Source organism: Paenibacillus daejeonensis DSM 15491 (assembly GCF_000378385.1).
Taxonomy (GTDB): Bacteria; Bacillota; Bacilli; order Paenibacillales; family Paenibacillaceae; genus Paenibacillus_D; species Paenibacillus_D daejeonensis.
Genome location: NZ_KB899665.1, coordinates 1 through 57,671 on the forward strand (window position 1 = coordinate 1; position 57,671 = coordinate 57,671).

The following is a 57,671-nucleotide window of genomic DNA, read 5'->3' on the forward strand; positions in this document are numbered from 1 at the left end:
GATCGATCCATAATGCCCAGCACTTGACTCAACACGTTTCGCTTCGTTATGCTAACCATAGAGGTTCCTTTCCGTCTTGTCTTCCTAACATTACGGTAAAGGAACCTCTCTCTTTTGTAAAATTTCCCTTCGGGCTAACATGTGAACTTCTTTGCAAGATTACTGCATAGATCCGCCACCCGCCCGCTGTAACACACCTTTCTTCCTCTATTTGCCGATAGATCCACCACCCGTGCGCTGTAACACACCTTTCTTCCTTTATTTACTCGTAGATCCGCCATCCGAGCGATGTAGCGCACCTTTCTTCCTCTATTCGCTCGTAGATCCGCCATCCGCCCGCTGTAAGACACCTTTCTTCCTCTATTTGCCGATAGATCCGCCACCCGCCCGCTGTAACACACCTTTCTTCCTCTATTTGCCGATAGATCCATCACCCGTGCGCTGTAACACACTTTTCTTCCTCTATTTGCTCATAGATCCGCCACCCGTCGGCTGTAACACAGCTGTCCCGCCACCCCCGCCATCCGCCAATCGTTTTTGTTGGTTAGGTGGGGGCAGGGCCCCCACGCGGACACGCGGTAGACCTTCCGGTCACTGGAAGTTGGCTGCTGTCATGCGGCCTGCGCGTGGACGAAGCGGAGGCCGTCTGATAGAATGAGGGCAGGTAAGAAGGAATACTTGATGGAGGTAATCGCACACTATGCCGATCATACAAGCGCTCGACCGGGCGCTGAGGATTCTGGATCTGTTCGACGAGCAGACCCGGGAGCTGAAGATAACAGAAATCAGCAGTCGGATGCAGCTGCACAAGAGTACCGTCCATTCCTTGCTGCGGACGCTGCAGATGCACGGCTATATTGCTCAGGATGAGCAGAGCGGCAAGTACCGGCTCGGAATGGCGCTGGTGGAGAAGGGGCAGCAGCTGCTGCGCGGGATGGATCTGCGAGAAGTCGCACGTCCGCATCTGGAAGCGCTGGCGGAGGCTAAGGGTCAGACGACCCATCTTGTCATTCTGGACGGTGCTGAAGGCGTATACATCGATAAGGTAGAAGGAACGCGGGCAGCAATCCGCTACTCGCGAATTGGTCGCCGCGTCCCTCTGCACAGCAGCGCAGTAGGCAAGGTGCTAGCCGCCTATCTGGGGACACCGCAGCTGCAGCAGTTGCTGGAGGGTTACAACTATGCGGTCCGCACCACACATACGATCGATTCAGAGGCAGCTTTTCTGCGTGAGCTGGAGCAGGTGCGGGCTGATGGCGTCGGCTATGACCGGGAAGAGAATGAGCCTGGCGTACGTTGTGCGGCGGCCCCCATCTTCAACCATAATGGAAGAGTCGCTGCGGCGATGAGCATCTCGACGATGGTTGCACATGTGGGCGACGAGGAGTTGACTGAGCTGGTGCAGCTGCTGAAACAGGAGACCGCTGCCATTTCACGCAAGCTGGGGCACCGGGAGGAGTTTCTCTAGACTCATTAATTTTGTATGCAACCTTGCCTTATCTATCTCGTCCAATTCAATGAATGGGAGGAGATGGAAAGGATGGGGGAGGCAAAAAGATATCGCTGGTGGTTGGTCGCGAGTGCGGTATGGCTGATGTTCTCGTGGCAACCATTCAAAGCGGAGGCGTTAAGCTGTGCGCATGCTTATGAGATAGAGGAAGCCTATACCATGTACGATGCGGTCATTATGGCCAAGGTGGATAAGGTGAGACGCGCTTCGCTGGTTTCCTCCGATAACGAAGTTCGGCTTACGGTAGAGCGCAGCTTCAAAGGCATAGAGGAACCAGAGCTAAAGGTACGCGAGGATATGAATTGGGGCGCGACGGACGGGCCAAGCGAAGAAGGAAAGCGCTATCTATTCTTCTTGAATCGGACCGATCAGGGATGGCAAAACCCGCTCTGCGCGCCTTCGGTGGAACTCGAGGGGGCAGACGACATGCTGGCTTACCTGGCTGCTTATGAAATACCGGTGAAGGAGCAGGAAGCAACGGGCAGACCAGGCTGGTGGCTCTACGGCGGACTGGTTATGCTAGTCATGCTCATGCTGGGCGCGGCGCTGGTGATTAAACGGCGGCAGCGATAGCATGAGATACCCTGGAGAGGAGCGAGAAGCATTGATGCCTAAAGGAATCTGTCGGTGGTGGATCCTCGGTATGACGGTCATGCTTGTCTTTGTTTGGCGACCTGGGGGCGCTTCTGCGCTGGATTGTGCAGTAAATAACGATATTGCTGCGGCTTACGAGGATTATGACGGCATCGTCCTGGCAAAGGTCGAGGGGAAGAAATTCTCGTTTATGCCCACCACCGACACAAAAGTGCAATTGACCGTGGAGCGCAGCTTCAAAGGGATCCAGCAGGAGAAGTTGGACATGTGGGAGGATGGAACCTGGGGATATATAGGGATTCCTGAGACAGAAGGAAAACGTTATTTGATCTTCCTGAACAAGACGGCAGGGGGATGGGAGCACCCGCTCTGTTCTCCGACGAGAGAGGCGAGTCATGCAGATGAGATGCTGGCCTATCTCGCGGACTATGAACTGCCCATTACGGAGAAGGGGACTGGCGGCCAGCTCAATTGGCTGTTGTATATTGGGGGCGCCCTCCTCCTCGTGCTTGTGGCAGGTGTGATCATCCGGTTAAGACGTAGGCGTCGTTAAAGACGGACCATAACATAGCGATGGAGGCTGATTAGAGATGAGTGAACAAGCACAGGGAGCAACTGCGGCATATGGAACGATTACGGGGCGCATGACAGCGGCAGTGATGACCAAGCCGGGCGAGATTATTCTGGAAGAGCAGGACATCCCGCAGCCGGCTGCGGATGAAGTGCTGGTCAAAATCATGGCCGTCGGCGTGTGCGGCTCCGACGTTCATTACTACGAGCATGGCCGTATCGGACCTTACGTGGTGGAGAAACCGCTTATTCTCGGTCATGAATGTGCTGGTGTCGTCGTTGCCTGTGGTCCGGAAGCCCGGCGTTTCCAGCCTGGTGATCGGGTTGCCATCGAACCGGGTGTCACTTGTGGCCTCTGCAGCTACTGTAAGAGTGGCCGCTACAATCTTTGTCCGGATGTTCAATTCCTTGCGACCCCTCCGGTGGATGGCGCGTTTGTCCAATATATTACGCATCGGGAAGATTTTCTCTTCGCTATCCCAGATCGTGTCACCTATGAGGAGGCGTCGATGGTAGAGCCGCTCTCTGTTGGCATCCATGCGCTGAACCGCGCGAATTTTCAACCTGGGGGCAGCGTAGCGATCATCGGAGCGGGTCCAGTTGGCTTGTTGGCCGTATCGGCGGCCAAGGCGTACGGCGCTTCACGAATTATTGTCAGTGACTTGGAGGAAAAGCGCCTGCAAGCAGCATTGGCCCTGGGCGCTACTGATGTGGTACCCGGACGTGCTGGCGACCCGGCTGGAGCCATACTGGCGTTGACCGGGGATCTTGGTGTGGATCTGGCCATCGAGACCGCAGGGCACCCGGTAGCGCTCAAGACGGCGCTTGCTGTGGTGCGCAGAGGCGGCAAGCTGTCCATTGTTGGTCTGCCGCCAGTCGATGAGGTAGGCTTGCCGATTGCTGAAATCTGTGACAAAGAGATCGATATATTCGGTATTTTCAGATATACCAACACCTATGAGCAGGCAATTCGGTTCCTCTCTGCCGGTGCGATCGACATGATGCCAATGGTAACAGACCATTATCCGCTGGAGCAGGCACAAGATGCACTGGAGCGCGCCCTGACCAACAAGCAAGGCAGTCTCAAGGTAATGGTATATCCCAACGGTCTGCCGGAGTAGCACAAAGCCCTGCACATCCGAGCCGGAAATCGAGAAGATCGAAATTTAGGACTCCCAATTGGTTAGTGTATATGCTACAATGTGGAATATACGAACAATTGTTCTTATCTGGTTGGGAGAGGTGCCGTCATGGATACCGGAAAATACGTAGAAATCGATGCTGCGATAGCCTATATTCACCAGCATCTGTATGAGCCGATTGAGCTGTCGGCGCTTGCAGACCATGTTTCCTACAGCAAGTACCATTTCGCAAGGATTTTCAAGGAACGTACTGGTCTGTCGCCACTTTATTATATCTCCGCGCTCCGGCTGCAGCGGGCCAAGGACTTGTTATTGAAGACCAATCTGACGATTAGGGATATTGGACTGGAGATCGGTCAGCAGAGTGTCGGCACCTTCTCGACACGGTTCATTGAGCGGGTGGGCATGTCACCGGCCCGGTTCCGGCAGTCGCGCGAGGGGGCCGGCACGGCGTTGCGGTCGCTGGAGAATCTGCAGAATTGGCAAGAGCGACTGCTCTCATTTGATGCAAGCAGCAGGCTTGAAGGGACGATTCGCACCGAGACGCCTTTTACCGGTGTGATTCTGATTGGTCTGTTCCCGCGGCCAATTCCCGAGGGTCTCCCGCTGTACGGTACGTTGGTGAATACTAGAAGCTTCCTCTTCACTGGTGTGAGGCCCGGCACCTACTACCTGATGGCGACCTCCATCTCCTGGGGAACGGGCACCTTGGACATGCTGCTGCCCCAGGCGACGCTGCGGACCCGCTCCCGGACGCCAATTGTCATGCAACATGGGGTGACACAGCACCCGCTGGAAGTCACGTTGTACCCGCCCCGCCTGGACGACCCGCCGATTCTAATCTCGCTTCCGCTCCTGATGGAACGGTTCATGCAGCGGATGAGTGGCACGCTTCGCTCGGATCAGCGCCCCTAACGCCAGCAGCTCTATACGTCCGGTGCCTTGTTTTTAATTTTAGAATGGAACTTTCCACTTTTGGGTAATAAACGGTAACCTTTTCCCGCTGAACCGCGTCTGAGGGTTGAGGAAGTTGCTACACACTACAGACAAGGAGCTGAGGATGAATGAAGAAATGGATGTCCGCCTGTATGGCGGTCGCGTTTGTATTCACGTTGCTGTTGATGCCCCAGCAAGCGGATGCCTGCTCGTGTATGCCACCTTCGGGACCCGCAGAGGAGATGGAAAAGAAGGAATTTGTATTCTCCGGTACAGTGACCGAGATCGTGGAGCCTGCTGAGATACAGTCCTCCGGCGACCCGGTGGCGGTTCATTTTGACGTCGATACGGTATGGAAGGGTGAAATCGGTGCCCAGACTGAGGTATCGACGCCTTTCAGCAGCGCGACGTGCGGCTTTTACTTCGAAGTTGGCCAAGCCTATATCGTCTATGGTTCGGTAACGGAGGAAGGCACCCAGCAAGTGGTACTCTGTTCTCGGACTGCTCCACTGGAGCAAGCAACTGAAGACCTGAGCGTGTTGGGTGAAGGCGTGAAGCCAGGTGAGGAGCCACCCGTGGAAGAACCGCCAGTCACTGAGCCTCCTGTTGTTCAGCCCCCTGTAGCGCAGCCTACCGCTGTAGCGAATGGTGGCATAAGTATTCACATCAACGGCCAGCCCCTGGCGCTCGATGTTGCACCTATGATCAGCAATGGTGTGACCTATGTGCCGGTTCGTGCGGCTGAGGCTTTCGCAGGCGTACAGATCGAGGGCTGGGATAGCCAGACCAAGTCGGTCACCATCCGTCATGAGTCCGGCCTGGTTCTCACGCTGCGTGCGGGCGGACCTACGGTCCAAGATCAGAGCCTCGCTGCAGGTGAGCCTGTCATCGTGGACGGTCGTGTCATGGTGCCGGTCCGTTTCATCGCCGAATCGTTCGGATGGACGGTAGGATGGGATGCTGCCACTAAGACAGTCAAACTGGACAGCCCGGCCCAGTAGGCGCTGATGTGCCATGAAAACGAAGAGCTCTTCTCCTTATTGGGGAAGGGCTCTTCGTTTCTGTTTTTTGAGCGAATTGTCCTGCATGCAAGTATTCGTCCAACCCATCATATCTATAATAGAAGCAAGGAGTGCAGCTTGACTGCTCACCAACTGGGCGGGCTGCGAATACACTGGACTTAACGCCACAAAAAACGGTATGCTAGGAAAAGCTGAATGGAACGTGACAACCTGGCAGACGAAAGGGATAGGGGACGAATGGACGGGAATGTACTCATGGCTTTCGGCTTGACGCTGATGGCAGGACTGGCAACAGGTATCGGGAGTTTGATCGCTTTTTTTGCCTCGCGTACCAATACCAAATTTTTGTCTTTGTCGTTGGGATTTTCCGCAGGCGTGATGATCTATGTATCCATGATTGAAATCTTCGTCAAGGCGAAGGATGCGCTCATCTCAGCCAGAGGCGTAGAGGCGGGCAACTGGATTACGGTAGGTGCGTTTTTTGGAGGCATGCTGCTGATTGCCATGATTGACCGCTTCGTGCCGAAGCAGGGCAATCCGCATGAAATGAAGAAAGTAGAGGACGCAGACAAGACAGTAAAGGAAAAAGATCTGCTGCGAATGGGGACCTTTACCGCTTTGGCGATTGCGATTCACAATTTCCCGGAAGGGATCGCCACCTTCACATCCGCCCTTCAGGATCCGGGCTTGGGGATTGCAATTGCTGTAGCGATTGCCATTCACAACATTCCGGAAGGTATTGCGGTTTCCGTACCCGTGTATTATGCAACGGGCGATAAGCGCAAGGCATTCAAGCTGTCGTTTCTCTCCGGCTTGTCCGAGCCCGTAGGCGCCATTGCCGCCTATTTCATCCTGATGCCGTTTCTGAATGACACCATGTTTGGTATCATCTTCGCGTCAGTTGCGGGCATCATGGTGTTCATCTCGCTCGATGGCTTGCTGCCTGCCGCCAAGAAATACGACGAAGGCCATCTGCCGATTTATGGCCTCATTGCAGGCATGGCTGTGATGGCGATCAGTTTGCTTTTATTTATTTGAAAATTTGTGCGGACCCCTGCCCCCGATTCTCGATCGGGGGTTTGTGTGGTTTAGATAAAGAAAAAGTTTACAACTTGGAGATAATGTTGTGATATCGAGGATACAGATTGTGGGTAATATGAGGTATATCATTACAATACTTCATGAAAAGAAGGTGCCTACATCGATGAAAAGAAAATCACGTCTCTTGCCTCACGCCAAACTATGGACCATGACCGGCTTTGCGGCACTGCTGCTTAGCAGCCAGGCTGTGCAGCCTGCAACCATTCTGGCTGCTCCGACAACTGCCCCGGCCGCAGTGTCGGCTACGTCAGCTTCGGAGCAAATCTTCAATCGTTATATGGCCATCGTCCAATCGCCTAATCAGATTGGTTCGGCCATGGCCTATCTGCGAGCCAATATTAGCAAAGTCACGCCATACCAAGCTTCGCTCATGGTGCTGCACCTGGAGAATGCGTTGAAACGTAATCTGCCAGTTATTGAACAGAGGTTCTTCCCTGCTTCAGTTCAAGAAACGATCGGTAATGTGTATCAGCGCGGCTTCAGCTTCGCTGATGTGCGGAACCGGATTACGAATGAGAGTGTAAAACAGCTGCTGAACCAAGCTTCGGCTCAAGGCTACAAGCTGGAAACGGCAGAGGGCATGTACTATCCCATCATCAACTACTCCATCTTCCGGGAGTTCGGACAGTATGTGAACGAAGACATCCAGTCCTACATTCTCATTATGGCCGAGGAATCCAAGCAGGCTGCGGTCAAGGATGCGGCGCTCGTCATCGGCTATCAGCAGTTGGTCAGACGCACGCTGAACATGGAGCGGTTCGTTCAGCAGTTCCCGAATTCCAATCGAACCGCACAGGTCCGTGAACTCTTCGAGCGCTATCGGGACTTCACATTCTACGGTACCAACAACACCCCATTGTTTGATTATGATACCAAGGAGATGCGCCCCAACGCCAAGACGGGGTATACCAATATCCTGCAGTGGGTATCAGTAGATAATAGCACCTATCTCGATAAACTGGGAGAGTTTATGGAGCTGGCAGCTGAGCATGATTATAAGGAAACGACCGAGATCCGGGATTTCATCCGCAATTATGTAGCGAACTAATTTTATGCTATGCCCCGTCCTCTTCTTGCATCCGTGCAGGGGAGGGCTTTTTTTGTTTGGAAAGTATTAAGAAAAAGAGTGCAGTTGTCGATAAAGCGAGTATGGAAAATTAATCTCAGGAAGAAATTTCTTGATTTCCTTACTTATTTGCAAATATATAGCAGAAATTCGACTCAAAATTAACGGATTTTCATAATTTCCTAAATAGTAATCTAACTTAATCACTGTATACTAAGAAAGTGTAGTCAGACGGAAATTGCTTGAGGGGGTGAATCGCGATCGGAAAACGATGTGTGAGGATGCGAAAATCGATGACAACGTAACGTGTGGCCATGACTACGCAGTCCCAATAACACAAGCGGAGGTATGAAACTATTGAAACAAAACCGAATATTATCTTGTTTGTTAGCCGTTGCCCTTGGTATGGGTTTGCTCAGCTTTAGCAGTAGCGCAGCGCCGGAGGTAACACGCACGTATCAGGCCTCACAGGATTTCAGTGGTACGCAGGGGAGCAACCAGTGGTCTTATCAGAGACTCTCCGGTACGGTCTATCTGGATCTGGATTATGACGAGCAGGGTAAGCAATGGAAGCCCGACTCCAAGTATCCCTGGGTAACCGCCACTGGGATGCATCCGGGGCAAGACTTCGATGCTGTCCGCAAGTGGGTTTCTCCCGGCAAGGGCAAGATTCGCATTACGGGATCGGTGAGCAAGGGAGATAGCCAGGGCGACGGAGTGCTGGCAACGATCAAGCGCAATACGGTCACCTTGTGGAGCTCTGAGATCCATAGCGCGAATCCGGTTCACCCAACGGGGGTTGATTCCATTGACGTCGATCAAGGTACGGAGATCTACTTCATCGTGAACCGGATCAACCGGATCAACAATGACCATACCAATTGGAACCCGACGATTCACTATGAAGGCTCAAGCACGGCACCCCTAAAGAACGTGCAGCCGGTCCAGGCCAAGGCGCCACTAGCATCTGAGTTATCCGTTCAGTCCTGCGGAGCAGTGCCCAACGATGGCAAGGATGACTATGCTGCTTTTGTCGCTTGTATCGCCAAGGCTCGTTCAACAGGACAAACGCTCCATGTTCCGGAAGGACGCTATCACCTGAGCAATATCATCACGCTTGATGGCGTCAGTATGAAAGGGGATGGAATGGCGTCTACCGTCATCATTTCAACGAATCCCGAACGGGGCTCCATCGATATCAAGGGTCAAGGTGTTAAGGTCAGCGGCTTCAAACATGTATATGATACAACCGTTCCTCGTGGAGACGGCTCGAATGAGAAGAACAGTTTTACGGTACGCGGGGCAACAGACTTTGAACTCTCGGGTCTGCATGTGGTGAAATCAAGTACGGCAGGCATCATGGTGCGCGATGGTTCATCAGATGGTGTAATCGCCCATAATATCGTGGAATCGACTGGAGCCGATGGCATTCACGTCACTAGCGCCAGTCACAATATTCGTATTGAGAACAACGCGGTCAAAGCAACGGGGGATGACGGCATCGCTGTTGTCAGCTATAGCAAGGATTCAGGAATCTCGCATGACGTCAGCATTAGCAATAACAACATCGGTTATCAGTCCAAAGCCAGAGGGATTGCAATTGTCGGCGGACAAGACGTCCAGATCGAGAACAACCATATCCAGGATACCATGATGGCCGGCATCTACATTTCAGTAGAAAAGACATATGATACGCGCAACGTAGAGCGAATCACAGTCAAAGGCAATACCATTGATCATTCTGGAATTGATGTGGTCGCCAAGCACCCTAATATCCTCGTCTATGCATCCCAAGGTATTATTGATGAGGTCCGATTCACAGGGAATACGATTACTAACGCGGCGTTCAGAGGGATAGGTGTGTGGGGAACCGGCCAGATTAAGAACGTGTACTACAGCCAGAACGAGCTTGTCCATCTTAAAAATGGCGCCACTACATTCACTAGCGGCATCATTCATTTGAACGATAATATTGGTTTCTAATAATAGAGACGAATAATATCATTCAATAGTTCATGAGAATATCATCAGAAATTGACCTGGATCGGCAACAGCTGCAACTGTTGTCGGGCCTACCCGAATCGGTACCAGCTGCAACTGGTATCGATTCTTTTTGTTTACCATAAGAATTGAAACATAAGGAACGGTGACAACCGTTTCATGTTGGCTGAAGTTGCGTTATTGGCCGGCTGCCCCTCTTTCCAAAGACTAAAAGCATGGACAGGCATACGTATTTATTACCCGAGCGATTTGCGTGTTAAACGTTTTCAGGAAAGATCGATCGTTTTTTTGAGGAAGTTCCATGGATTGGATTTCTCTCATCTATGTTTACGTAAAGTAGGTTCATGGTAATACGATAGGTAATAGCTCCGGTACCGTTAAGCGGCCGGGGTGGATGCTCCAGGATGGGGGAATGGTATGAGCAATACGGATGGAAACAAACGAATATGGTTGGCTGGTGCAGCCCTGATGCTGGTGCTGGCCGGTGCGCTGCTGCTGGTGTGGAGTCCATGGCAGGAGGCTCGGGATCCACGGGGCTTATCCCTGCTGGACTGTGGAGCCGTTCCTGATGACGGCCAAGATGATTATGAAGCCATCATGCAGTGTGTCGCTGAGGCGAAGGAGACAGATGGACAGGTATTCATTCCCGAGGGGCAGTTTCACGCCGGTGATATTATTGAACTGGACGGTGTCAGTCTGATCGGTGCCGGAGCGGATCTCTCCGAGATTGTCTCCACGAACCCTGAACGGGGATCTATCGATTTGGCTGGCGAGAACGTGGAACTGCGCGACTTCAAGCATACGTATGAATCCACTGTGCCGCGAGGCAATGGCGCGAATGACAAGAATAACATTACCGTGCGGGGAGCCAGCAGCTTCACAATTACAGGACTTCATATTGACAAGTCCAGTACCGCAGGTATTCTGGTCCGCGATCGGGCCAGCGGTGGCGTAATCCGTGACAATCTGATTGAAAATACGGGTGCAGACGGCATTCACATTACCAGCGGCAGTAACGATATCGTCGTTGAAGAGAATACCGTCCGTCAGGCAGGCGACGATACGATTGCAGTTGTCAGCTATAACCAGGATGGCGCTATTGCCCATGGTATTACGATACGGGGCAATGATGTAGGTTATGAGTCCCGTGCCCGGGGCATATCGGTCGTCGGCGGAGAAGATATCACCATTGAAGGAAACACGATTCAACACACGGATATGGCAGGCATCTATATCTCGGTGGAAGAACAATATGACACCAACAACACCAACCGGATCACGGTACATGATAATATTGTGGATTCAACGGGCCTCAGAGAGAACAGTGACCATCCCAATATTCTCGTCTATGCCTCGCAGGGACAACTAGATGACATCACGTTCACGAATAATACGATCAAGAATGCTGCCCATAGCGGAATAGGCGTATGGGGAGATGGTCAAATCGGAGATATTTATTTCCGCTCCAACACCGTAAGTGGATCCGCCGAGGCCCCTACTGCCTTCAAGAATGGCGACATCCACTTAGAGGAAAATCAAGGCTTTGAGTGATTTTTGTAATGCTTTAGTATCGCTTTGTTAATAAATGGGTTATTAAACCGCGGTTGCTTATCGCGGTTTTTTTATTTGCCTATATTAATTCATACTCATTTCATTTTCTAAAAATTGTTAGTTAATTAATAGATGTCAACGCTTTATTAAAACGCTTACGTGTAATGATAATCGATTTATTCAGCAATTAAAAGAGTTTTCTTAGCTCCCACAGATTAAAAATTATTATTATTCAAATAGTGAACATTTGGGTCGTTGGGACTTTAGTCCGTCTGATTCAATGTCAGAAATCGTTGTTTATAATTGCAAATACGAACGAGTCATATGGACCGGGAGGGTGAAGATTCAAAAATAAGACTCGCCGTGAGAGGCGTGACAGAGAGAACAGTGAAATACTGAATCATTATGAGGCTGCCGCAAGGACAAGCTCGGATCGCTCAAGTGCGAACAATCGGAATGGAGGAAAACCATGGAATTACAGGGATATTTGAGGGTTCTCAAACGTAAGTGGTGGATCGTTGCATTGCTAGCGGCCATCAGTTGTATCGCGGTCTTCGTGTACAGCAACTATTTTGTCCAGCCGGCATATCAAGCCTCAACGGACCTAATCGTTAATAAACCAGCCGATACGACGGAGGGTGCCATTCAGGGCCAGGTTGACCAGAACTCCATCAATACGAATCTGATGTTGATCAATACGTACAAGCAGATTGTGAAATCACCAGCGGTTCTAAGCCAGGTGCTGGAGGCCAATCCGGGGCTTGGACTGACAACCCAGGAGCTCAACGACAAGATCTCGATCGACTCGGTGAGAGACACACAGATGATGACCATCAGTGTTCAGGACAGCTCGTACGAACGTGCGGCAACCATTGTCACGGCCGTATCCAACGGCTTTCGGGAGCGGGTATCCACTGTCATGAATCTGAATAACGTCAGCGTATTGAATGCGGCTGACCCTGCAGAGAATCCGGCTCCTGTTAATACAAACCACAATGTACTCTATCTATTTGCTTTGATGGTATCTGTCATGCTGGGCTTCGGGATCATTTTCCTCCTTGATTACCTGGACGACAGTGTCAAATCCGAGCATCAAATTGAGCAAGTACTAGGCTTGACCTTACTAACCAAGATACCGAAGATTCGCAAAAAGGACATGGCAAGACCGGCAAGTGTCAGAGTGAAGCAGCCAGAGCAGGCTACCGTTCTCCGCTCCAACAATAGTCGAGTCTAGATGCACAGAAGATGGAGATGACCCCTACAGCATGAGCTCTGCACTGCAACATAACATATTGATTTATCGTGATCATCTCTTGGCCCCTTCTGAAACCTTTATCAAATCGCAGGGCGAGAGCCTGCAAAGCTTCCGACCCTATTACATGGGCTCACGGATGGTTCAGGGGCTGGAACTTCCTTCAGAGTATAGGATCCTCCTCAACGAAGGGAACTTGCTTGGGCGATTTAGAGAGGTCGGGTACAAGCTCACAGGGTATTGCGGAACCGTACTTCGCAAGCTCCGGACGCTACAGCCTCGCCTCATTCACGCCCATTTTGGACCAGATGGCGTGCTTGCATCCGGAATCGCTGGCAGGCTGGAGATTCCACTTGTCGTTACGTTCCACGGCTATGACGTGACAACGACAGACCGATATGCCGAGAGTTCTTACTTTACGCATCGCAACTACATTCGGAAACGCCCGCGGCTTCAACGTCAAGGGGAGCTGTTTATCGCCGTATCTCGCTTTATCGAACGCGAGTTGCTCCATCAGGGGTATCCAGAGGACAAGGTGCGTCAGCATTATATCGGTGTGGATACCGAATTATTCGTTCCCGACCCTGTTGCACACAGAGAGCCCATTGTCTTGTTTGTGGGCCGACTGGTGGATGTGAAGGGCTGTGCGTATCTGATTCAGGCGATGGAAGAGGTACAACGAGTCGATCCAACGATCGAGCTCGTCATTATCGGTGACGGTCCGCTGAGATCCGAACTGGAGGCTATGGCCGCCAAGCGACTGATCAAATACCGCTTCCTGGGCGTACAACCGCCTGAGGCTGTGCGGTTCTGGATGAACCGGGCAAAATTGTTCTCCGTGCCAAGCATTACAGCTGCATCGGGAGCCAAGGAAGGACTGGGGATGGTGTTCCTGGAAGCGGGAGCGATGGGATTGCCTGTCGTCAGCTTCAGCACGGGAGGCATCACGGAGGCCGTCGAGCATCAACACACCGGCATGCTGGCGCTGGAGAAGGATTGGCAGAGCTTGACCCGCTACATACTGATGCTGATGCAGGATGAGGAGCTATGGCTCAAATGCAGTCGAAGCGGACAGGAACGGGTCAAAGAGAAATTCTGCCTGAACCAGCAGAATCGCAAGCTGGAAAGCATTTATCATCAACTATTGAATCAACATCATACACAGGAAGAATCGAGTGAAAGGCGGCGTTGATGCATGGCAAGAAGCGACAAGGATCATCTATTGATTGCAAAAGAAAATCCGAGTTCATCGATCTCCGAAGCCTATAAAACATTGCGGACCAACATCCGATTTTCGGCAGTAGGCAGAGATGTGAAGGTGCTGCTCGTAACCTCGGCTGGACCAGAAGAAGGACGAACCACGACAGCTGCCAACCTGGCGGTGACCTATGCGCAGGAAGGAAAAAAGGTTCTGCTCATTGACGGAGACCTGCGGCGCCCAGCCATTCATCAGATTTTTAATCTACCGGGCAAACAGGGATTATCAGATCTGCTCGTGGATGAGCGCAATGCATTAGGTGTCATCTCCAAGTCCGATGTCAAAGGGTTATCCATCCTGCCGGCTGGCCACGTCCCTCCGAATCCTTCCGAGCTGCTGGGCTCTGAGCGAATGGACACCATTCTTCAAGAGCTGCGGGACAGCTACGAGGTCATCATTATTGATTCCCCCCCAGCCCTATCCGTAACGGATGCTCAGATCTGGGGAGCAATGAGCGACGGGGTGGTTCTGGTTATCCATTACGGCAAGGTGCCAATGGAGGATATCCAGACGGTCAAGGGAAGCATGGAGCATGTCCAGGCCAAGATCCTCGGCGTCGTCTTGAATCAGAGTGCGAAGTCCAAAAAGGACAGCTATTACAAAAATTACTACGGGAGGAATAGCGGATGAGCAACCAGAAGCCAGAGGCGGTCGTCTACGGGGCCGTGCCAACAGCCAAGCGGGAAAAAACGGCAGACCGCACGAGAGCCGGATTGCCCTTTACTTTCGTCAAGCGAAGCATGGACCTGCTAGCAGCAGGCTTCGGTCTGATCTTCCTGCTTCCGGTCTTTCTCGTCATCGCCATCTTGATCAAAATCGAAGATCCCAAGGGCCCGGTATTTTTTCGACAGCCCCGGATTGGCAAGAATCATAAAATCTTCACGATCTTCAAGTTCCGTTCCATGGCAACAAATGCGGAGCAGCGGTTACTGGAAGACAAGGCGCTGCATCAGAAGTATGTGGACAACAACTACAAGCTGGAGCCGGAGGAAGATCCGCGCATTACCAAGATCGGACGTTTCCTGCGCAAAACCAGCCTGGACGAGCTGCCGCAGCTGCTCAACGTGATCAAGGGCGAGATGAGCCTGGTCGGCCCGCGCCCGGTCGTCAGCGAAGAACTGAAGGAATATCGTGAGCGCAAGAGCGAGTTCCTCTCCGTCAAGCCCGGCATCACCGGCTACTGGCAGGTGAGTGGCCGCAGCGACGTCGGCTACCCCGAGCGCGTCGATCTCGAGCTCTACTACGTCTACAACCGTACGATCTGGCTAGATGTCAAAATCCTCTTCACTACCGTGTGGAGTGTGTTACTGAAGAAGGGTGCTTATTAAAACGTGATGATAGTAACGCCTGCGCGGGTCGGGTCATTGTTACAATCGCTGTTGTCCCCAGATTTCATGATTGTTCTAACCCTTACAGGGTAGAAATCCGGCGACAAAGGCGAACGTTACACTTCTCCACAATAACCCGCCCTCTCCGGCAACCACATACGTTTAAAAAAGCTGAAGTAAAAAGTAAAGGATGGTATTGCAAAATGAGAGTAGCGATCGTACACGATTGGCTGACCACCTACGCGGGGTCGGAAAAAGTACTGGAGCAGATGCTTCAGCTGTATCCGGAGGCGGATCTGTATTCGACCGTCGACTTTCTTAGCGAAGAGGACCGAGGCTTCCTGCAGGGCAAGACGGTCCACACCACCTTTATCCAACGGATGCCGATGGCCAAGAAGAAGTACCGACAGTATCTGCCGTTCATGCCGTTTGCCATTGAGCAGTTTGACTTGTCGTCCTACGACCTCATCCTCTCCAGCTCGCATGCGGTGTCCAAAGGTGTCATCACCGGACCCAATCAGCTGCACGTGTCCTACGTGCACTCACCGATCCGATATGCCTGGGATATGCAGCATCAATACCTTCGGGAATCCAATCTGGAGAAAGGGGTCAAGGGCTTGGTCGCCAAGCTGATCCTCGGCCGGATGCGGATGTGGGATTACCGCACCTCCAACGGCGTCGATTCCTTCATCGCCAACTCCAACTTCATCTCCAAGCGGATCTGGAAGGTCTACCGTAGGGAATCCGATGTGATCTACCCGCCGGTCAACGTCAAGGCATTTGCCTACAACGAGAAAAAAGACCCGTTCTACCTGACCGCATCGAGAATGGTGCCCTACAAGAAGATGGATATGATCGTCGAAGCCTTTGCGGCCATGCCGGACAAGAAGCTGGTCGTCATCGGCGACGGACCGGACATGCACAAGGTGCAGCAGCACGCGCAGAACGCACCGAACATCGAAGTGCTGGGGTATCAATCAGACGAAGTGCTGATTGACCACATGCAGCGGGCCCAAGCCTTCGTCTTCGCCGCCGAGGAAGACTTCGGCATCACTGTCGTCGAGGCCCAGGCTTGCGGGACGCCAGTCATTGCCTTCGGCAAAGGCGGCTCCCTGGAAACGGTTCGGGGGTTGGAGGAGACCAACCCTACCGGTGTCTTCTTCCACGAACAGGAGCCCGGGGCTATCATCGAGGGCGTCCGACGCTTCGAGCAGGAGCGGGGCAGAATCTCCGCGAGCAATTGCCGCAAGAACGCTATGGGGTTCACCCCCGAGGCTTTCCGCAGCAACCTCAAGCAGCACATCGACCAGAAACTCAACCAACCCAGCAAACCGACCACCAAGAAAATGGTCGTACTCTAAATATAAAAAAACGGATGTGATGGTTGTCGGTTTCGTGGTTGTAGCTTAGTGAAAATACCGAAGAGGTACGGAATTGTCCTGGAGAAGCGAAGCGCTCGCCTTTGTTCCCGGAATTCAACCTTATCTGAGAAGTTCAGAAAATTCTGGGAACAACAGCGATCGGAAGGACAATCCGTTGCCCGCAGGTGTAATTTCATGGTATTTTGCTACAAATCACTTGTCCGATCACACGATCACATCCCTAAGGAGTGGAACCCATGAAGTTGACGTTTATCGGCACCGGCTACGTCGGGCTTGTCTCAGGCGTATGTTTCTCTGAACTGGGCAATCACGTCACTTGCGTGGACAAGGACGCGGCCAAGATTGCAAGGCTAAATGCTGGTGAATCGCCTATTTATGAGCCAGGCCTGGAAGAACTCATGGCCACCGGCCGCGAGGCAGGACGGCTGCAGTTCACAGACCAACTGACCGAAGCCGTCCACAACGCCGAAGTGATCTACATCTGTGTCGGCACACCGTCGATGCCGAGTGGAGAGGCTAACCTGTCCTACATCAAGCAGGCAGCCCAGGACATCGCACTGGCGATGAACGGGTACAAAGTCATCGTCGTCAAGAGTACCGTGCCGGTTGGCACCAACGATCTGATTGAATCCATCATCAGCCAGCTCAGCCCGCATCCGTTCGATGTTGTGTCGATCCCCGAGTTCCTGCGGGAAGGCTCCGCGATTCAGGATACGCTGAAGCCGGACCGCATCATTATCGGAACCGACAGCGAGAAGGCAGCGGGGTTGCTAACCGAGCTGCACCGTCCGCTGACCGACCGCATCATGGTGACCGAGCGCCGCAGCGCCGAGATGATCAAGTATGCTTCCAATGCCTTTCTAGCGACCAAAATCTCTTTCATCAACGAAATTGCAAACATATGCGAGAAAGTCGGCGCGGATGTGACACAGGTGGCACAGGGCATGGGCTACGATCAACGGATCGGCAGTTCCTTCCTGCAAGCGGGCATTGGGTATGGCGGCTCGTGCTTCCCCAAAGACACAGATGCGCTGATTCAAATTGCAGGGAATGTCGACTATGAGTTCAAACTGCTGAAGTCGGTCGTGGAGGTCAACAAAGACCAGCGATTCAACGTCATCGACAAACTGGAGCATTCCCTCGGTTATCTGTCCGGCAAGCGGATCGGCATCTGGGGATTGGCCTTCAAGCCCAACACCGACGATGTCCGCGAAGCGCCTGCACTAGATATTATCGCCGCCCTGCTGGAAGCAGGAGCTGAGGTGCAAGCGTACGATCCGGTGGCAACGCCGAACTTCCGCAGTGTTTTTGACAGGGAAGCGGAAGTCGAGTGGACGAACAGCCCGCTGGCGGCAGCTGAAGAATGCGACGCACTCTGCCTGCTGACTGACTGGTCTGAATTCAAGTCCATTGATCTGGTCCGTGTGCACGGCGTGATGCGGCAGCCGATCCTGATTGACGGACGCAATGTCTATACCAAGGAGCAAATCGACGGCGCGGCCTTCCAGTATTACTCTGTGGGTCGTCCGCAATACGGCAGATTAGACAGATATGAGGAACTGCCAATCAAGTTGTAGAACAGGGGAGATCACCGGCATGAATACCAAACCAAATCAAGGATTCTCCCTCTGGTGGCTGAATCCGACGTATCTGTTCTTGCTGGTGATGGGTGTCGTCATCGTCGGCGCCTACCTGATTCCGGCAGCAAGCTACGAGAGCTTCTACCGGGTAGACAAATTCATTACCGGCGACAACATCTGGTACAGCATCCTTCCGGCGGTCTTCTTCGTCGCCGGGACGATGCTGGCCCGGATTACTACCCGGGGGATGGCCCCTACGGCCGTCTTCGAGAAGAGCGTCCTCAAGCGCGAAGGGTTCGTCCGGTTTTGCATCGGCCTGCTGTTCGTCTTCACGATGTTCGGCTACATGGCCTGGTTCCTGATTATGGTACGCAATGGACTATCCGTCAGCTTGTTCCTCAACGTGCTGCGCGGGGAGCCTGGCGCGATATATCAGATTACACATAACTTTGAAATGATTACGGGCGTGACGTCGTTTACGAACTTCGGCATCCCCTTCACAATCTTGGCAGTGTACTACATGTGCCTGCACCGGCGGCTGAATTATATTCCGATGCTGGCGGTTGTCTCGGCACTCACACTGTTCCGGGCGATTTTCTTCTCGGAGCGGCTGGCCATTCTCGAGATTATGCTACCGGCGACGATTGTGTTCATCGCCATGTGGCTCAAGAGCGGACGAAAGTTGCCGCTGGTTAGACTTTATCCGCTGTTCGCAGTTGGCGGGCTGATTGTATTCTTCGGACTGAGCGAGTACTTCCGTTCCTGGACCAGCTACTACGTCAACATTTACCCCTCGTTCTGGGAGTTCATGGTGACGCGGTTCTTCGGTTACTATGTGACGGCCATGAATACCGGCACGCTGTACATTGAACAGCTTGGCTTCCAATCCCTGCCCTTCCCTTACTTCACTTGGGAGTGGCTATGGAATTTTCCGGGCATCGGCGGGCAGGCGTACCAAGCAGCCTTCGGTGTTGCGCCCGGAACTGAACTAACGAATACCCTGGAGACGATGGGCAACCCGGAGTTCAACAATCCGTCGGGACTGCTGCTGCCATACCATGATTACGGTCTTGCCGGTTCGCTGGTGTACTGGCTGATTATCGGCTTTGTGAGCGGCCTGCTGTACACCTGGTTCCAGAAGGGTCACACCTTCGGCATGATTCTGTACCCGATCTGGATGGTAGGCATCATGGAGGTACCAAGATATCTGTACTTCAGCAGCGGCAGGTTCTTCCCATGCTGGATTGTGCTCCTCATCTTCGCCCTGGTGATCCATTACAATACACGCAAGATTCCGAGCTGGCAGCCGGTAGGAGGGAAAAGCGGATGAGCATGACAACGATTTATATCAACGGCCGGTTCCTGATGCATAACATCACCGGCGTGCAGCGGTATGCCATGGAGCTGATCCGCCAGATGGATGCACTGATCGCAGAAGACGATCCGGCCTTTGCGCCTTATCGGTTCGTGATTCTTGCGCCGCATGGCCAGATTCAACCCCTGGAGCTGGCACATATCGAGATCCGGCAGGTTGGCCCGCTGAACGGACATCTGTGGGAGCAGCTGACGCTGCCGATCCATACGACAGACGGCTTCCTGCTTAATCTCTGCAACACCGCGCCGCTTCTCAAGCGCAATCAGGCGGTCACCATGCACGATGCCGCGGTTTACGCCGTGCCGGAGACGTACTCCTTTGCTTTCAAGGCTTGGTACAAGGTGGTGTTCCGTGTCGTCGGCAAGACAGCAAGGCGCGTGATCACCTGCTCCGAATTTTCCAAGCGACAGCTGATGCATTACGCGGGCATCAAGGAGAACAAGCTGCAGACGATCTACCATGGCAAGGAGCATATGCTGGGGACACCGATTGCTTCGGGCTACACGGAGAAAATGGGACTGGAGCGGCCGTTCGTACTGGCGGTCAGCAGCATGAGCCCTAACAAGAACTTCCGCTCCATTGTTGCCGCGCTGGAGCTGATCGGCGACAAAGACTTCGATGTTGTGATCGCTGGCGGCAAAAGCAAGATCTTCAACGAGACGACCCCAGGCGGGGAATCCTCTGGCAGAGTCCACTATCTGGGCTATGTCGAGGAGGAAGAGCTGCGGGCGCTCTATGACAAGGCAGCTTGCTTCGTCTTCCCGTCCTTCTACGAAGGGTTTGGCTTGCCGCCGCTGGAAGCGATGGCGTGCGGGGCACCGGTGATTGCCTCCAAGGCGGCTTCGCTGCCCGAGGTGTGCGGCGACGCGGTGCTCTACTGCGATCCGCATGATCCGCAGGATATCGCGGATCAGATTCGCCGGGTGATGGGCGACCCGCAGCTGCGGGAGGAGCTAAGCGCCCGGGGCAAGGAGCAGGCGGCCAAGTTCTCCTGGAGCCGTTGCGCTCGCGAGACGATTGGCGCTGTTGCCCGCGCGATGGGGACGCAAGAGGTGTACCGGGAGCGGCCGGCCGCCAAGGCGGTTGCCCCCAAGCAATCGCGTTAGCGCTCAGGAACTTTATACAAAAGAGGGGTCAGAGCAGATGAATATTATGTTCGCAAGCCATACGTATATGGGCGGACCGTTCGTGGTCGGGTCGCATCATCTGGCCAGAGAGATGGAGAAACTGGGACATGCCGTTCTCCATGTGAGTACGCCGATTACGCCGTTTCACCTGCTCAAGCTGAGCAACCCGGACTACCGTGAGCGATTCCGGATTCTGACCGGGCGCAGCAAGAACGCATCTCCGCGTCTCATCAACTCGGTCCCGCTCTCGTGGTTCACCTGGAAGATGGCCGGACCCATCTTCCAGCGCACGGGTAAGAACTGGATGGTCCCATCCGTGAAGCAGTTGCTTCGCAAGAATGGGATGGAGCAGGTAGATATCCTGTTTATTGACCAACCGAGCTTCGTCGGACTGGAGAAGCTGGTGAAGCCCAAGGTGACGGTCTATCGTCCAACGGACCTGTACAGCAAGCTGACAGGCAATCCGAGCATCGCCGCAGCGGAAGCGGCGATCCTGGCGGATGCACAAGCGCTCGTGTCCACGTCATCGCCAGTGCTCGAGGAGCTGCAGGGCTACAATCCGCAGATTCCGACGCTGCTATTGGAAAACGGCGTAGAGTTCGAGCACTTCGCCAGCTGTGCGGATGAACCGGAGGAGCTGCGGAATATCCCGCATCCCCGCGCTACCTATGTGGGAGCGCTCGATGAGCGGCTTGATCGCGAGGCGCTGCTGCGATTGGCGCAGGAGCAGCCGGAGACCAGCGTGGTCATCATTGGTCCACATACCCCTGAAGATGAAGCTTACTTCAGTGGTTGCTCCAATGCTTATCTACTGGGCGCCAAGCCATACGCACGGATGCCGGATTTCCTGCATCACTCGGATCTGGCGCTGCTGCCGCTCAGCGATCACTCCGCCAACCGCGGCCGCAGCCCGATGAAGCTGTACGAGTATGCGGCAGCGGGACTGCCCGTCGTCGTGACAGAGACGCCGGAGCTGCTGCGCCGCCAGGAGGACTTCCTCCACTTCTATCGGGACAGCGGCGATTTTCCCGGCAAGGTTCGGCAGGCGCTGGCGCTGCAGCAGGACAAGGAACGCGTCCGCAGCCTGGCCCGCAGCCACGCCTGGGACGCCAAGGCGACGCGCTTGCTCGATTTTGTCAGCAGCTTGTAGCGCTGACAGCGGAGCTGGCCGGCCGAGGCCAGGGTCGTGACCCGGCCTAGCGAGGCAGGAGTAGTGCTGCGCGGCCAGGGTGGTGGCGCGGTCAAGCGAGGCAGGAGTAGTGCTGTGCGGCCAGGGTAGTGGCACGCTATCAAGTGGGGCTGGAGTAGTGGCGCCCCTGTGAGGCTGGCCGGGGCCCACCAATTGGCCGGTCCAGCAAGCGGCCCCGCCAATGCGGGGTACGAGTAATAGTTCTTACACTGGCAACCAGGCGCACCAACCCGCCGATCCCGGCGCTGTAAGGCAAAATTCTTTACTTAGAGCTCACTGACCCGCTGATCCCGGCGCTGTAAGGCAAATTTCTTTACTTAGAGCTCGCTGATCCGTCGAATCTGGCGCTGTAAGGCAAATTTCTTTACTTAGAGCTCGCTGATCTGGCGAATCCGGCGCTGTAAGGCAAATTTCTTTACTTAGAGCTCGCGGATCCGCCGATCCCGGCGCTGTAAGGCAAATTTCTTTACTTAGAGCTCGCTGACCCGCCGATCCCGGCGCTGTAAGGCAAATTTCTTTACCTAGAGCTCGCCAACCCGTCGATTTCGCTGCTGCAAGTAAAGTTTCTGTACTTGGATCTCCCCACTTCAGCGATTGCAAGGCTACAAGTAAACTTTCTTTACTTACAGCCTGCTACTCAAGCGATTCAACCAGCTGAAAGGCGATCTACTTTCCTTCCAGCCCGCTGCACCGGCGGAGCCCGGTACGGCAAGATAAGCTGGAGCACCCTAGCGGTCCAGACCGCATGCAAGCAAGTAAAGTTTTAGCGAGGTAGATGAGTATCCAGGAGGGACCGGTCAGCCGCCCGCCCACCGCAGACCTTATCGCACCAAGCATTTAGGAGGAGCCCGGAGACCATGTCATTAAAAGGCAAAGGCATAGCTGCGATGAAATGGTCCAGCTTGTCCACATTAATCTCGATTGTGATCCAAATGCTGCAGCTCGTCATCCTGTCCCGTCTCCTGAGTCCCGAAGATTACGGACTGATGGGGATGATCATGGTCGTCGTAGCGGCAGCCGTTAATTTCAGTGATATGGGCATCTCCAATGCGATTATCCATCGTCAAGATGTGACGAAGAATCACTTGTCCTCGCTGTATATTCTCAATGTCGGAACGAGCGCGCTGCTCTGTTTGATCATCTTCCTATCCGCGCCTCTGGTCGCAGGGTTCTATGATGAACCGCGTCTGGTCGATCTGGTGCAGTGGATGTCGCTGCTCTGCTTGTTCCCGGCCTTCGGTCAGCAGTTTGAGGTCATGTTCCGCAAGGAGCTCAAATTCAACAACATCGCCAAAATTCACATCTTGGGCTATACCTCTGGTTTTGTTGTCGCTGTGCTCGGCGCGTACTTCGGCTATGGCGTCTATGCGTTGATTGGTTCCCATCTGACAAATGCGCTGGTTCGGTCGCTGGGCCTGGTGGCCATCGGATGGCGGATCTGGACACCGCGATTCCACTTTGCACGAGCTGACCTGAAGGGGTATCTCAGCTTCGGCGTCTATCAGATGTCGTCCAACGTGCTGCAGTCGCTGATTTCCAACCTGGACTATCTGATCATCGGCCGCCTGTTCGGCGCTCAGGTGTTAGGCTATTACTCCTTCGCCTTCCAACTGGTCATCATGCCGCATCAGAAGATTGGTCCGTTGGTCAATACCGTAGCCTTGCCGTTGTTTGCAAAAATGCAAAATAATCTGGAGCAGCTCCGTGAGGGCTTCCTGAAAGTACTGAACGGGGTGACGATGCTTAACGCACCGATCTACCTCGGCATTGTTGTTACCGCACCTGTGCTGGTACCGTTCGTATTCGGCGCCCAGTGGTTGCCAAGTGTGACGCTCATTCAGATTCTCGGCGTGATGATGCTCATCCGCTCGATGATCATCCCGATTCAGCCATTGCTTCAAGCCAAGGGTAGAGCGGATATCTACTTCCGTTACACGCTCATTAACGTGGCGATCCAAGTGCCTGTGCTCATCATCGGCGGCCTGGCTTATGGCAGTGTCGGTGTTGCCCTCTCCTTCATCCTGGTGCAGGTGCTGCTCTTCGGCATTCAATACACCTATGCAGTGAAGAAAATGGTGGGGCCATGCTTGTCCGCTTACCTGCGGAGCGTTATGCCGGGACTGCTATGCGGTAGCGCGATGCTGGCTGGAGTATTGCTGTTCAACTACTTGTATGAATTGCTGCTTGGCAGCGTACCGCACTTTATCGTTCAAGTCATCGTAGGCATGGTGCTGTATGGCGTGGTTGTGATTGCATTCGTGCCGGAGGCCGTGCAGTTTGCCAAGGATATGCTCAAGCGCAAAGTCGGCAAGAAGAAGAGTGTTACGCCTTCTTCCTAAAATGAGAAGCATTAAGATTTGATCATAAACAAAACCCTCTCCAAACCATTAGCGTCTGGAGTAAGAGAACCATCAACCACTAGGAGGCGATCCCATGTCAAAGATCAAAAAAGCGATTATCCCGGCTGCCGGTCTGGGAACACGATTCTTGCCCGCTACCAAAGCGATGCCTAAGGAAATGCTGCCGATTGTAGACAAGCCGACCATTCAATACATCGTCGAAGAAGCGATCGATTCGGGGATTGAGGATATCATCATCGTCACAGGCCGCAGCAAGCGGTCGATCGAGGACCACTTCGACAAGAATGTTGAGCTGGAAGCCGACCTGGAGGATAAGAACAAGAATGAACTGCTGGACATCGTCCGCGAAGTTACCAACCTCGTTGAGATCCATTGTGTCCGTCAAAAAGAGCCGCTTGGTCTCGGACATGCCATCTGGTGTGCACGCAAGTTTATCGGCAACGAGCCATTCGCCGTCCTGCTGGGCGATATGATCATCGACAGCAAGGTGCCGTGCCTGAAGCAGATGATGGATGTGTATGACGAGCGCGAAGCGAGCGTCATTGCCGTTGAAGAAGTACCGTGGAAGGATGTCAGCAGCTACGGTGTCATTGAAGGCCAACGGGTATCGAATCAACTGGAGCTGATCACTAACCTCGTGGAGAAGCCGAAGACGAACCCGCCGTCGAATCTGGCTATGATTGGCCGATACATTCTGGATGCGGAAATTATGAATATTCTGGAGCATATTCAACCCGGTGTTGGCGGTGAAATCCAGCTGACCGATGCACTCAAGGAATTGGCTCACCTGCAGGAGATGTACAGCTTCAGCTACGAAGGCAAGCTCTATGATGTGGGCAGCAAGATCGGCTATCTGAAGGCCAATATTGATTTTGCGCTGATGCGTCAAGATCTGGGTGGCGATCTCCTGAACTACCTGGAGCAAGCCGTGGCAGACCGCACCCAGCCAGTCGAGAACAAAATCGAGGCGATCCTCAAAGAGCGCGAACGCGAAGCCAAACTCAAGATTGTATAACATAAATCAAGATCAAAAATTTGACGTCGAAAGAGCTACAAAGGTCTGGCTGCCCTCAAAAGGCCGGAGAGGCACGGAATCGAATCTGGTCCACGCTTTCTGAAAGAAAGCGACTTCGGAAGCATACGCTGCGAAGCGTTCGCCTGAAAGCTTTTCGCAGAAAAGCTAGCTTCGAAAGCATATGCCGTCCCCGGATTTCACCCCTAAAAGGGGTAAAAATCAAAGAAATCTGGGGACAACAGCGATCGGAAGATCGATCCGTGACTGTAGGCTTTCTTTTTGAGGGCAGCCTGAAAGGCACACATCGTGATCAAAAGCGTGTTTTTGACAACCACAAGGAGGGGATTCTATGAAACTCGTATTGTTGTCTGGAGGCTCGGGCAAACGGCTATGGCCGCTGTCCAATGATGCAAGATCCAAGCAGTTCTTGAAGGTGCTGGAGAACGACAAGGGGCAGATGGAATCCATGGTCCAGCGGGTCTGGGGCCAGATTCGGGCCGCCGGCCTGGATCAGGAAGCGGTCATTGCAACAAGTAAGCTGCAGGTTGATATTATGCAAAATCAGCTGGGTGACGTGCCGATCGTGGCCGAGCCGGAGCGCCGCGATACCTTCCCGGCGATCGCGCTGGCGGCTTCCTACCTGTACTCCGTTCAAGGAGTGGGACTCGATGAGACGGTCTGTATCCTGCCGGTCGATCCGTATGTCGAAGATCATTTCTTCGAGCGAATCAAGGCGCTGGAGACGTCGCTGCACCAGTCCGGAGCCAATCTGGCGCTGATGGGTGTGAAGCCGACCTATCCTTCCTCGAAGTACGGTTATATCGTACCCGGCGGGCAAGGCGAGACGGAGGACTACCGCACTGTCAGCCGGTTTACGGAGAAGCCGACCGAAGCCAAGGCCCAGGCGCTCATTGCTGAGGATGCACTGTGGAACTGCGGCGTATTTGCCTTCAAGCTCGAATACATCATCACCAAGCTGATGGCGAAGGGCTGGCCTGTCCAGTACGAGGAGCTGTCGCAGCAGTATCAGGATTTGCCGAAAATCAGCTTTGACTACGAAGTGGTTGAGAAGGAAGAGAAGATCGTCGCGATTGATTACGACGGCTACTGGAAGGACCTTGGCACCTGGAATACATTGACCGAGAACATGGGTGTGCAACAGATGGGCAATGGCGCAATCTGCGAAGACTCCCACAATACGCACTTGATTAATGAGCTGGATATTCCGGTTACGGTCATTGGTATCTCTGACGCTGTCGTTGCGGTTAGCCCGGACGGAATCCTGGTTGCTGACAAGCAAGCCAGTCCGAAGATCAAGGATATGGTGCTGCCGGGCCAGATGCCGATGTATGAGGAGCGGACATGGGGCTGGTACCGTGTGTTGGATTATGCAAAGTACGAGGATGCAGACGAGGTGCTCACCAAGCGGATTGGCCTCAAGCCGGGCAAGCATCTGAACTATCAGAAATATAGCCTGCGGGCGGATACGTGGACGATCATCAGCGGTGAAGGACAGCTGGTTCGAGGCCAAGAAATCATTTCGGTCAAAGCGGGTGACGTGTTCCATATCCCGGCCAATGAGTACCATGCGATCAAGGCTGTCACGGATATGGAAATGATCGAGATTCAGAAGGGCAGCATCCTGGATTGCGTGGAAGAAGCGATGGAGCATGTACAGAGCTGGGAAGACCTGGAGGATCTCTGTGGATCGGGCAGGATGCCATCATGAGGCGGCGGATCATCTATGGCACGCTGGCAGCCTTCAGTGTGATTGGACTGGCCGTTGGTATCTATTTGTTCCAGATGTACGATTCGGTAAAAGATACCGTAGCAGCCATCTACGAGCCGCTGGAGCCGCCTGCGCTTGCCGATGATCCGCGGGCAACCGCGTCCGCTGCCGAAGACGATGGGGTGGACGATGTCGTGGATACAGTCAATCAGGCAGAGCCGGGACTGATCGATCCCGCAGTGGTTCAGGGCAGTACACTGGTCCATGGACCCGTCGATCTGAAGAACAAAGAGCCGTTTACCCTACTCGTTATGGGCGTGGATGAACGGATGGGTGACCGGGGCCGCTCCGATACCATTATCGTGCTGGGCGTGAATCCTGCGAAGAATTCGGTCCTCATGTTCAATATTCCTCGCGATACGCGTACGGAGCTGATTGGTCGGGGGACAGAGGATAAGATTAATCACGCTTACGCTTTTGGTGGAACCCGAATGGCTATCGATACAGTAAGTGATTTCCTCGGTGTGCCCATCAACTACTATGTCAAGGTGAACATGGAAGGCTTGGTTCAGATCATCGATATTCTTGGTGGTGTGCAGATCGACAATCCTTTCGAGTTCCGCTTTGAGCGAGTGACCTATCCGGAAGGGCCGATCCATCTGGATGGCCGTGACGCGATGATGTACACCCGCATGCGATATGACGATCCGCGTGGTGATTTTGGCCGAAATGCCAGGCAGCAGTTGGTCTTGTCCGACTTGATCGAGCGTGCCAAACGGATTTCGACGGTTACGAAGATCCCGGATATCCTGAAGGAAGTTGAGGAGAATACGCGGACCAATCTCACGATGGATGACATCATGGATATTTACAACAATTACCGCAAGCAAGCGAGCGATATCTATAAGGATGAGATCAAGGGCTCTGGCAAGCATATAGATGGCATCTACTATTATATAGTAGAAGAGGCCGAACGTCAGCGGATGCATGACAAGCTAGCCTCTCACTTGCAGCCGTAACCGAAGCCCTCAGAGAAAGGAAACACACGACGTATGAAAATCAATTTGTTCATGGTGCCGCATCAGGATGACGAGAGTCTGACATTCGGCGCAGCGATCCGTAATCATCTGGATCACGGCGATGAATGTCACGTCATCCTCTATACCGACGGCAGGACCTCGTCTGTTCGCAAGGTCCTCCGCGGTGAGCAGCGGTGCCATCTGCACAAACGGTTCCATGCTCCAGCCGAAGAGGATTACACGCTGATGGAGGAAGAGGAGCTGATGCGTTACCGTAATGACGAATTCATGCGGGCGTGTCTTGCGCTGGGAGTACCCGAGACGCATATTCATTATGCAGAAGGTGCGATGCGCGATGGGGATTCTACTGTCGAAGGCTGTGAAGCCGTGCTTCAGGAGTATCTGTCACGTTATCCAGGAGCGCGCGTGAAGACCTTCACGGACCTTGGTGGCAATCATCGGGACCATGCCAATATGGGACATGCGGCCCGTCGTCTTCTGGCCAGCGGTGCAATTGAAGACCTGCGCTTGTACGTAGAGCCGTATAACCGGCGTCAGGCTCGCAAGGCACAGCGTGGGATGATCCTCCACAAGGAGTATTCGGAAGAGAACAAGCACAAGGTCGTTAACGCCCTGCAGGAGTATAAGAAATGGGAGCCAACCCGTGGACAATTCGCGATCGGCTATCATTCGGTCAAAGCCCATTTCGATGCAGCCATTGCTAAACCCGTTTCTTATTATCATAAGCCATGAACGAACAATCTGGTCTGCATGATCATAAGAAATATGTTTAACGCTTCGAAGGCAAGGGTAATACAGCATAATTTCGAGCAAGTTCGGTAAAAGAGAACATTATTTGAAGGGGAATGGTTATGGGGAAAATTTTAATTGTTGGCGGTCAAATGGAAAATAAAGGCGCACAAGCCATGACATTCACAGTCATTAACGAAATTCGCAACCGGTTTCCGGGCAAAGAAATCATTGTTAATTGCCAGGACAAGGATAAAAATTATAACTTCCACCTGCTGCGGATTGGCAAAAAGCTCAAACTGGAGATGATTGGCGGGCTGTATGGCTTCCTCGGTAAACTCATGCCGAAGGCGTCGAATGTCAACGTCAACCGCGAGGAAATGGAGGCTATGCTGAAGGATACAGATCTGATGATTGATATCAGCGGATTTGCGTTATCCTCCCAATTCAGCTTCCGTCACTCCCTCAATTATATGGCTAACATCATGCTGGCCAAAAAATACAATGTTCCGATGGTGCTGATGTCACAATCGTTTGGCCCGTTCAACTACAAAGGCATCGACAAGATGATTATTCCGTCGCTCATTCGCAAGCATATCAGTTATCCTAAACGGATTTATGCCCGTGAATTTGAGGGCCAGCGCTATATGAGCCAATATACAAGGGACAACCTTCACAAATCGGTGGACATCGTGCTGCAGGGAAGCGAGTTCAACATCGATCACTTGTTCAAGCCTGGCTCATACCAGATGAGCGAGCCCGTGCAGGTGCAGGATGGCTCTGTAGCCATCATTCCGAACGTCAAAACAATGAAGTACGGTTCGCGTGAAGAGATGATTAACTTGTATCAAAAAATGGTGGATCAGCTGCTGCTCAAAGGCAAGCATATCTACTTGCTGCGTCACTCTACCGAGGACCTGGAGATCTGCAAAGAAATCAAGCAGCGCTATCCGGAGCAGAGCCGCGTCGTCCTGCTGGAGAAGGAATATGACTGTATCGAAATCCATCATATTCTAAATCAGTTTGATTTCATTATTGGCTCTCGTTACCACTCCATCATTCACGCCTACAAGAACGGCATCCCGGTGCTGGCGCTTGGCTGGGCAACCAAGTACAAGGAGTTGCTGGGTATCTTCGGGCAGAGCGATTACATCTTTGATGTACGCGACCTCGCACATGCTGAGCGTACGATTCTGATGGCAATCGACCAGATGATTGATCATCGCGAGGAAGAGGCCGCCAAGATTCGTGCCAAGATGGACGAGTTGAGTGAAGTGAACATTTTCAATGAAGTGTTCAATGATCTGCCAGTCGATGCGATGGCTCACGTCACTGCTGCCGAAACGGCGGGAAAAATGCAAGGGGAGCCGGCGCCTCAAGCCGCGGGCGCTTAAGAGCCGACACGTAAGAAGTTGTCCGCGCTCCCCTGCATGCTCGTCATTGTAGAGTAGCCAACTCGCCCCTGATTCTATACACTTGGGTAAGAGAGCCGTATCCATGCGCGTTCCAAAAAAAGGTCGGTATGAACGACCGCTAAAGGAGTGATTAGCAGATGGTTCAAAAACGGTTTACGTTGGAAGAAGCAACCGCGATGCTCCCGGAGCTGTGTCATGACCTGCAGGTCGTGCAGGCTGTTACCCAGGAGCTGCAGAAGCAGTATGTCGACTTGCAGAAGATTAAAGCGCGTTACAAACAGACGCAGGCGGCAGGAGTAAAGGGCGGTGGAGCGGCGGATCCTTTCTTTGAACTGGAAGCCCGCCTCGACTTTCTTCAAATCGAAGCTGAGGTGCAGATCGCGAACTTTGCGCGCAAGGGTGTCCTTCTGAAAATGATTAGTCCCGGCCTGATTGACTTCCCGGCGGTTATCGATGGTCAAGAAGTGCTGATCTGTTGGAAGGAAGGCGAGGAGCGGATTACCCATTATCACGGCTGGCATGATGGTTACAGCGGCCGCAAGCCGCTGCCGGAAGAAACGTGATGCGTATAGATTCCTCTGATCACGGGGAGGAGCAGCAACGTCGAAGACCTGTCATCGCCTTGTCGGGGGCGAGCGGGTATATCGGTCGCAACCTGCTGAAGGAATTGACGGCCGATGCAGATGTGATTGCCCTCTCCCGCAATGGAGACGAGCGCCAGGACACGGATGATGTGACCTGGCGCTCGTGTGATTTTTATGCAGCTGATGATGCCGTGAAAGGGTTGGCTGGAGCCGACTATGCGGTGTACCTGCTGCACTCCATGATGCCTTCGGCCAAGCTGACCCAGGGAACCTTTCAGGACATGGATGTCATCCTGGCTACGCACTTCGCCAGGGCCGCACAGAAGAACGGCATTCGTCAGATTGTGTATCTGAGCGGGATGATCCCGCCGGATACGGAGAAGGATGAGCTCTCCCGTCACTTGCGGAGCCGCCTGGAGGTGGAGGAGATCCTCGGCTCGTTCGGCGTGCCGGTCACGACGATTCGGGCCGGACTGATCGTTGGGCCGCAGGGATCTTCATTCCCAATCCTCTCCAAGCTGGTGCGCCGGCTGCCGTTCATGATTCTGCCGCGGTGGACACGGACCCGAACACATCCCATTGCCTTGTCCGAGGTCGTGGAGGCGTTACTGGGCAGTATCGGCCGCACGGACCTGGAGGGGAGGATCATCGATGTAGGCGGCCCGGATGTGCTCACCTATGCTGAGATGCTGGATGAGACGGCGCAATTGGCTGGACGCAAGCTTCGCTTCCTACCGTTTCCACTATTCACCGTCCACTTATCGCGGCTCTGGGTATCCCTGGTGACGGGTACGCCCAAAGCGATGGCCTATCCGCTTATTGAGAGTCTGATCCATCCGATGGTTGCCAGCAATCAGCACCACGTGGAAGGGCTAAGCGATGGGAAAATTCCGTTCCGGGAGGCGGCTGAGCAGGCGTTGGAGGAGGAACGGGAGCAGGAGAAGAAAGCAAAGAAGAAAAAGAAAGAGGAGAGCTCGACCTCCAGTGTCGCTGATGCAGCCAAACGCGTCGCCCGCTCCGATGTTCGTTCCGTGCAGCGGATCATCCTGCCGCCGGGCAAGAATGCGGCATGGGCCGGCGGCTACTATGTGGAGTGGCTGTCACGGTTCGCGGGCCCCGTGTTTCGTGCGGAGCGGGAAGGCGACATCAGCCGCCTCTATCTGCTGGGATTCCGCAAGCCCCTGCTCCAGTTGACCTATGATGCGGAGTCCAGCGGGCCCGGCTATGCCTGCTACCGGATCTCCGGCGGCTCATTCGCCAAGCTGTCCGACGTGCATAGCGGCCGCCTGGAGTTCGTACAGATTGAGGGCACCCGCGAGTGCGTCGTCGCCATCCACGATTACATGCCCTCCCTGCCCTGGGTGGTCTACAAATACAGTCAGGCCAAGCTTCATCTGCTCGTCATGTGGCTGTACCGGCGCCATTTGCTGCGTTTGAAGGGGTAGGGGTTGGCGCTTTTTCTGAAGGGACCTGTGCTATTGTGAAGAACAATTGGCATGGGTCTTTTTTTGTTTGCAATAACCGTAAAATATAGGTGCTAACATTGCCTGGCAAGCGTTAGAATAATTAAGAGGCAGAAATCGGCCCAATAAGCCTCAGGGCAAGCGTTAGAGGATAGAGGCTAGTATCTAACTAATGAGGAGAATTGGTTATGAAAAGATTTGTGGCCTCCGCGATCCTGTTTTTATCTGTTCTCATAATTTTTATTGGCTTGTACTTTTTGGTGAAATTTAATGATGGTGAGCTGATCAATCTACGTATCGTTCAGGAGGGTGGGGAAGCTTATAATCCCGAAATCGAGTTAACCTTATCCACCTCGGGACATATGAATCTCTACTTAATCCATTCTGGAACAACTCTTCATAGCAAACTCCAGATTAGTGAATCTGCATTACAAGAGATGAAACAGCTCACGCGGGTGATCTTTTGGAAGTATTGGTTCACATACGGTGGAAAAGAGATGCTTGGGGACCATGAAGGGTACTGGCGGAGGGAATTGGATTTAGATGGAAAAACTTACAATTGGTATAACTATCCCTACTCGGACAATGAATTGAACAAATTGGTTGGTCGATTGCTGGAGTTGTCCCCTAGAACGATTGGGTTGAGTGAGAACGGGAATATTGTGATAGAGGATGCGGAGAGTCTGTTTCCTTAATACAATTTCGAAGCGAGTGCAAATAAACACTAAGGCACTGTACGAGAGCGTCGCTACGATTTCAAATGATAGGTAGCATATTTTCCGCTAAACGGTCTGTATTGCGCATGAAATCAATTATATGGCGTCTATTTTCCGCTATTCGCTGCAATCCATCAAATAACCAATGGTTAGTTAGCCAATAACGGAAAATATGCTCCGTAAACCCGGCAGAACCCCCGATATGAAGCGAATAACGGAACATATGCACCATAACCATCCAACCTATCGAACATCTACCATATTCACCCAATGGCTCATCCTCGTTAGGACTTCGCTAGAAGACTTGTTTTTGAATCCTGGTCTGGAAACTCTCTCCCATTCACAAAAAGCCCACCTGCACAATCACCAGGTGGGCTGCTTCGTTTGCCATTATCCCCGCATCAACGATTCTGCACCGTCGATGTAGATGTCGACGCCGCTGATGTGGCTCGACTCTTCGGAGGCCAGGAACAGCACGAGGTCGCCGCACTGCTCGATTGTTCCGGACTTGAACTCTAGCGGTTGGCTGCCTTTTGGATACTCAATCGGCATCTTGACCTTCTCCAGCGAAGGCGAGATGTTGGTGTTATCATCGATATTGGTATCGATGGCGCCCGGACATACGGCGTTCACGCGAATCTTCGATGGTGCCAGCTCCAGCGCGATCATTTTCATAAAGGCGACTTGGCCCGCTTTACTCGAGCTGTAGGCGGTTGCACCGGTATTGGAGAAGATGCGGTTGCCGTTGACGGAGCTTGTGATAATGATGCTGCCGCCGCCGTTTTCCTTCATATAAGGTACGGCGTATTTGACGGTCAGGAACGTGCCTTTCAGATTAATGCCCAGCGTCATATCCCATTCTTCGACCGTGAGTTCCTCAATCGGTGCCCAGGTGCCGTTAATGCCTGCGTTGACGAAGAGGATATCGATGCGGCCATGCTTGTCCACGACGTCCTTCATCGCTTTCTCAACCATCTCGGGCTTGGAGACATCGGTTTCAAATACATCAGCCGTGCCGCCTGCCTCTTCGATCTGAGACTTCACTTCATTGGCATTGTCCAGCGTGCGATCCAGCATGCAAATGATGGCTCCCTGCTCGGCCAACTTCAAGGCCGCGCCTTTACCGATACCAGAACCACCTCCGGTGATGACTGCTACTTTGCCTTCTACGCGTTTTCCGTTACCCATGTTCATTCACTCCTTTTTGTCGTGTATAGGGTTTCTCGAACATCTATAGATGTTTTAAACCTTTCCCACCTACATGAAGCAATAATCCGGACCTGTATTCACATCATTTCCAGTTGCGGCCAACAAAAAAAGCAAGAGAGCGGGGCTCTCTTGCTCTTGCTCAGTGCAAGCTTACAGTTCGTTCATGGACGGACGGGACGATACGCTGCTGTTGCTCTCGCGTTCCGTCTCCGTCTGCATTGGGGCTTCTGCGGTGCGAAGAGGAATCTCCTTCAGAAAGGCGACGAGAATGAATGCCACAACCAACAGTCCTGAGCCTGTCAGGAAGACGACGGTCAACGCATCGCTCAAGGCACCGCGCACCATGCCAATCATCTGCATGGCAGCGGATTGCAGGTCTGCAGGCAGGGCTGCTGTCAGCCGCTCCAGCTCGGGCTGATTGGTCAGCAGCTGTGGGTCCAGGAAGGGCTGCAGCTGCTGCATGGTCTCAGGATCAGCTGCCGGAGAGCTGCCGCCGCCGATATTGCTCATGGCCTGCGTAATGTTGTGCGACATCCGCGAGATCATGATGGAGCCCATGACCGCAATCCCGATGGTGCTGCCCATGTTGCGGAACAGCTGAGAGGAAGCGGTGACTACACCGAGCTCACTTGGCGGAACGGCATTCTGGGCGGCCAGTGTGAAGACAGGCATCCCGAAGCCCAGTCCGATACCGAAGACGATCATACTGACGATGGCGACAGGAATATTGTCCATGTATGCCATGATGACCATCCCGATCGTCATGATTGCCATGCCGAGCAGGGCAAAACGCTTGTATTTGCCAGTCTTGGTCATCCAACGACCAGTCAAGGCACTCAGAATAATCATACTGATCGACATTGGCATGGTTACATACCCCGAATACGTAGGCGAGATGCCTTCAACGCCTTGGACGAAGAACGGCAGGTAGATCAATGCGCCCAGCATGCCTGCACCCATCAGGAAACCGGCGATGTTGGAGATCGTCACTACGGAGTTGCGGAATAATGACAACGGCAGAACCGGGCTTTGGACCTTGCGCTCGACGAGTATGAACAGGATCAAGCTGACCACAGTAGCGCCGAACAAGCCGATAATCTGCCATGACAGCCATGCATATTCAGTGCCGGCCCAGGTAAAGCCTAACAAGAGCGGAATGATGGCAAGCGACAGGAACAGTGAGCCCCAATAGTCGACTTTTTCATTATAGTTGCGAACAGGCTTGGGAAACAGCTTCCAGATCATGGCGAAGGCAATGATACCGATCGGCAGGAAGATCCAGAAGATCCATTCCCAATTCATATGGTCGACCATCCAGCCGCCCAACGTCGGGCCGAGTACACTGGAGAAGCCGAAGATGGCCATCATCATGCCGGTCCATTTGGCCCGCTCACGCGGAGCAAACAAGTCACCAACGGCGGTCACGGCTGTCGCCATGATAATCCCGCCGCCAACACCTTGGATACCGCGGTACAGAATCATTTGCCCAATCGTAGTGGAGGTTCCGCATAGGAAAGCCCCAATCATGAAGAAGATAATCCCCATCAGTAGAAAAGGTTTGCGACCGTAAATGTCAGAGAGCTTGCCGACAAGGACGGTAGCAATGGTGGAGGTCAGCATATAAATGGTGATGACCCACGTATATAGCTCCATACCGTTAAGCAGGGAAGCGATCCGCGGCATCGCCGTGCTGACAATCGTCTGGTTAATCGCTGCAAAAAACATGGCTGCCATAATGGCGAGCATGATCAGCAGCTTTTGTCGTGATGATAAATGTTCGATGATAACCTACTCCTTGTCTGTGAATTCCAGCAAATCATGCATATGTGTAAAAATCCGCTGTAAATGCGCCTTGTCTTCTTCGGATATTTGTTCGAAGACACGAGCAAATAGCGTGTGATAGATGGTTCCAAGCTCATCCTTGCGTCGAATACCTTCTTGCGTAATCTCAAGGTATACTACACGGCGGTCCGCCTCATCACGGAAGCGGGTGATCAATCCAAAACGGATCATCCGGTCAGCCATACCCGTCACAGCACCTGAAGTCACTTGCAGCAGGTCTGCAAGCTCAGCTACTTTATGTTTTCCTTGACTGGCAAGGATATGCAGCATCCGGAATTGGCTGATGGTTAAGGAATCCGGACTATTGCGGTTCCAAGCGTCGTTGGCCTTCTTGATGAGCGTCTTGAACAGTCGGAACAGTTCCAGCGACTGCTCAGTTGTGGGCATGTGTCAGCCTCCTGTCTACTATCATTAATCTTTTAGATAAGTAGTCAATCATTTATGTGCTAAACATTTAAGGGAATATATTTTAGTCCTAAACAATTAACATGTAATGTACTTTACTCCGGTTCATATGAAAAGTCAATACAAAATCCCCACCTTTTTTCGCAGGTCAGCTGCTGGCTGATGCGCTTCGGGTGGGGACACAAGATTTCTTATCGTGCGTGTTCAAAAAGCTTGGTTTTCAGCACCGAGAAGATTGGAGGCAGGAGGAAATGAGGAGCGGAGCGTAGTGAAAGCTACGTGAGCACCGGAAGTTCCAACTGCATTCAATATTCGATGTCGAATATGCATCCTGATTCACTTCGTGATCAAAAGCGGGCTTTTTGAACAACCTCTTATAGATTAGCTTGAAAGCTGGACGAGATCACGCCATAGCTCTTGCTCGTGAGCAGAGTTCTTCAACGGGTCTTGCACCGTGGCTTGCCAAATCTGAGGCTCGAGCAATGCTGAGAGTTCACCGTACTGACGGACTACTGCCGAACGCTCTACAATATAGGTATCATCCGAGAATGTGTACCTCAGTGTCTCGAGGTTATCGATTAGAGCGAAGGCTGCCGTTGAGTTATAGATGAGAGAACGCTGCAGATGAAGCTGGTCGACCTGCGCAGCAGACGTGTCAAAGATCAACGCGGCTGTCAGCTCATCAGGATACAGTTGAAATGTGAAAGACAGATCCTGCAAAGGCAAGTGAAAGAACAGATTGCTGAGATTGCCCGCATTGCCCATATAGGGATGCTGATAAGGAAGGACTTCATCCAAATGGTGGGTTAAAGGATTTAATTGCTCCGCCTGATACTGCTCCCGCTGTGCTTCCTGATCGGGGATATAGACGCCCTCTACGAAAATAAACAGACTCACGGCGATCACCAGCAGGCTAATTATGATCCATGTACGCTTCTTCATGCCATCCCGCCTCTCTCGTGACGTGGCAAAATCCGTAGCGCCGTCCGTGCGCTGAGTGGAACGATCAAGCTGAGCAGTGGCAGGATATATTGGTAGACGATAACGGCGAATTGATAGGGGCCGCTAATCTCAATCGGGCGTCCAAACCAGATATTGCTCGCAAAAAGCATGCCTGTCACATCCAGCCAGCAGATGAGAAGAAACACGATCCACAGTCCCCAGACCACACGCACGATTCGGGTTAGTTTTCCTCTATGGACGAGGCGCAGACCATCCGAATTGTGACGCATCAGGAGCAGGAGAATCACGTACCAGCAGCCTACACAGATCAGACTGATCATAATGACCAGCTGAGCCAGTACGCCAGCTCCAACCGCGCGAGAAGGAATGGCGATAATCCAGGCCAAGAGCAGGAAGATCAGCGTCCACTGCGTCAGATCAAGCAGAAAAGGTTTCATTGCAATCTTGACCTCTTCATCCATTAACCCGTCGATACTGGTGATGCTGGCGACCGCATGATGCTTCGCGTCCTCTTCATCCCATCCCTGTGCGATGAGGTCGGCGGTCTTGGCCTCCAGGTTGCCGAGGATCTCTTCTTTCATATCTCTAACTTGCGCGGTTTCCCGATACCCCCGAAACAGATTGTCAACATGTTGCTTCAAGTTACTCATCTGCTGCTGTGCTCCTTTCGATCAGCTTGCCGATCAATTGCTTGGCATAATGCCAGTCGGCTACTGCCTTGTGATAAGCTGTTTGACCTGCGGCTGTAATGCGGTAATATTTGCGCCGGCCCCCCTGGCTCTGATCCCCCCAATACGAGGCGATGAGGCCGCCTGCTTCCAATCTTTTCAGGCTGGTATAGAGGGAGGGCTCTTTCAATTCGTATTCCCCTTGGCTGGCAAGCGAGATCGCCTTAATAATCTCGTAGCCGTAGTTGTCGCCCTCGTCCAGAATGCGAAGGATGATGGTATCAATATGTCCTCGAATCAGCTCACTGCTGATAGTTTGCTCTTTCACGGGCGTTCTGCACCTCCAGTGAGAGCATTATCTCGCATATTACTATGTGTGTCAAGGTACTGTGTATGGAATAGGTGTAGAGAGAGGATCGCCTGCACAAAAAAACCTGTCGAACCTCATTTTGCATGAGTTCCGTCAGGCTCTGGAATTGGTACTAATTGTGATGGGGCAGATTGTTCTGCCTTCTCCTTACCGCAGCGGTAATTGTAGTTCTGCTCGCATAGCTTCAGTAGTTGAGCCTTGAGTCCGCGTTTGGGTACCGTCACGCGGATGCCCTTGCGTCCCGCTTGGCGCAGGGCAGACTGAGCGGCTGCTGCATCAGACACCTTGCTAACGATCAACTCGTCCGGTCCGCGGTCGCGGTAGTGGTGAAGCAAGAACAGATCAGGCGCCATCTCACCAGCCGATGCTCCATAGGGATGAAGCGCAAAGGAGCGCAGCATGCCTTCCTGGACTCTGGCGATCAGCACTTCACGCCTGCCGAAGTAGAGCACCTCTTGGATGGTAGAAAATTCGCGGTCGACGATCTGCCTGGCAGGGAGTTGCTCCAGGATGCGAATGTGCCCTAGCATGTTGCCTGCCCGCTCGTACTCCATCTTCTCCGCATAGTCGGTCATCTTCTCCCGCATGGCCTCCAGGAGCCGTCCATCCTTGCTGGTCAGGAGCTGTGCCGCCTGACGCGCGGACTCACGATAGTCTGCCTGCGAGATATGGCCTTCGCAAACTCCGCTGCACTTATGGATATGATAGAGCAGACAGGCTCGCTTGGGCAGGGTGGTGCAGCTGCGTAGCCGGTAATGATCCGTGATAAAGGCCAGCACCGCATTACGGAAGCGGGAGCTGTAATAGGGGCCGAAGCGGTGGGGATTATCCCCATATGGGGAGCCCACGGCGTGGCCGTCTGCTGGTCGTTCCGCCGGCTCCCGGCGGTCACGGTACAAGACATCGACTCTTGGCAGCTTCTCATCGGTTATTTGTAGATAAGCGTAGCCGCTGTTGTCTTTCTTGAGCGCGCGGTTAAAGGCCGGCTTGTGGATCTTGATCAAATTGTTCTCCAGGATCAGGCTCTCGGCCTCGTTGTTGACGATCATCACCTCAATCGAGGCAATCTCGCTGACAAGCTGGATCAGCCGCTTGCGCGTGTGGCGCGTATGAAAATAAGAGCGCAGCCGATTTCGGAGATGCTTGGCTTTGCCAATATAGATAATCGTGCCCTCGCTGTCCCGCATCAGATAGCAGCCGGGCAGCTCGGGATAATCATGGGCGTTAAATGTAAATGGGATGAGGTTCACCTCCAATCCTCAGATGGCGAACGTGGGTTCTTATTCCATGGTACAAGATTCGAAGCGTATTTACCAGCGTTAATCTAGTGGAAATGACAGAAATAGTAAACCTCATAAAACGGACAAATTGGATGAGATCAGTGTTTAATATATGCAAAATATTAATGGGGTCAATAAGCTGGAAACCGCTTATTATTGTGAATTAATCGCTCTAGATATTAGAGTCCATCGATATATTCCAGGTTCATTTTAAGAAAAAACACCTGCTTCTCCTCGGCAATCATTCTCTCGATCTCTGTCGCTTCCCGCAAATCATACTGCTGTATGAAGGGGGTTCCGTTACGTATAGCCCCTAGCACCTTCGTATCTCCTGGCTCGTAGCCTTCCACCCATAGTTTGGTCCACAGGCGATCTGCTTCTTTTAGTTCCAGGTTGTAATCGAACAAATGTCCCAGGCTCAATTCACTGAATGTATCTATGTGTGAAGAGTTGTCTTGTATGGTTAGAATAGCTGTGTGGTCACGTTCAGCGGCTCCTTCACTGCATCCCGTTACTGTAAGCAGCAGCATGGTTCCTATAAGAGTCGCAGGTAATTTAAGGTTGGTTTTCATCAAATCCTCCTTGATGTAAAGCGGAAATTTACGTTAATGCTGTTCATAATATCGTAGTACTGTATGAATCATTAATCAACTATTCGGATGGAGCAGGTTGCCGCTCCTCCGATCAGGATCAAGTTGACGTTTGCCATCGAGCTGGTTAAGCTTCTTTGTAACTAATGTTTGCATGCCCGCAATCGGCGGGATTGGAGGAATCCGCATGTTCTACTCGCTCAAAAGCCGGCTGATCGCCGTCTTTGTTCTGCTCTTCGTTCTCACCTTCGGTACCTTGTCCGTGGTCCTCTTCAACGAGGCGCGGACGATCATCCGCTCGTATATCGAGTCCTCTGCCCTGGAGAAAATGGAGGAGTACGGCTCCTATGTCAGCATGGTGCAGACTCAGGTGTATGACCTTGCCTCGATTGTGTTCAACAGTGAAGCGACCCGCAACTGGGATAACAAAGTGTCGGATCCTACGGTTAGCGAAGGTGACAAGATGTTTGCCCACATCGAGATGAGCAATTTCCTTACCCGTACGACGAACAGCTACTCCAGTGTGTCCAATGTTGCCATCTATCGACAGGAGGGGGTCTGGGTCGGAGCCGAACAGGCCATTGTCCAAGAAGTGGACTATATGCTGGAGCCTTGGTTCATCGACTTTTTCGCCCAGGGTCGCCACTGGATGACAGCGCATACGGACGACGCGGAGCTCATGCGGAACAATCCGAATCCGGTGGTCAGTATGCTGATGCCGATCGGGACGTTTGAGCCGACGCATGCCAAGAGCGTGATGAAGGTTAATGTGAATGCGGATTATTTTCTGCGGCCGCTCAGCCGTATCCATCTGGGTGAGAGCGGGACGATCTATCTGCTCGACGACCGGGGCGAATCGATGCTGGGGCAGTCCACGTACGGGGACTATCCGGGCACAGCAGAGGCGGTAACGGAGATACGTGGCGGGGTCAGCCGGAGCGGGGTCATGTATCGGGAGAATGATCAGGGCAACCAAGACATCATTGTCTACAAAAAACTTCCGCGCACCAACTGGACGCTGGTTGGTTTTGTAACGGAAGAGGATCTGTATGCGCCGCTTTTCAAACTCCGCAACAGCATGATCATCTTCGCCTCGGTATTACTCGTCGTGGCGGTGCTCGCAGCCATCTGGCTGTCCCACGGGGTCACGAAGCCACTGTCCCGACTCGTTCTGGCTATGCGCCAGGTACAGCGCGGGGATTTTGACAGTGCTGAGCAGCGCTTGCCGGAACCACAGCAATCCATGACCAGTGAGATTGGATTCGCGACGACGACGTTCCGGACCATGGTGGGACAATTGCGACAGCATATCAAGACGGAGTTTGAGCTCAAGCTGCTGCGACAGCAGGCGGAGTACAAAGCGCTGCTCATGCAGATTAATCCTCATTTCCTCTTCAACACGCTGGAGCTTATGAGCAGTTTGGCCATGCAGCGGCGAACGGAGGATACGGTGGAGGTTATCGAGTCACTGGGCAAAATGATGCGCTTCTCGCTCAAATTCAGCGACGACCTCGTCACCCTTGAGGAAGAGCTGCGCTATGTGCAGGATTATGTGACGATCCTACAGGTACGGTTCGGCGACAGGCTGGATATCCGGCTGACGCGCGAGGGCGATCTAGAGGGATTAACAGTGATCAAGTTCATTTTGCAGCCGCTTATCGAAAATTCGGTCAAATATAGCTTCCGTCATCAAGAGCAGGCCATCGTTCGGATTGCAGTCGCTAGACGGGAGGATCGACTCCATTTGGTCGTGAGTGACAATGGACCAGGGTTGTCGCCGGAGGCAGACGAGAAGCTTCGTGGGCAGTTAACCTCCGTACAATTGGATACCATGCTGGATAGCCGAACCGGCCAGATTGGACTAGGCAATGTACTCGCCCGCTGCAGACTGTACTACGGGGAACGCTTCGAGATGCAGTGGGGAACGGGAGAGGATGGCGGGGCTCGAATCGAGTTGATATTGCATGCAGATAACCTGTAGGTCTGCAACTCGGTCTTGCTCTGGAGGCGGTCGACACCATCCGTTTGACCTTGAGACAGGAGGAAGCTGCTATGTATCGTGTATTAATTGTCGATGATGAACCGGAGATCCGGCAAGGACTAAGGCTCAAGGTCAAATGGGAGCAGATCGGCATGGTGGTGGTCGGCGAGGCTGCCCATGGCGGGGAGGCTGCCGAACGGCTGGAGCATGAGCCGATCGATATCGTCATTACGGATATGAATATGCCGGTGATGGACGGCTTGTCTTTTCTAGATTATTGCAGAGAGCAGCATCCCGCCCTTCGCCTGATCGTCATTACCGGCTATGAGGACTTTCAGTATGCGCATGCGGCCATCCGCAATCGGGTACGCGACTATCTGCTTAAACCCGTCACACGGGATGAGCTGACGTCGGCACTGCAGCGGATCGGCCAGGAGCTGGATGCAGAGCGTCAGAGCCGGGATGAGGCATCTGTGCTGCAGTGGCAGATGTCGCAGTATGCCCGAGAGATGAAGGAGCACTTCATCGTCCGGCTCGTGCGCGGCGAACTGGATCAGGCCCAGCCCGGCACCATTATGGAGCGTGCCCAGCGGTTTCAGCTCGATGCGTGGGAGAAGTCGGAGGTGCGATTCCTGACCGCAGGTCTGCCTGCCGGAGGGGGTGGGACGGAGGAGCGGGAACGGTTGCCGGAGCAGTTCCGCTTGGTCTTCGAGCTGCTCTGCCGCGAGTTCGCCGAGAACTGGTCGGAACTGGACATGGCGGCGGAGGACGTTGCCGCTCGTCCTGAGCGGCGGAGTGCGAACCCGGGCCCGGGAGATAGGGCAGAGGGAGCGGTCGAGAGGAAGAGTCGAGTAGAGGAAGATGGCAAGCGGGGCGAGCGTGCTGAGGAAGGCGTCGAGTGGAGAGTGATATCAGGGGAAGACGCTAAGCGCAGTTCTCACCAGCTGGAGGTTTTTCGGGATGCGGGGTACCCGGGGCTGATGCATCTGATCTGCCGGGGGAGCGCGGAGCAAGCGGCACAGCTGGCGTCTGCGCTCAAGGAAGCAATACGCAGCCATGTGCGGCTGGATACCCATGTCGGCGTTGGTGAACCCGTAAGCGGCTTTGGCACTTGGAAGGATGGCTACATGTCCGCGCTGATTGCCTGGAACATAGCTGGCAGTCCAATGGCGGAAGGTGAGCCGTCCGGATCGGGGCAAGATACGGCTCATTTGCCTGAGGAGACGGTCAAGGTCATGCGGCGCTATCTCGCACGCGGGGAAACCGACGCTTTTGGCAAGGCGATGGCTACTGCGCTGGAGGAAGCCCACGCGGTCTCGCGAGCGGCTTTTGTCAAAATGATCTTCCAACTCGTGCTGATCCTGGAGAGTGCGGCAGCCGAAGCGCAACTGCAGCTGGAGAGCCGGGAGCAGCTATGGCTGCGGCCTGAGCTGGTGCTGGGGATGCACACCGTAGCCAAGGCGGAGGCCTTCCTGCAGGAAATTGCCGGCAAAATTGCCGAGCGTACGACCCAGGGCTCTGGTGCAGATGCCGATCAGAGCGTGATTGAGGCGGCCAAGCAATTCATTGAGGAGAACTACCGGTACGACCTGAACCTGACGATGATTGCGGAGCGGTTCAATTACCATCCGTCGTATTTCTCCGAGTTTTTCAAAGCCAAGGTCGGCCGCACCTTCATCCAGTACTTGTCCGAGGTCCGCATGGCTGAGGCGGTGCGGCTGCTCAAGGAAACTACACTCAGCCTCTGGGATATTGCCGAATTCACCGGCTTCTCCAACGCCAGTTACTTCAGCGCCAAATTCAAAAAAGTCTACGGCATGTCCCCCTCCGAATACCGGAGCGGCCAGGGGCAGTAGAGGGGGGCGGAAGCGCTCAAATAGGTGCACAATGTTACTTGAATCGGGCAAATGTCGGCGGACGCGCCCAACTAGGTGCACAATGTTACTTGAATCGGGCAAACGTCGGCGGACGCGCCCAACTAAGTGCACAATGTTACTTGAATCGGGCAAATGTCGGTGGACGCGCCTCACTAAGTGCACAATGTTACTTGGATTGAGCGAACGTCGGCGGATGAGCCCCAATAGGTGCACAATGTTACTTGAATCGGGCGAATGTCAGCGGAAGCGCTCAAATAGGTGCACAATGTTACTTGAATCGGGCAAACATCGGCGCATGCGCCCCAATAGGTGCACAATGTTACTTGGATTGAGCGAACGTCGGCGGACGCGCCTCAATAGGTGCACAATGTTACTTGGATTGAGCGAACATCGGCGTTGGGTCCAACCACCAGAGGTAAAATGTTACTTGAATCGGGCAAACATTGGCGGATGCACCCAACCAGGGGTAAAAAGTTACTTGGATTGACCAAAAGTCGGCGGAAGCGCCGAACCAGAGGTAAAAGGCTACTTGGATTCATCAAGCGAGGTTTTGTGTGTGGGCGGTTAGGGGGCGGCCTCCCCAAACCGGACCAGTACATGCCAGAGCAGCTTGAGCTGCTGCAGGACCTCGGCTGGCTCCCCGCGATCTTGCCAGCGCTCTGGATGGCGCCGGACCTCGGCTGCCGCCTCGCCGATCGTGCGGGCATTGATTCTGCCATTCTGCGCTATGCGCGCAGCCAGTGAAGGCATGGCCCGTCCGCGAAAATCCGTCGGCACCGCAGACGCTGCCATCGCAAAGCCCCCGTGCCAATGCAGCGTCAACCGAAACGCCGCGCAGAGCTGCTCCAGCAATGCGCCAGTTGGCGTGCCCTGAAACGCCGGGTCAGCCACCAGCGCCTCGGCGTCTCGGGCCAACATGACGGGACCGTGCACCTGGGCTTCGACGTAATGGTTGAGATTGCGCGCTGGCTTTTGCGAGAATCGCTCGGCTATAGGCGCACTTATCCGCTCCCGCACATGCGCAACAAAGCGCGGCGGCGTCAACCCGTGCTCACCTATGGCGTAATCGCCGAGAAAGGCATCTCGCAGGATTGCGGCGAGCACACTATCAAAAGCTCGGTACGTGCCCCGTTCGTCGGGCAGCTGGTGGGAGTCCAGATACGTGAATGTCGCACGCGCTGAAACCTCCGGTTTCAACAGCAAATAGCACGAGCCAAAACGGGGCGAGGGTCCGTCGGGATGCAGCATCAAATCAAGGGCGCCGTACTTGGGTCGTTCATCCCCGTAACTCCCGCAGCTATCGAGTCCTCCGTTTCCGTCAGTTTCATAACCCGCATCGCAGCTGACAGTATTGGCAGTCGCATTCTGCACTTTGCCCCCGTGCTCGCCTTGACCCGAGTCGGGCTGCTTGCCACCCTCAGTCCCGTCACCTAAGCGGTCCGCGCTATCCCTGTCACCACCATGATAAGCACCGCCGAACAACTGCTGTTCCCACAGGTCGCGCTGCCCGCCCGGGTAGGCGGAGACGCTGCCGTTGGAGATTCCAGTTTCGAACTGACTTTTGTACATGCCCCCAGTGAGCAGCCCTTTCGCCACACTCCTGCCCACTGCATCCAGCCGGTCGGGATGAAAATGCAGCGCAATTCGCGCATAGCGCCGAATCCCGTCCATCACCTCCAGCATCTGCGTATCCGAGATATCACACATCGCCTGGATTTCCTCCAGTATCTTGCTAGCTCCGGTTTGCCGCGCGGATGCATAGGCCGTCACGTGGTCAAGCGCTGCTTGTTGAGCTGGACTCAGGGGAACGGTCATTAGGTATCGCTCCTTTTTTACACTCGTTGTACCTACCATACCACCCGAGCAGACGCTCGTCAGCACCCTTGCCTTAAGTAACACAGCCTTATAGATTTTTCACTTTGTTTCTGCCCCCACCCGAAAAATTTAATAGCCAACTCCCGAAGAAATGCGATTCATCGTCCGCCGCCTCCCCGGTATGATGGAATCAACCACATGAACGAAACAGAGGAGGAGGCTTGCCATGCGCGCCGCCAAACGGCTCAAGATCTCTCAGCACAACCGTACCGCATACCTGTTCCTGCTGCCCTGGCTGATCGGCTTTCTTGGCTTGACCGCCGGGCCGATGCTGGGCTCGCTCTATCTATCGCTTACCAAGTTCGATTTGCTGAGTCCGCCGACCTGGATCGGGCTGGACAACTACCGGCAGATTTTCACTGAAGACAACACGTTCAGCGGCTCGCTATGGCTGACCTTTACTTATGTCTTCCTGTCCGTGCCGCTGCGGCTCATCTTCGCCCTGCTGGTGGCGATGGCGCTCAACAAGGGCATCCGCGCCTTGGGCATTTACCGCACGGTCTATTACATCCCGTCTCTTTTGGGCGGTAGTGTCGCAATCGCTATTGTGTGGCGTCAAATTTTTGATGGTGAAGGTGCGGTTAACAAGCTGCTCGGCTTTTTCGGTATCACGGGGCCCTCCTGGATCTCGCATCCCGATTACATCGTCTACACCATCGTTACCCTGTCGATCTGGCAGTTCGGCTCGGCCATGGTTATCTTCCTGGCAGGTTTGAAGCAGGTGCCTGGTGACCTGTACGAGGCTGCGCAGATGGATGGTGCGGGCAAGATCGGACAGTTTTTCAAAATTACACTGCCGATGCTGACACCGGTTATCTTTTTCAACCTGATCATGAGCATGATTAACTCGTTCCAGGTGTTCACCCCGGCCTTCGTGATCGGCGACGGACGCGGCGGCCCGCTGGATGCGACCATGTTCTACACGCTGTATCTGTATCTGCAGGGCTTCTCATACTTCAATATGGGCTACGCCGCGGCGCTCGCCTGGCTCATGCTGCTGATTATCGGCGGATTCACGGCAATCTTGTTCCTGACCTCGAAGTTCTGGGTGTTCTACGGGGACAGCAAGGATGGGAGGTAATCGATCGATGCAAGCGAAGCTTATCTACACCAAGGGTCTCAAACATGTCCTCATCATCGGCTTCGGTCTGTTGATGCTCTATCCGGTGCTCTGGCTGATCAGCAGCTCGTTCAAGCCCAATCAGTTGATTTTCTCCCAGCCGGGATTGTGGCCCTCCAGGTTCACTCTGGATAACTACATCAACGGATGGCGGGGGCTCTCCGGAATCTCATTCGGGACCTTCTTCATGAACTCGGCGGTCATCTCCGTACTCAGCGTATTGGGCAATGTCATTACGTGTTCGCTGGCGGCGTTTGCTTTTGCCCGATTGAACTTCCGCTTCAAAAGCCTGCTGTTCGCCCTGATGCTGGTGACGATCATGGTGCCGTACCATGTCACGCTGATCCCGCAGTACATCATCTTCAATGAGCTGGAATGGATCAATACGTATTACCCGCTGGTACTGCCCAAATGGCTCGCCACGGACTCATTCTTTATCCTGCTGATGGTCCAGTTCATCCGCGGTATCCCGCGTGAGCTCGACGAGAGTGCGACCATCGACGGCTGTGGCCAATCCCAGATTTACTGGCGCATCATTCTGCCGCTGCTGCTGCCCGCGCTGATCACGACGGCCATTTTCACCTTCATCTGGACATGGGACGATTTCTTCTCCCAGATGATCTACCTGAGCGACATCCGTCTGTTCACTGTACAGCTCGGTATCCGCTCCCTATTTGACCCGTCGGGCTCGTCCGATTGGGGCGCACTGCTGGCGATGTCCACGCTGTCGCTGGTGCCGATCTCCCTGATCTTTATGATCTTCCAACGTTATTTCCTGGAGGGAATCGCCACGACCGGGTTAAAATAAACAACAGCGATCGCAAGAACGATCCGCTCCACGTAGACTTACTTTTTCACCAGACTTTTTATCCGAAAAATTAACGAATCAACTGCCTAAGAAATCGCATTCATTCGTCATGGGGTATCGCTTAACATAGCAAGTGAAAGCAAGCAGGACCACTACTTGTATGGGGGAGAATCACAATGAAAAAACAGATGCTTATGGTCGCGCTGATTATGGTACTGACGTTCGTCACCGCTTGCTCCGGGGGAACAAGCAGCCCGGGCGCAAGCAATGGCGGCACGAACAGCAACGAAGCGCAAGGCGGCACGACTTCACCACCGGCAGGCAGCGAAGACGCTGAGGTCGAGCTGCGCATCATGTGGTGGGGCGACCAGAAGCGCGCGGATATCACCAACGAAGTGCTGAAGCTGTTCCAGGAGGAGCACCCGAATATCCGCATTATTGGCGAGTTTTCGCCGGCTACGGGATACTTCGATAAGCTGAACACGCAGCTGGCTTCGGGCACGGCGGCAGATGTCTTTTTCCTCGGCGGCAATGTCGTCGACTACGCAACCAAAGACGTGCTGCTCGATCTCGAGCCTTACGTCGGCAATGAACTGGATCTGAGCGACATGGATGAAGCTATGATCGAGTATGGCACCCTGGGTGGCAACCTGGTCCACGTCTCGGCAGGTGCTAACGCCAGAGGCATCGTGATCAATGAGCGTCTCTTCGAGGAAGCAGGCATGCCGCTGCCGGAGGACGGCTGGAACTGGGAAGATTACGCTCGCATCAGCAACGAAATCGCCAGCAAGCTGGACGGCGTGTATGGCAGCTACAACTTTACGGTGGAAGGCATGGACATCTACCTGAAGCAGAATGGCAAGCAGCTCTATGATATGGAGAATAACCAATTAGGTTTTGAGGAAGCCGATATCGTGGACTGGTTCAACTTCTGGGAGGAAACGGCCCAGGGCGGCGGCATCGTTACACCAGAGCTGGCCGTATCCCATCCGCAAGGTGACACGAGCAAGTCGCTCGTTGTGACTGGTCAGGTGGCAATGGGGCTGATCCCGTCGAACCAATTGGCAGCCCACCAGAGCTTGACCGAAGACAAGCTGACCATGGTTCAAGTGCCACGCGGCGAAAAAGGAACCGGCGTCGTCTTCGAATCCAGCCAAGGTCTCTCCGGCTACGCCAAGACCGAACATCCGAAGGAAGTCGCAATGCTGATCAACTTCTTCATCAACGATCCGGAAGCGGCCAAAATCCTCGGCAACGACCGCGGCGTACCGGTAACCGCTCAGAACCGCGCGCTGCTGGAGCAGGAAACCGACGAAGTGCAGCAGATCGTCTATGACTACACGAGCCGTGTCTCGGAAGCAACCAAGACCGAGCCGTTCAACGTCAGCTACAATATGCCGGGCAACACCGAGTTTACGACGCTGGCTGAGAAGTCCGTTCAGGAGATTGGCTTCGGACGCAAGAGTGTGGAGCAGGCAGTGACCGATTTTTACAGCGGCACGGTACGGATCTTCAATAGCAACAAGCAGGAGTCTTGATGAGTAAGGAGCATGGCTCATAGTAAGCATGGGCAGACAGGCCGCCGGGTGACGGCGGCCTGTTGGCGTATGGGCGAGGGTGTCAGTGACCGGGCAGACTGTTGAACGCATGATGGATGAGAGATGTGCGAATCGGGTGAGAAGTAAGGCACGAAGGATGAGAATGATAGGCAACTTAGAGTGGTCGCTAAAAAAACAAGAAGGTTTAAGCTTGGCAGCGATACCAAACTTGTGCCATGATCAGGAAAGGCAATTCGTACAGGAGAGGGTGTGGCGGATGAACATATCATTGTTGGAGAAACTGCGGGAGGCGGAGCTGCAGACGCGAGTAGGAGAGCTGAGCAAGCCGGGGGATAAAGCGGTACTTGGGCATTTTGAAGCGAGTGGGGTTGGATTCGTCGCCGCAGCAGGTAAGCTTGAGGATGTCTGGGGGCTGGCCGTCCGCAAGCTGCTGGACTGTATTGTGCCAACGGCAGGCGAGAAGCCGATCCTGCAGGAGGGCGGTGTCTATCTGGGATGCTGGCTGGAGAGTACCGGCACGATTAATGCGGAGCTATTATCCCGCTTCATCCCGGATGTGTCGGAGGCGACGTATCTGGCTTTTGCCGAACATCAACGTGAGGATGGCATGTTTCCCTATAAAGTAACAGAGCATGGACCGGCCTATCGTCAGATTCAACTGGTCACCCCGCTGGCTCGGTGTGTGTGGCGCCATTATGCACTGCATGGGCGAAACCGCGAGTTCCTGCGGACGATGTATGACGCGATGGTCCGTTATGACGAGTGGTTGGCGACGTATCGGGATACGCGGGGCACGGGCGGGGTAGAGGCGTTCAGTACGTTTGATACGGGTCATGACCTGTCGCCGCGCTTCTGGCATGTGCCGGACACGCCGCATCTGGACGATGCGAGGACGTATGACCCGGACTCGCCAATTCTGCCGTTCGTCGCGCCGGATCTGACGGCTAATGTGTACTGCCAGCGTCTTTACTTGGCGCGGATGGCCGAAGAGCTGGGGGAGAATGCGGAGCCATGGCGGGCCAAAGCGGAGGCCTCACTGGAGAGTCTGTTCCGCTACTGCTTTGATGAAGCCGATCATTTCTTCTATGACCGTGACCGTCAGGACGAGCTGGTGCGGGTGCAGTCGGATGTGCTGCTTCGGGTGCTGGCCTGCGAGGTGGGAGACCGGGCGTTTTTTGATGCGGCGTTGCGGCGGTATTTGCTGAATACACGCAAGTTTTTTGCCAAGTATCCGTACACCTCGATCGCGATGGATGACCCGCGCTTCGATCCCGATTCCAGCTATAACAGCTGGGCCGGGCCGTCCAACTTCCTGAGCTTGATCCGGACGGCGCACGCGTTTGAGACGCATCAGCGGTATGTGGAGCTCACCTGGGTCCTTCAGCCGATCCTCTCGGCTATGGCACACACCGAGCGATTCGCCCAGACGCTCAGTCCGTGGACGGGCAAGGAAGGCTTCACCGAGACGTATTCACCGGCGATCTTGTGCTTGCTCGATTTCGTCGAGCGGCTGAGCGGCATTCTGCCAACGACCGAAGGTGAGCTCTGGATTACCGGGCTCATTCCGTACGCCATGGATCACGGCGAGACCGTGGCCGGGGAGACAGCGTACAGCAGGGAGGTCGACGGCGTTCGTTTTGAGCTCGTGAATACGAGGGACAAGTGTACGGTCTACAGGAATGGAGAGGCGTATCTACAGTTCCCTTATGGCGTACGCGCTGTAACAGATCGGTCGGGCAGCCTGCTCGGTATCATTGGCATGAGCGCCCGTACGATAGAGGGGACAGTGGAGTATGAGGGCCGCGAGCTTACCTTCACTGCCGCCGGCAACGACTGGCTCGCATACCGCGACGGCGCGCTGCACGTCGAGCGCCAGATCGGCGTCGTGTACCCGACATACTCGTAGCTCGGGGCGGGTGTGCGTTGGCAGGCTTGTGAGCCAAGTCCCGAGCAACGTGGACCGTCGCAATCAGGGGTAAAAGTTACTTGAATTGGGCGAAAGTTGGCGGGTGTGCTGAACCAAGGGTAAAAAGTTACTTGGATTGGGCGAAAGTTGGCGTGAGCGGCGAACCAGGGGTAAAAAGTCACTTGGATTGGGCGAAAGCTGGCGTGTGCGGCGAACCAGGGGTAAAAGGTTACTTGGATTGGGCGACAGTCGGCGCGTGCGCTGAACCAGAGGTAAATAGTTACTTGGTTTGGGCGAAAGTTGGCGTGTGCGGCGAACCAGGGGTAAAAGGTTACTTGAATTGGGCGAATGTTGGCGCGTGCGCTGAACCAGAGGTAAAAAGTTACTTGGATGGAGCCAAAGTTGGCGGGTGTGCTGAACCAAGGGTAAAAAGTTACTTGGATTGGGCGAAAGTTGGCGTGTGCGCTGAACCAGGGGTAAAAGTTTACTTGGATTGGGCGAATGTTGGCGTGTGCGGCGAACCAGGGTAAAAAGTCACTTGGAATGGGCGAAAGTTGGCGGGTGCGGCGAACCAGGGGTAAAAAGTTACTTGGATTGGGCGACAGTCGGCGGGTTCGGCGGACCAGAGGTAAAAAGTTACTTGAATTGGTCGAATGCTGGCGTGTGCGGCGAACCAGGGGTAAAAAGTTACTTGGATTGGGCGAAAGTTGGGGGACGAGCCATATTAGGTGCACAATGTTACTTACAGAAGGGATGGGAAAGGGTGGCTAAACTAACGAATCAAGAGGTTCAGATCCGCGACCCGTTTGTAGTGACGGATGAGGCCTCGGGGACGTATTATTTGTTCGGCAGCACAGACAAAAACATTTGGGGTCCCGGCACTGGCTTTGATGCTTACGTCGGCAAGGACCTGGAGAGCTGGGAGGGACCCTTCCCGGTGTTTCGGCCGGATGAGACGTTCTTTGCGGACAAGAATTTCTGGGCGCCTGAGGTTTATGCCTATGAAGGGCGTTATTATATGTTCGCGACCTTCCGTAGACGCGACAATGACTTGCTCGGAACGGCCGTCCTGGCTGCGGATGAGCTGCTTGGGCCCTATCAGCCGCTTAGTGAGGGACCAGTTACACCTTCGGACTGGAGCTCGCTGGACGGCAGTCTGTTCATCGATGAGCAAGGGGAGCCGTGGATGATCTTCTGCCACGAGTGGCAACAGGTAGCAGATGGCGAAATCTGTGCGATGCGGCTGTCACGCGATCTGAAGCAGGCGCTCTCCGAGCCGCAGCTCTTATTCCGCGCTTCTGAAGCGCCGTGGACGACAGCTTTTCATGCACCGCGTTATCCCGACCAGGACAACTATGTGACGGATGGCCCTTATTTGTTCCGTACAAGCGGCGGGGTGCTGCATATGCTCTGGGCAGGCTTCATCAATAACCGGTATGCGCTCGGAATTGCAACTTCGACTTCGGGAACGGTCCACGGACCATGGCAGCATGAGGAAGAGCCGCTGTATAGCAATGATGGTGGACATGGCATGGTATTCCGTACATTGGACGGGGAGCTGATGCTGACAATTCATACGCCCAATCGTACACCGGATGAGCGGCCCATCTTTCTGCGGCTTCAGGAAGACGCTGATGGCAGAATCAGCGTATTGGCGGAGGATTGCACGGGGTAGTCCACCATGGTACAGTGACTATACATGTTCAAGGAACGCCTAGCAAGGACGAGGACATTTCCAACACGGGGATGTTCTTTTTTTCTATCGGAGGGGAGAGAAATCGGATGAGGCCGCAGTTAATACTGGATATGGCAGGTGTGTTGGTCACTAATCTGTCGCCTGGGTTTTGGGAGACGGCGGGGCAGTTGGGCGGGATGCCCGGCGCTGCACTTAAGACCCGCTTTCGGGCGGAAGTGCGCGACGCTTTTTGGAGTGGACAGATGAGGGAGTCTGAGTTTTGGGATTGGCTAGGTGCCATTGTCCCGTCTGCTGATGGTGAGCCGCTTCGATCTGCGCTGTGTGAGCAACTGCAGCCCTTGCCAGCACTGGCTGCTGTGGCAGATTGGAGCCGCGTGGCAGATATTCATCTGCTAACGAACCATCGGCGAGAGTGGCTGGCGGAGCTGGTGGAGCCGTTGAAGCCGTACTTGGCGTCGGTTACGATCTCCAGCGAAGCAGGAAGGTGCAAGCCTGATCCTGAGCTGTATGCAAAACTTCACCGTACGCTACCCTTAGATGTCCCTATTTTGTATGTGGACGATCAGGCGCATAATCTGACACCCGCCCAGGCCATGGGATGGCAGACAGTCTTAGCTGATGGGGAGGGGAAATGGATGAGGCAAGTGGATACTTTTTTGGGGGAAGCGACGACCCCGGAGACAGTCGACGAGGCACGTTGTCCACTATGCGGCGGGGACAATCGCTGTGGCGTGTTGGAGGGAGCGGACATTCGTGCGTGTTGGTGCATGAGCACGGCCATCCCCCGCCAGCTGCGGGATCGGGTGCCGGCAGAGCAGGCGGGGAAGGCTTGTATCTGTGCGGCCTGCGTGGCGCGTTATCATGAGGAGCGGCTGCTGGGAAGCGAGTGATAGTTCACAATCACGGTTGCGCTGCAAATCGCCGGTATCGAAGCGTCCAATCTGATTGCTGAGCTGGGTCTGGCAATCGAAATGGGCGCTACCGTCGAAGATATCGCGCTAACCATTCATGTGCATCCAACCCTGGGCGAGATTTCTATGAAAGCTGCTGAGGTAGCGCTACCAGGAGCTGTAGCCGCTCGAGCTCTCAATATGGCGCCCAACAGCCGCCCCCGCCAACGTCGCTCACACCAATGCTGAGTTGGCGGGGGCAGCCGGCGTCATATGCCGCGCCATACGCGGCGCCACCATACAGCGAGTCCTGCGCTAACGAAACGTGATAACGTTATGTGGCACAAATCGGGCCGTCCCAAAATCTAACGAAACTGCAGCGTCTTATATGTACTCTGAGGCGTTGCTTTTGATACTTTTGGAGCACATAAGGTGATGTCGTTTCGTTAGACAGCGTCAGAGCTGCTTTTTGGCCAAATAAGCATCTGTAGTTTCCTTATGGACGGCGGCCTGCGAATGAGCAAACAAGGCGCCCTGCGAGTGAGCAAATACGGTGTCTCCCCAGCGAATGAGTAAACTCGGCCCCGATAGATATAGTGCGCACCCTAAACTTGCAAGCTCGGCCCTCCGCCAAAAAACAACTCAGCCTCTAATGAATGAGCAACTTATCGATCACATCCAAAAGCCCCCGTAGTGCTGCGAAGCACTTCCAGGGGCTTTCAAGTGAAATATTATAATTTCGATTTCAAATAACCCTGCTTGCGCCAATGGCGCACGGCGAATTTGTCCGGATCATGTGGCGGCCGGCCTTCCAGCAGCTCGGCATTGCTGCGAAGGAGCTGCTTGCGAGCGACAAAAAACAGCCGAAGTCCTTCTTTTAGATGATCACCGCCTACATAATTCAGGTCCAGCTCCTCATCATCCTCTTCGTCGGCATCGTCATCTGGTGTATAGCTCACGGAGATGGCTTCAGAACCGTCCAGCATAGGCTCGATCTCATAATAGTAGGCCTCCATCCGTTCCTCGCCCTCGTCATCCTCCACTTCGCGTCCGATCTTCAGCATGGGATAGTGCTCATCGTCTTCTTGCTGGAAGGCATAATAGAGATCACCTGACCAAAAACCGTTACGGTCGTCATCATAATAATCGTCGTATGGCTCCACAAGTGGGAGCGCCAGCAGTTCACGCAGCATCGCCGGCTCTAGCAGTTGCCGCGTCCGCTCGAACATTGAGACCCCTGCATGCATGGCTTGCCAGCCTATATGGTACAGCTGCCGGAAGGGCTCTGGCACCCGGTCGTCATACTGGTACCACTGGGTATCCGCCCCCTCCAGATGGCGCACCCGGGCAAAGACCGTACCTGGCTGTCCCGGTGGCGTCTCAATGAGCACGGCATACTCGTCCGATTGCTCCAGATAGACGCCCCGGTAATTCGGAGTGGATGCACCGTCGTCGATATCCAGCACACCGCGAAGGTACAGATCGTTCAGGTAGAACTGGTAGGTGTAGGCCTCCTCATCTTCCAAGGGCTCTGCGGGCATGAGCGAAGGCTCTGTCAGGCGGATTAATCCGTCAATGTTGACTTCTGGCGGAGCGTCGGTGTCCTCCGATGGTTCCACAAATTCCTCAAACTCCCGCAGGAACAGCGATTGCTCCTGTTGATAGATGGCTTGTTCGCGGCTCGGCTCGCCTGTCTCTTCGTCAATAAGGAATTCCGGACGAAAAATACTAGCCCCCTGCAGGGGACCCGGCGCGAACCACACCACCGCATCCTCCCATTCGTTCACACGCAGCGCTGCCGTGGTGGTGCCGTCGACGGTGGAGCGATAGCCGTCGGTTTGGGCCCAGATTTTGGCCTTTGCATCGCCTCGTACGATCAGATCGCCGTGGTTGTAATCTCCCCAGAGCAGCTCCCTGATGTTCAGATCGCCGCCCACGTAGATTTCCTGCCCGCCCACGATCAAATGCCGCGCTCTCACATTACCTGTGACGATAAGCCCGGTAGCCCCATCCGTTTCTTCATTATATATTGCATGATCTACAATTAAGTCGCCTTCGACCAGCAGCAAAAAGACAGCATCATCCGCTTCGCCGCCGGTTAAGTGGTCCAGATCAAGGGTGGGCACATGCAAGGTTCCCTCGTGGACGAGGACAATCTCCTCATCAAATTCGCCGTCATTCAGATCCCCTGCCTGAATCGCCCAGCAGTCTGAGGGCAGTCGGGATTTAATCTGATTAAATAACAGGGATTGTGCGTTGCGCAAGGTCATCTTCGCCACCTCCATAAATGGTTGTCCTTCCCATAAGGATACCATGATTGCACCAATCCTTTCCATTCAAACCATATCTGTCGAAGGGTCGTCACCTGCAAGGCTGTTGGCAGGAAAAGTCTTGGCCGCCTTACGGAAGAGAAAGAAGATCGAAATCATGGTTAGCAACAAAAGGATGGTTAGTGCAATCAGGGCCAACCCTAAGTCAGGGTCGTTTAACGTGTAGGGCATCAGTGCAAGCGCGGCCACCTGCAGGGTTCAGAAGAAGCCCATACGGTTGCGGCTGGAGTCCGCCAGTGCGTGCTTTTGTTGCGATCTCGCGTGCTGGGTAAAGGTGCTGAGCAGTTGGTAGACCAGCACAAGCAGCAATAGCAGGTGGATACCAGACACGCCAATCCACAAGGGAGAATCGGTAAAGGAGGAGTGATGGAGACCAAAGCCTGCTCCCAGGGACAGAAGCGAAACTACGAACAGCAGCAAGGCGACCGGAACGCCCTTTTTGTAGCCGGGGTAGTACGTTTCCAGCCTTGAGAGGGCGGACAGAATGAGCAGATACCCGATGAAATCCGGCAACACATCGAAGATATAGATATGAAGATCAAGCAGGATGAACATAAATCCCCAGGAGAGCTTACGGAAGTTGGTTTTCATGATGCCGTGCCTCCTCACGCTCTTCAATTAGCTGCATGATGGCTTCCTGTGTGGGTTGCGGGTAGGTATTCAGCGTGAAATCCCAGGTTGCCTGTTCGCCATCGGCCAGCTGTAGAAGCAGTTGCAGCTTACCCCGATAGATGTCAAACGAACGAGGGTCCTGCTCCGGTATGCGAAACGTGTAGTTGAGGGATATTCCATTGCCTTGCTTCAACTCAATCGGCAGGCCAGCCTGAATGGCTTGTTCCACGCGTGTATACTCGGGCGGGCTGCTCAGGAATTCGAAATCCAACACATCGCTGATCTGGTTATCCAAGGTGGTCTGAACGGAGACAATGCTGAGATCCTCCAGCGCACGAAACGTGCTGCGATGCTCTCCGTTGCTGTTGCTCGAACCGAAGGTCTCCTCGATAGCAACGCGCGCAGGTTGGGTGTAGGGGAGCAACTGAATGTCGCCAATAGGCAGCACTTCGTGGACGCCGTCGTTGAACCATACTTCAATGCTTTGAAAACGTTCGTAGGCCTGCTCGGGCAGCGGCACCTCAGGATGACCAATCTGTATGGTCGCAGCCTTGAGGGTATAGGGCCCGAACTCGCCACGTTCACTCTGATATTTGGTGTGCCAATAGAGTTCACCCGAAAGACGCAGAGCCACTACTTCCCTCGAAGAGCTCCG

The 57,671-nt window shown here is 53.8% G+C and carries 49 protein-coding genes and 1 pseudogene (1 of these 50 running past the window's edge); 37 read left to right on the forward strand and 13 right to left on the reverse strand.

What is annotated here, in order from left to right; all coding sequences use genetic code 11:
* Positions 1-700: 700 nt before the first annotated feature.
* The 28 genes from F556_RS0118725 to F556_RS0118860 all read left to right on the forward strand — a co-directional run bounded on the left by F556_RS0118725 (position 701) and on the right by F556_RS0118860 (position 33,014).
* Entirely contained in the window at positions 701-1,468 is a 768-nt protein-coding gene (locus tag F556_RS0118725) for an IclR family transcriptional regulator (protein WP_020618523.1), read from the forward strand.
* 72 nt (positions 1,469-1,540) lie between these two features.
* Entirely contained in the window at positions 1,541-2,083 is a 543-nt protein-coding gene (locus F556_RS0118730) for a hypothetical protein (RefSeq protein ID WP_020618524.1), read from the forward strand.
* Positions 2,084-2,117: 34 nt separating this feature from the next.
* Positions 2,118-2,657, forward strand: a complete 540-nt coding sequence (locus F556_RS0118735) for an LPXTG cell wall anchor domain-containing protein (RefSeq protein ID WP_020618525.1) — start codon at positions 2,118-2,120, stop codon at positions 2,655-2,657.
* 37 nt (positions 2,658-2,694) lie between these two features.
* Positions 2,695-3,795: an NAD(P)-dependent alcohol dehydrogenase gene (locus F556_RS0118740; protein ID WP_020618526.1), complete on the forward strand. Its 1,101-nt coding sequence runs from the start codon at positions 2,695-2,697 to the stop codon at positions 3,793-3,795.
* A 129-nt stretch (positions 3,796-3,924) separates the two neighbouring features.
* Positions 3,925-4,731, forward strand: coding sequence for a helix-turn-helix domain-containing protein (locus F556_RS0118745; RefSeq protein ID WP_020618527.1), 807 nt, complete (start codon positions 3,925-3,927; stop codon positions 4,729-4,731).
* A gap of 149 nt (positions 4,732-4,880) precedes the next feature.
* Positions 4,881-5,753 (forward strand): stalk domain-containing protein, encoded by an 873-nt coding sequence (locus F556_RS36415; protein WP_020618528.1) that lies wholly within the window; start codon positions 4,881-4,883, stop codon positions 5,751-5,753.
* A 258-nt stretch (positions 5,754-6,011) separates the two neighbouring features.
* Positions 6,012-6,812: a zinc transporter ZupT gene (gene zupT, locus F556_RS0118755; RefSeq protein WP_026297378.1), complete on the forward strand. Its 801-nt coding sequence runs from the start codon at positions 6,012-6,014 to the stop codon at positions 6,810-6,812.
* A 166-nt stretch (positions 6,813-6,978) separates the two neighbouring features.
* The gene (locus F556_RS37865) at positions 6,979-7,923 is read left to right on the forward strand and encodes a hypothetical protein (RefSeq protein WP_020618530.1); all 945 of its coding nucleotides are present in this window, start codon (positions 6,979-6,981) and stop codon (positions 7,921-7,923) included.
* 366 nt (positions 7,924-8,289) lie between these two features.
* A complete protein-coding gene (locus tag F556_RS0118765; RefSeq protein ID WP_245583094.1) occupies positions 8,290-9,924 on the forward strand; it encodes a right-handed parallel beta-helix repeat-containing protein in 1,635 nt (544 codons plus the stop codon).
* Between the two features lie 435 nt (positions 9,925-10,359).
* Complete coding sequence (locus tag F556_RS0118770; protein ID WP_020618532.1) at positions 10,360-11,493, forward strand: right-handed parallel beta-helix repeat-containing protein; 1,134 nt, start codon at positions 10,360-10,362, stop codon at positions 11,491-11,493.
* Positions 11,494-11,962: 469 nt separating this feature from the next.
* Positions 11,963-12,727, forward strand: coding sequence for a YveK family protein (locus F556_RS34475; protein WP_020618533.1), 765 nt, complete (start codon positions 11,963-11,965; stop codon positions 12,725-12,727).
* Positions 12,728-12,941: 214 nt separating this feature from the next.
* Positions 12,942-13,937, forward strand: a complete 996-nt coding sequence (locus F556_RS0118780; protein ID WP_211222616.1) for a glycosyltransferase — start codon at positions 12,942-12,944, stop codon at positions 13,935-13,937.
* A 3-nt stretch (positions 13,938-13,940) separates the two neighbouring features.
* The gene (locus F556_RS0118785) at positions 13,941-14,633 is read left to right on the forward strand and encodes a CpsD/CapB family tyrosine-protein kinase (RefSeq protein WP_020618535.1); all 693 of its coding nucleotides are present in this window, start codon (positions 13,941-13,943) and stop codon (positions 14,631-14,633) included.
* Entirely contained in the window at positions 14,630-15,331 is a 702-nt protein-coding gene (locus F556_RS0118790; protein ID WP_020618536.1) for a sugar transferase, read from the forward strand. Before F556_RS0118785 ends, F556_RS0118790 begins: the two co-directional genes overlap by 4 nt.
* 203 nt (positions 15,332-15,534) lie before the next feature.
* On the forward strand, positions 15,535-16,692 hold the full coding sequence (locus F556_RS34480; RefSeq protein ID WP_020618537.1) for a glycosyltransferase family 4 protein: 1,158 nt from the start codon (positions 15,535-15,537) through the stop codon (positions 16,690-16,692).
* 257 nt (positions 16,693-16,949) lie between these two features.
* Positions 16,950-18,290, forward strand: coding sequence for a UDP-glucose dehydrogenase family protein (locus tag F556_RS0118800; protein WP_020618538.1), 1,341 nt, complete (start codon positions 16,950-16,952; stop codon positions 18,288-18,290).
* Positions 18,291-18,309: 19 nt separating this feature from the next.
* Entirely contained in the window at positions 18,310-19,623 is a 1,314-nt protein-coding gene (locus F556_RS0118805) for an O-antigen polymerase (RefSeq protein ID WP_020618539.1), read from the forward strand.
* Positions 19,620-20,774, forward strand: coding sequence for a glycosyltransferase family 4 protein (locus F556_RS0118810; protein ID WP_020618540.1), 1,155 nt, complete (start codon positions 19,620-19,622; stop codon positions 20,772-20,774). Before F556_RS0118805 ends, F556_RS0118810 begins: the two co-directional genes overlap by 4 nt.
* Before the next feature lie 37 nt (positions 20,775-20,811).
* Positions 20,812-21,945 carry a glycosyltransferase family protein gene (locus F556_RS0118815; protein WP_020618541.1) on the forward strand — a complete coding sequence of 378 codons (1,134 nt, stop codon included), beginning with the start codon at positions 20,812-20,814 and terminating at the stop codon, positions 21,943-21,945.
* Positions 21,946-22,841: 896 nt separating this feature from the next.
* On the forward strand, positions 22,842-24,323 hold the full coding sequence (locus F556_RS0118820; RefSeq protein ID WP_020618542.1) for an MOP flippase family protein: 1,482 nt from the start codon (positions 22,842-22,844) through the stop codon (positions 24,321-24,323).
* 94 nt (positions 24,324-24,417) lie between these two features.
* Positions 24,418-25,359: a UTP--glucose-1-phosphate uridylyltransferase GalU gene (gene galU, locus F556_RS0118825; protein WP_020618543.1), complete on the forward strand. Its 942-nt coding sequence runs from the start codon at positions 24,418-24,420 to the stop codon at positions 25,357-25,359.
* A gap of 349 nt (positions 25,360-25,708) precedes the next feature.
* Positions 25,709-27,088 carry a sugar phosphate nucleotidyltransferase gene (locus F556_RS0118830; RefSeq protein WP_020618544.1) on the forward strand — a complete coding sequence of 460 codons (1,380 nt, stop codon included), beginning with the start codon at positions 25,709-25,711 and terminating at the stop codon, positions 27,086-27,088.
* Positions 27,085-28,107 (forward strand): LCP family glycopolymer transferase, encoded by a 1,023-nt coding sequence (locus F556_RS0118835; RefSeq protein WP_020618545.1) that lies wholly within the window; start codon positions 27,085-27,087, stop codon positions 28,105-28,107. Before F556_RS0118830 ends, F556_RS0118835 begins: the two co-directional genes overlap by 4 nt.
* A gap of 33 nt (positions 28,108-28,140) precedes the next feature.
* A complete protein-coding gene (locus F556_RS0118840) occupies positions 28,141-28,860 on the forward strand; it encodes a PIG-L family deacetylase (RefSeq protein WP_020618546.1) in 720 nt (239 codons plus the stop codon).
* Between the two features lie 119 nt (positions 28,861-28,979).
* Positions 28,980-30,251 carry a polysaccharide pyruvyl transferase family protein gene (locus tag F556_RS0118845; protein WP_020618547.1) on the forward strand — a complete coding sequence of 424 codons (1,272 nt, stop codon included), beginning with the start codon at positions 28,980-28,982 and terminating at the stop codon, positions 30,249-30,251.
* A gap of 158 nt (positions 30,252-30,409) precedes the next feature.
* Positions 30,410-30,835: a DUF2203 domain-containing protein gene (locus F556_RS0118850; protein WP_020618548.1), complete on the forward strand. Its 426-nt coding sequence runs from the start codon at positions 30,410-30,412 to the stop codon at positions 30,833-30,835.
* Positions 30,835-32,301, forward strand: a complete 1,467-nt coding sequence (locus tag F556_RS0118855) for an NAD(P)H-binding protein (protein ID WP_020618549.1) — start codon at positions 30,835-30,837, stop codon at positions 32,299-32,301. The genes F556_RS0118850 and F556_RS0118855 overlap by 1 nt, the downstream gene beginning before the upstream one ends.
* Positions 32,302-32,507: 206 nt before the next feature.
* On the forward strand, positions 32,508-33,014 hold the full coding sequence (locus F556_RS0118860) for a hypothetical protein (RefSeq protein WP_020618550.1): 507 nt from the start codon (positions 32,508-32,510) through the stop codon (positions 33,012-33,014).
* Between the two features lie 411 nt (positions 33,015-33,425).
* On the opposite strand, the gene F556_RS0118865 is transcribed toward F556_RS0118860, so the two are convergent.
* The 9 genes from F556_RS0118865 to F556_RS39075 form a co-directional block, all read right to left on the reverse strand.
* Positions 33,426-34,223: an SDR family oxidoreductase gene (locus tag F556_RS0118865; RefSeq protein WP_020618551.1), complete on the reverse strand. Its 798-nt coding sequence runs from the start codon at positions 34,221-34,223 to the stop codon at positions 33,426-33,428.
* Positions 34,224-34,394: 171 nt separating this feature from the next.
* Positions 34,395-36,026, reverse strand: a complete 1,632-nt coding sequence (locus tag F556_RS0118870; RefSeq protein ID WP_040717156.1) for an MDR family MFS transporter — start codon at positions 36,024-36,026, stop codon at positions 34,395-34,397.
* A gap of 6 nt (positions 36,027-36,032) precedes the next feature.
* Positions 36,033-36,473, reverse strand: coding sequence for a MarR family winged helix-turn-helix transcriptional regulator (locus F556_RS0118875; protein WP_020618553.1), 441 nt, complete (start codon positions 36,471-36,473; stop codon positions 36,033-36,035).
* A gap of 399 nt (positions 36,474-36,872) precedes the next feature.
* Positions 36,873-37,433 carry a DUF4825 domain-containing protein gene (locus tag F556_RS0118880; protein WP_020618554.1) on the reverse strand — a complete coding sequence of 187 codons (561 nt, stop codon included), beginning with the start codon at positions 37,431-37,433 and terminating at the stop codon, positions 36,873-36,875.
* Entirely contained in the window at positions 37,430-38,095 is a 666-nt protein-coding gene (locus tag F556_RS0118885) for a permease prefix domain 1-containing protein (protein ID WP_211222617.1), read from the reverse strand. Before F556_RS0118885 ends, F556_RS0118880 begins: the two co-directional genes overlap by 4 nt.
* A 1-nt stretch (position 38,096) precedes the next feature.
* Positions 38,097-38,450: a PadR family transcriptional regulator gene (locus F556_RS0118890; protein ID WP_020618556.1), complete on the reverse strand. Its 354-nt coding sequence runs from the start codon at positions 38,448-38,450 to the stop codon at positions 38,097-38,099.
* Positions 38,451-38,566: 116 nt separating this feature from the next.
* Positions 38,567-39,742, reverse strand: a complete 1,176-nt coding sequence (locus tag F556_RS0118895) for a GIY-YIG nuclease family protein (RefSeq protein WP_020618557.1) — start codon at positions 39,740-39,742, stop codon at positions 38,567-38,569.
* 209 nt (positions 39,743-39,951) lie between these two features.
* On the reverse strand, positions 39,952-40,344 hold the full coding sequence (locus tag F556_RS0118900) for a hypothetical protein (protein WP_020618558.1): 393 nt from the start codon (positions 40,342-40,344) through the stop codon (positions 39,952-39,954).
* A gap of 75 nt (positions 40,345-40,419) precedes the next feature.
* Positions 40,420-40,551 carry a hypothetical protein gene (locus F556_RS39075; RefSeq protein ID WP_281167913.1) on the reverse strand — a complete coding sequence of 44 codons (132 nt, stop codon included), beginning with the start codon at positions 40,549-40,551 and terminating at the stop codon, positions 40,420-40,422.
* Between F556_RS39075 and F556_RS0118905 the strand changes: the two genes are divergently transcribed.
* Together F556_RS0118905 and F556_RS0118910 are read left to right on the forward strand one after the other, a co-directional pair.
* The gene (locus tag F556_RS0118905) at positions 40,550-42,343 is read left to right on the forward strand and encodes a sensor histidine kinase (protein ID WP_020618559.1); all 1,794 of its coding nucleotides are present in this window, start codon (positions 40,550-40,552) and stop codon (positions 42,341-42,343) included. The two genes, F556_RS39075 and F556_RS0118905, sit on opposite strands and share 2 nt — an antisense overlap.
* 71 nt (positions 42,344-42,414) lie before the next feature.
* Positions 42,415-44,199, forward strand: coding sequence for a response regulator (locus F556_RS0118910; RefSeq protein WP_020618560.1), 1,785 nt, complete (start codon positions 42,415-42,417; stop codon positions 44,197-44,199).
* Positions 44,200-44,784: 585 nt separating this feature from the next.
* On the opposite strand, the gene F556_RS0118915 is transcribed toward F556_RS0118910, so the two are convergent.
* Positions 44,785-46,035: a DUF3626 domain-containing protein gene (locus F556_RS0118915; RefSeq protein ID WP_020618561.1), complete on the reverse strand. Its 1,251-nt coding sequence runs from the start codon at positions 46,033-46,035 to the stop codon at positions 44,785-44,787.
* 226 nt (positions 46,036-46,261) lie between these two features.
* Between F556_RS0118915 and F556_RS0118920 the strand changes: the two genes are divergently transcribed.
* From F556_RS0118920 to F556_RS37220, 7 genes and pseudogenes are all read left to right on the forward strand, one after another.
* A complete protein-coding gene (locus F556_RS0118920) occupies positions 46,262-47,176 on the forward strand; it encodes a carbohydrate ABC transporter permease (protein ID WP_020618562.1) in 915 nt (304 codons plus the stop codon).
* A gap of 7 nt (positions 47,177-47,183) precedes the next feature.
* Positions 47,184-48,023, forward strand: a complete 840-nt coding sequence (locus F556_RS0118925; protein WP_020618563.1) for a carbohydrate ABC transporter permease — start codon at positions 47,184-47,186, stop codon at positions 48,021-48,023.
* A gap of 176 nt (positions 48,024-48,199) precedes the next feature.
* Entirely contained in the window at positions 48,200-49,561 is a 1,362-nt protein-coding gene (locus F556_RS0118930) for an ABC transporter substrate-binding protein (protein WP_020618564.1), read from the forward strand.
* Between the two features lie 277 nt (positions 49,562-49,838).
* Positions 49,839-51,488, forward strand: coding sequence for an MGH1-like glycoside hydrolase domain-containing protein (locus tag F556_RS0118935; RefSeq protein WP_020618565.1), 1,650 nt, complete (start codon positions 49,839-49,841; stop codon positions 51,486-51,488).
* Between the two features lie 763 nt (positions 51,489-52,251).
* Positions 52,252-53,163 (forward strand): glycoside hydrolase family 43 protein, encoded by a 912-nt coding sequence (locus F556_RS0118945; RefSeq protein WP_020618567.1) that lies wholly within the window; start codon positions 52,252-52,254, stop codon positions 53,161-53,163.
* 107 nt (positions 53,164-53,270) lie between these two features.
* Positions 53,271-54,074 carry a cysteine-rich CWC family protein gene (locus tag F556_RS37215; protein ID WP_020618568.1) on the forward strand — a complete coding sequence of 268 codons (804 nt, stop codon included), beginning with the start codon at positions 53,271-53,273 and terminating at the stop codon, positions 54,072-54,074.
* 24 nt (positions 54,075-54,098) lie between these two features.
* Positions 54,099-54,323, forward strand: a pseudogene (locus F556_RS37220) (hypothetical protein); the annotation flags it as partial.
* Between the two features lie 482 nt (positions 54,324-54,805).
* Here F556_RS37220 and F556_RS0118960 read toward each other — a convergent pair.
* The 3 genes from F556_RS0118960 to F556_RS0118975 all read right to left on the reverse strand — a co-directional run.
* A complete protein-coding gene (locus F556_RS0118960) occupies positions 54,806-56,389 on the reverse strand; it encodes a bactofilin family protein (protein WP_211222618.1) in 1,584 nt (527 codons plus the stop codon).
* 213 nt (positions 56,390-56,602) lie between these two features.
* Positions 56,603-56,995 (reverse strand): hypothetical protein, encoded by a 393-nt coding sequence (locus F556_RS0118970; RefSeq protein WP_020618571.1) that lies wholly within the window; start codon positions 56,993-56,995, stop codon positions 56,603-56,605.
* A protein-coding gene (locus F556_RS0118975) for a hypothetical protein (RefSeq protein WP_020618572.1) crosses the window boundary here: on the reverse strand, positions 56,976-57,671 show its 3' portion. It continues 189 nt past the right edge of the window; only the last 696 of its 885 coding nucleotides appear in the window; its start codon lies off the right edge, out of view — the gene reads right to left on this strand; the stop codon is at positions 56,976-56,978. Before F556_RS0118975 ends, F556_RS0118970 begins: the two co-directional genes overlap by 20 nt.

What these genes read in the sequence shown, in the direction of transcription:
- F556_RS34475 (WP_020618533.1), top strand. Translation starts at nt 11,963, where the DNA reads ATGGAATTACAGGGATATTTGAGGGTTCTCAAACGTAAGTGGTGGATC.
- F556_RS0118915 (WP_020618561.1), bottom strand. Translation starts at nt 46,035, where the DNA reads ATGACCGTTCCCCTGAGTCCAGCTCAACAAGCAGCGCTTGACCACGTG.
- F556_RS0118930 (WP_020618564.1), top strand. Translation starts at nt 48,200, where the DNA reads ATGAAAAAACAGATGCTTATGGTCGCGCTGATTATGGTACTGACGTTC.
- galU (WP_020618543.1), top strand. Translation starts at nt 24,418, where the DNA reads ATGTCAAAGATCAAAAAAGCGATTATCCCGGCTGCCGGTCTGGGAACA.
- F556_RS0118730 (WP_020618524.1), top strand. Translation starts at nt 1,541, where the DNA reads ATGGGGGAGGCAAAAAGATATCGCTGGTGGTTGGTCGCGAGTGCGGTA.
- F556_RS0118865 (WP_020618551.1), bottom strand. Translation starts at nt 34,223, where the DNA reads ATGGGTAACGGAAAACGCGTAGAAGGCAAAGTAGCAGTCATCACCGGA.
- F556_RS0118840 (WP_020618546.1), top strand. Translation starts at nt 28,141, where the DNA reads ATGAAAATCAATTTGTTCATGGTGCCGCATCAGGATGACGAGAGTCTG.
- F556_RS0118815 (WP_020618541.1), top strand. Translation starts at nt 20,812, where the DNA reads ATGAATATTATGTTCGCAAGCCATACGTATATGGGCGGACCGTTCGTG.
- F556_RS0118910 (WP_020618560.1), top strand. Translation starts at nt 42,415, where the DNA reads ATGTATCGTGTATTAATTGTCGATGATGAACCGGAGATCCGGCAAGGA.
- zupT (WP_026297378.1), top strand. Translation starts at nt 6,012, where the DNA reads ATGGACGGGAATGTACTCATGGCTTTCGGCTTGACGCTGATGGCAGGA.
- F556_RS0118835 (WP_020618545.1), top strand. Translation starts at nt 27,085, where the DNA reads ATGAGGCGGCGGATCATCTATGGCACGCTGGCAGCCTTCAGTGTGATT.
- F556_RS0118860 (WP_020618550.1), top strand. Translation starts at nt 32,508, where the DNA reads ATGAAAAGATTTGTGGCCTCCGCGATCCTGTTTTTATCTGTTCTCATA.
- F556_RS0118785 (WP_020618535.1), top strand. Translation starts at nt 13,941, where the DNA reads ATGGCAAGAAGCGACAAGGATCATCTATTGATTGCAAAAGAAAATCCG.
- F556_RS0118805 (WP_020618539.1), top strand. Translation starts at nt 18,310, where the DNA reads ATGAATACCAAACCAAATCAAGGATTCTCCCTCTGGTGGCTGAATCCG.
- F556_RS0118855 (WP_020618549.1), top strand. Translation starts at nt 30,835, where the DNA reads ATGCGTATAGATTCCTCTGATCACGGGGAGGAGCAGCAACGTCGAAGA.
- F556_RS36415 (WP_020618528.1), top strand. Translation starts at nt 4,881, where the DNA reads ATGAAGAAATGGATGTCCGCCTGTATGGCGGTCGCGTTTGTATTCACG.
- F556_RS34480 (WP_020618537.1), top strand. Translation starts at nt 15,535, where the DNA reads ATGAGAGTAGCGATCGTACACGATTGGCTGACCACCTACGCGGGGTCG.
- F556_RS0118875 (WP_020618553.1), bottom strand. Translation starts at nt 36,473, where the DNA reads ATGCCCACAACTGAGCAGTCGCTGGAACTGTTCCGACTGTTCAAGACG.
- F556_RS0118850 (WP_020618548.1), top strand. Translation starts at nt 30,410, where the DNA reads ATGGTTCAAAAACGGTTTACGTTGGAAGAAGCAACCGCGATGCTCCCG.
- F556_RS0118740 (WP_020618526.1), top strand. Translation starts at nt 2,695, where the DNA reads ATGAGTGAACAAGCACAGGGAGCAACTGCGGCATATGGAACGATTACG.
- F556_RS0118920 (WP_020618562.1), top strand. Translation starts at nt 46,262, where the DNA reads ATGCGCGCCGCCAAACGGCTCAAGATCTCTCAGCACAACCGTACCGCA.
- F556_RS0118880 (WP_020618554.1), bottom strand. Translation starts at nt 37,433, where the DNA reads ATGAAGAAGCGTACATGGATCATAATTAGCCTGCTGGTGATCGCCGTG.
- F556_RS0118960 (WP_211222618.1), bottom strand. Translation starts at nt 56,389, where the DNA reads ATGGTATCCTTATGGGAAGGACAACCATTTATGGAGGTGGCGAAGATG.
- F556_RS0118900 (WP_020618558.1), bottom strand. Translation starts at nt 40,344, where the DNA reads ATGAAAACCAACCTTAAATTACCTGCGACTCTTATAGGAACCATGCTG.
- F556_RS0118770 (WP_020618532.1), top strand. Translation starts at nt 10,360, where the DNA reads ATGAGCAATACGGATGGAAACAAACGAATATGGTTGGCTGGTGCAGCC.
- F556_RS0118970 (WP_020618571.1), bottom strand. Translation starts at nt 56,995, where the DNA reads ATGAAAACCAACTTCCGTAAGCTCTCCTGGGGATTTATGTTCATCCTG.
- F556_RS0118800 (WP_020618538.1), top strand. Translation starts at nt 16,950, where the DNA reads ATGAAGTTGACGTTTATCGGCACCGGCTACGTCGGGCTTGTCTCAGGC.
- F556_RS0118765 (WP_245583094.1), top strand. Translation starts at nt 8,290, where the DNA reads ATGAAACTATTGAAACAAAACCGAATATTATCTTGTTTGTTAGCCGTT.
- F556_RS37215 (WP_020618568.1), top strand. Translation starts at nt 53,271, where the DNA reads ATGAGGCCGCAGTTAATACTGGATATGGCAGGTGTGTTGGTCACTAAT.
- F556_RS0118725 (WP_020618523.1), top strand. Translation starts at nt 701, where the DNA reads ATGCCGATCATACAAGCGCTCGACCGGGCGCTGAGGATTCTGGATCTG.
- F556_RS0118810 (WP_020618540.1), top strand. Translation starts at nt 19,620, where the DNA reads ATGAGCATGACAACGATTTATATCAACGGCCGGTTCCTGATGCATAAC.
- F556_RS0118925 (WP_020618563.1), top strand. Translation starts at nt 47,184, where the DNA reads ATGCAAGCGAAGCTTATCTACACCAAGGGTCTCAAACATGTCCTCATC.
- F556_RS0118745 (WP_020618527.1), top strand. Translation starts at nt 3,925, where the DNA reads ATGGATACCGGAAAATACGTAGAAATCGATGCTGCGATAGCCTATATT.
- F556_RS0118905 (WP_020618559.1), top strand. Translation starts at nt 40,550, where the DNA reads ATGTTCTACTCGCTCAAAAGCCGGCTGATCGCCGTCTTTGTTCTGCTC.
- F556_RS0118735 (WP_020618525.1), top strand. Translation starts at nt 2,118, where the DNA reads ATGCCTAAAGGAATCTGTCGGTGGTGGATCCTCGGTATGACGGTCATG.
- F556_RS0118845 (WP_020618547.1), top strand. Translation starts at nt 28,980, where the DNA reads ATGGGGAAAATTTTAATTGTTGGCGGTCAAATGGAAAATAAAGGCGCA.
- F556_RS39075 (WP_281167913.1), bottom strand. Translation starts at nt 40,551, where the DNA reads ATGCGGATTCCTCCAATCCCGCCGATTGCGGGCATGCAAACATTAGTT.
- F556_RS0118830 (WP_020618544.1), top strand. Translation starts at nt 25,709, where the DNA reads ATGAAACTCGTATTGTTGTCTGGAGGCTCGGGCAAACGGCTATGGCCG.
- F556_RS0118935 (WP_020618565.1), top strand. Translation starts at nt 49,839, where the DNA reads ATGAACATATCATTGTTGGAGAAACTGCGGGAGGCGGAGCTGCAGACG.
- F556_RS0118820 (WP_020618542.1), top strand. Translation starts at nt 22,842, where the DNA reads ATGTCATTAAAAGGCAAAGGCATAGCTGCGATGAAATGGTCCAGCTTG.
- F556_RS37865 (WP_020618530.1), top strand. Translation starts at nt 6,979, where the DNA reads ATGAAAAGAAAATCACGTCTCTTGCCTCACGCCAAACTATGGACCATG.
- F556_RS0118790 (WP_020618536.1), top strand. Translation starts at nt 14,630, where the DNA reads ATGAGCAACCAGAAGCCAGAGGCGGTCGTCTACGGGGCCGTGCCAACA.